The following is a 51,376-nucleotide window of genomic DNA, read 5'->3' as shown; positions in this document are numbered from 1 at the left end:
CTGGCCGAGCGGCGGGCGGAAGCGGCGGAGCGGGCGGCCCCCCGTCCCGCCGCGCTGGCGCCGGGATTGCCGGCGGCCCGCATGCTGCTCGGCTCCGCCTGCGCCGCGCAAAAGCGGAACGAGGAGGCGGAAACCGCCTACCGCGCGGCGCTGGCGCTCGCTCCCGGTTACGGGGCCGCCTGGGAGAATCTCGGATCGCTGCTCGCCGGGCAGGGCCGTTTCGAGGAGGCTCTGGCCGCCTTCGCCGCTGCGGTGGAGCGCGGCACCGCCGGACCGTCCCTGTGGGCGGCGCGCGGCGGCGCCTTGCTCGCCATGGCCCGCCCGGTGGAGGCCCTCGCCGACTTCGACCGGGTGCTGGAGGCCCGCCCCGGCGACGCCGGGATGCGCTGGAACCGCGGCTTCGCCCGGCTGCTGGCCGGGGATTACGAGGGCGGCTGGCCGGAGTTCGACTGGCGCCGTCACGACGCGCGGGCGGAGCCGCCCTGGCGCCGCTTCGCGCAACCCACCTGGACCGGGGAGGACATCGCCGGGCGAACCGTCCTGCTCTACGCCGAACAGGGGCTGGGCGACACCCTGCAATTCGTCCGCTACGTCCCGCTGGTGGCGGAACGCGGGGGGCGGGTGATTTTGGAGGTGCAGCGGCCCTTGCTGGGCGTCCTGTCCGGCCTGACGGGGGTGGAGCGGACGATCGCCCGCGGCGATCCGCTTCCGGACTTCGATCTGGAATGCCCGGTGATGAGCCTGCCGCGCGCCTTCGGCACGACGCTCGACCGCGTGCCCGCCGCCGTGCCCTACCTGCGCCCCGATCCGCGGCGCGCCGCCGCCTGGAACGAACGGCTGGCGGACGGGGAGGGGCTGCGGGTCGGGCTGGTCTGGGCGGGCAACCCGCGCTTTCCCGGCGACGCGCTGCGCTCCCCCCGGCTGGCCGGGCTGCGGCCCGTGCTGGACGTGCCGGGCGTGCGCTTCTTCGGGCTTCAGAAGGGGCCGGGGCGGGAGGATCTGGAGCGGGTGGACATGCCGCCGTCCTTCACCGATCTGGGACCGGAGATCGCCGATTTCGCCGACACCGCGGCGATCATGGCCAACCTGGATCTCGTGATCTCCTCCTGCACCGGACCGGCCCATCTGGCCGGGGCGCTGGGGGTGCCGGTCTGGGTGGTGCTTCCGCTCGCGCCGGACTGGCGCTGGCTGCTGGGGCGGGAGGACAGCCCCTGGTACCCGACCGCCCGGCTGTTCCGCCAGACGCGCGTCGGCGACTGGGCGGAGGTGGCCGGGCGGGCCGCCGACGCGCTGCGCGGCTTGGCCCTTACGACTTCAGGGTGATCGTCGTCTGGGTCATCTCGTCGGCGGTGGACACCAGCTTGGACGCGGCGGAATAGGTGCGCTGCGCCTGGATCAGCGTGGTGAACTGCTCCTCGATCTTCACGTTGGAGCCTTCGACGCTGGCCGTGCTCAGCTTCGCCCCGACGGTCGGCGGCGCGCTGGTGCCGGTCTCGTTGGTCAGGTTGCCGAAGGAGTTCAGGCGGATGGCGCCCGACTCCGCGGTGGTCCGGAACATGGTGCCGGACACGCTTTCCAGATCCGTCGGGTTGACGACCGTCGCGTCGGGGACGCGGTAGATGTAGCGCTGCTTGCCGCCCTGGAAGTTCGCGGCGACGAAACCGTCCGAGGTCAGTTCCGCCCCCTGATAGGTGCCGGCCCGGATGCCGTTGTTGCCCTGGACGATGCCCAACTGCAGGTCGGCGACGCTGGTGATGGAGTTGTTCATCTTCCCATAGGCGCCGAGATCGAGCGTCGTCTGGGCGAAGTTGCCGCCGGGGTTCAGCGTCAGGGTCATGGGATCGCCCGTGGTGCCGCCGGTCAGCGTGCCGTTGCGGGCGAAATTCAGCGTGCCGAGCGGCTGCCAGGTGGTGGGATCGTTCACGTTGGCGTCGCCCACGGCCTTGCCGTCCGCGCCGACGACCCCGGCGTTGAAGACCTGCCATGAGGAGGTGCCGTCCTCCGCCTGCCCGGTCTTCAGGAAGCGCAGGGACATCGCCCCGTCGGCGCCGTCCTTGTCGATCAGGTTCAGCACGACGCCGGTGGTGTTCGCCGTGGTGATCTCCCCGGTCACCGGTTCCTGGCCGCGCGGCAGGTTCAGGTTCAGCGACGCCTGTGTCGTGGCTTCGCGGTAGTCCTGGAGGCCGCTCAGCGAGACCGCCGTCAGGGTGTCGGTGCTTCCGAAGGAGCCGCTGCCGCTGGCGGGGTCGAGCTTGAAGCCCATCAGCGCCTTGCCGGCGCCGTTCACCAGATAACCGTCCTTGTCGGGCGAGAAGTCGCCGGACCGTGTCAGAAACACCGCATCGTCGTTCGAGCGGCCGGTGGCCTTGGACGTGGAGGCCTGGAAGTCCATGTCCTGGACGACGAAGAAGCCGTTGCCGACGATGGCCGCGTTGGTGGTGACGCCGGTCTGGGAAACCGTGCCGCCGGTGTGGTCCAGCCGGTCGAACGCGCGGACGCCGTTGCCGGGCTCCGTGTTGCCGCTGCGGTCGCTCAGCACGAAGTCGGTGAACTGGGTTTCCGACGCCTTGAAGCCGGACGTCGAGGCGTTCGCGATGTTGTTCGAAATGGTGCCCAGCGCCCGGCTCTGCGCCGTCAGCCCGAGAACGCCATTGTTGAAGATCGTGGTGATGCCCATGGTCCGGCCGCCTTGTTCCCGTCGAAGCGCGTCCGCCGGAACGCGCCGACATGGGTTAAGCAACAGGCGTGCCAGAAAGGGGATGGTGAAATAACCCTCTCCCGGGGCGGGAGAGGGAGCCGCCTGCACCGCCGGTTCCGGCGGGGGTGGGCACAATTTTCCCTATGAAGACAGTTCGGCGCCGTCCGCTGGGTAGCTTTCGCCCACCCGAAGCCCTCAATCGACCGGCTCGAACATCTTCGTTTTGGAGTTGATGGCCCACAGGTCGCCGTTGTCCAGATCGAACCACCAGCCGTGCAGCTCCAGCGTCCCGGCTTCCACCCGTTCGCGGACGAAGGGGAAGGTCATCAGGTTGTCGACCGAGGTGCGGACGGCGGCGCGCTCGATCACGTCGGGCTTCTGCTGGAGGCGCTCGAACTCAGCCTTGCGCCGGTCCTCGTCGGTGTCCCCCTGGGCGGGCGGGATGTAGGGATCGAGCGCCGCGCTGGCGATGGACACCCAGGGCGACACGAAGTCGTTCTGGTCCGGCTCGCCCTTGCGCAGGCGGATCAGCCCCTGGATGCCGCCGCACAGGGCGTGGCCAAGGACGATGACGTGGCTGACCTGAAGCACCCGCACCGCGTATTCGATGGCCGCCGAGGTGCCGTGGTAGCTGCCGTCCGGCTGATAGGGCGGGACGAGGTTGGCGACGTTGCGGACAACGAACATCTCCCCCGGCTCGGCCTGGGTCAGCAGCGCCGGATCGACGCGGCTGTCGGAGCAGCCGATCATCAGGATCTTCGGCTTCTGCCCCTCCTCGACAAGCTGGCGCATGCTGTCGGGGCGGCGCTCGTAGTAGCGGGCTCGGAAGCCTTTCATCCCGGCGAGAAGCTGACGAATCGGAACGTCCTGGTCGCGGCTGTGTGGCATCGTTCTGATACCCCTCTTCGGTCGGGATTTAGCGGATGCGGTATAGCCCAGGCCGGTTCATGTTTCCAGAACCTCCGCAGGCGCCGGCTCGCCCCAGCGGCGGACGATGCCCGCGTCCAGCCCGAACAGGTCGAGCGCCCGCCCCACGGCGTGATCGACCAGATCGTCGATGGTCTGCGGGCGGCTGTAGAAGGCGGGGACCGGCGGGGCGATCACCGCGCCCATCTCGGCCAGTTGGGTCATCGTGCGCAGGTGCCCGAGATGCAGCGGCGTCTCGCGCACCATCAGCACCAGCGGGCGCCGTTCCTTCAGCGTGACGTCGGCGGCGCGGGTCAGCAGGGTGGAGGTCACGCCCGTGGCGATCTCGCTCATCGTGCGGACGGAACAGGGGGCGACGATCATGCCCATGGCGCGGAAGCTGCCGCTGGCGATGGCCGCGCCGATGTCGGCGGCGGCGTAGGACACGTCGGCCAGAGCCCGCAGCTCCGCCACCTTCATGTCCGTTTCATGGGCGAGGGTCACTTCGGCGGAGCGGCTGACGACGAGGTGCGATTCGACGCCGATCCGGCGCAGCACGGACAGCATCCGGATGCCCAGGATCACGCCCGAGGCTCCGCTGATGCCGACGACGAGACGGGAGGGTGTGGTCATGCCCGAGATCTAGCGCGTGGGCGGCGCTGCGTCCAGAGCGAGGCGTTCAGGGAGAGGGCGTTCGGGAGCGTGGGGCGGAGGGGGAGGGGAAACCTCCGGCCCCACAAAAGAAAAGCCCCCCTCCCGTCGGGGGAGAGGGGCCGGCGAGGCGGCGTCAGCGCGCCTCTTCCTGCTCCGAATAGGACGACTCGTCGCCGTAGCCCTCTTCGTTCTCCTGGGCCTCGCGCTCCTCCGCGGAGAGCGGGACGCCGCCGCGGCGGACGGCCAGGGCCAGCGCCTCTTCCAGCTCGCGCTGGGTGCACAGGCCGAGCAGCACGGGGTTGCGCGGCTTGATGTTCGGGGCGTTCCAATGGGTGCGGTCGCGCACCGCCGCGATGGTCGGCTTGGTCGTGCCGATCAGGCGGCAGAGCTGGGCGTCCGACAGCTCCGGATGGTGCTTCAGCAGCCAGGCGATGGCGTCGGGCTTGTCGCCGCGCTTGGTGATCGGGGTGTAACGCGGACCCTTGGACCGCGCCGCCGGCAGCGGCAGGTCGGGGACCAGCAGCTTCAGGCGCAGATCCTGGTTGCGCTCGCACCGTTCGATCTCGGCCTTGGTCAACTGACCGTTGGCCACCGGGTCCAGCCCGACCATGCCGACCGCCACCTCGCCATCGGCGATGGCCTGGACCTCCAGGGAATGCAGGCCGCAGAAGGCGGCGATCTGCTCGAAGGTCAAGGATGTGTTCTCGACCAGCCAGACGGCCGTCGCTTTCGGCATCAAGGGCAGTGCCATCGTCCCTCCTGACAACTCCAACCCGACCGCACCCGCTGGCGGGTGGCGCGATCGGCCATACTTTACCGGATAGTCCCGGGCTTCGCCTTCCATATAGGGCCGGAGCCGGTCGATGTAAGCGTGCCCGGGCAGGCGGCCGGGAAATCCCGGACGCCGATCCTCTGCTAACCGTCTTGGCGCGCTTTAGCAAGCCCACCCCGCCGTTCGCAAACCAGAATAGAGCGAAAAAAATTCTTGAAAGGGAATTCCAGGCTGTGATGCCCCGGAATTCCCTTCGCAATCCAACCGTTCGCGGCGGGGCGGTGGTGTGGCGGTCAGCCGCCGACCGTCATGACGATCTTGCCGATGTGCGCGCTGGACTCCATCAGCGCGTGCGCCTCGGCCGCCTGCTCCAGCGTGAAGACCTTGTGGATCACCGGCTTGACCGTGCCGCCTTCGAGCAGCGGCCAGACCTTCTCCCGCAGCGCGGCGGCGATGCGGCCCTTCTCCTCCACCGAGCGGGCGCGCAGGGTGGAGCCGGTGAGGGTCAGGCGCTTGGTCATCACCGGGAACATGTTGATGGAGACCTTCGGCCCCTGGAGGAAGGCGATGGAGACGTGCCGTCCGTCCGGGGCCATGATGCCGATGTCGCGGGCGATGTAGTCGCCGCCCACCATGTCCAGCACCACGTCCACGCCGCGCCCGCCGGTCTCCTTCTGGATGACGGCGGCGAAATCCTCGGTCTTGTAGTCGATGGCGCGGTCGGCGCCCAACTCCTCGCAGGCGCGGCACTTCTCGGCGCTGCCGGCGGTGGTGAACACCGTGGCGCCGAACGCCTTGGCGAGCTGGATGGCCGTGGTGCCGATGCCGCTGGAGCCGCCATGGACCAGCAGCGTCTCGCCGGGTTTCAGCGCGCCGCGCTCGAACACGTTGGTCCAGACGGTGAAGAAGGTCTCCGGAACGGCGGCGGCCTCGACCATGCCGTAGTCCTTCGGGACGGGCAGGAGTTGCGGCGCCGGAACCACGCAATACCGGGCGTAGCCGCCACCGGCGATCAGCGCGCAGACCGCGTCGCCGGCGGCCCACCCCGTCACCCCCTCGCCCAGGGCGGCGACGCGCCCGGCGATCTCCAGGCCCGGCAGGTCGGAGGCGCCCGGCGGCGGGTCGTAGCGGCCCTGGCGCTGCAGCATGTCCGGGCGGTTGACGCCGGCCGCCTCCACCGCCACCAGCACCTCCCCGGGGCCGGGCACCGGGACCGGGCGCCGCACGGTGCGCAGGACCTCCGGGCCGCCGGGTTGCGAAATCTCCACGCAGGTCATGCTGTCCGGCAGGGCGATGCCCATGGTGTCTCCCCCATTCCTCGTTGACGCGGATTCCGCCGGTCCGGTTTTGGCCGGGCCGGTTTTGGCCGGGCCGTTTGTGTCCGTCGGCGTCCAAAGTTAGAATTCCGGACCGGCGCTGACAAGCATGCCCCGCCGGGCTTTCCGGTGGGCGGGAAGCGGACGGCGCGGGGCAGGGATGCGCGAAAGGCGGGAGGAGAGGCCCATGGACATCGACGATCTGGAACCGCGCAAGGCCAAGCCGGCGCCGAAGGACCTGACCGCGCTGGGGGTGGCGGAGCTGAAGGACTACATCGCCGGGCTGGAGGCCGAGATCGCCCGCGCCCGCGCCGCCATCGCCGCCAAGGAGGCGCAGAAGAACGCCGCCGAAGCCTTCTTCAGGAAGCCGTCCTGAGGACATGGACGGCGGAAATCCCCTCTCCCGGGGGCGGGAGAGGGGATTTTGCGCCCGGACGGCTCAGTCCGCGCCGACCAGATCGCGGTAGCAGTGCCAGGAGGCATGGCCGATCAGCGGCAGGGCCAGCGCCAGACCCAGGAAGCCGGTGACCATCCCCGCCGCCGTGAACAGCACGATCAGGAAGGCCCAGACGGCCATGGTCCGCAGGTTCTCGCGCAGCACCGCGATGCTGGTCGCCATGGCGGTGAAGGTGTCGGTGTCGCGGTCCAGCAGCATCGGGATCGACACCACGCTGATGGCGAAGACCGCCGTGGCGATGACGCCGCCCACGATGGTCCCGGTCAGCAGGAACGGAATCGTCTGGGCCGAGAAGAAGATACGGTCGACGAGCTGGTCGAAGGCCGGCGGCTCCGTCGCGAAGAACAGCGCGAACAGAAGGAAGGCGATCCGTATCCAGGCCAGCATCGCCAGCATCAGCGCCAGCCCGACCCCGGCGATCTGCACGCCGTTGCGGTGATAGGCGCCGGCCACCTTCATCAGGGTCGGCGTCTCCCCGCGCTCCAGCAGGCGGCTGGTCTCGTACAGGCCGACCGCGAAGACCGGCCCCAGGAGCATGAAGCCCGCCGCCATCGGCAGCACCAGATACTGCATGTCGTACATCGCGAGCCCGGCCACCAGCACGAAGCTGGAGATGACCGCCAACAGGCCGTAGGTGGCGCTGATCATCGGGCTGGCGCACATGTCGCGCCAGCCGGCGCTCAGCCACACCCAGGGACGGTCGACGTCGACGCTGCGGATTCGCGGAAGATAGGGGGCCGGCTTGTGGAATTCGGACGGTTCTTTGTGCCGGGTCGGCTGATGGAATTGGGACGCACCGCGGTGAGACGACATGTCGACCATGATGATGGTCCTCCCCTTGTGCCCATTGCGCCTCTCGTGAGGGGAAATGTAGCAAAGCGGCCCGCAGCGTTCCAGATTGTCTTATGGACGAACTGTTCGAATGACGAATTGTCACAAAAGCGATACCAAAGTGTGGCCCCGGGGCATGGTCCGGGCCGTCACTCCTCGACCTTCTTGCCGTCCAGCGCGGCGTCGCGGCGTTCGGCCTCCTGGCGGTCGCGCAGCTTCTCGGCCTTGGTGCGCCCGAAGCGGACACGGTTCTCCTCGGCGGTCTTCCCACGCTCCTCCTTCTGGCGCATCTTCCGGAAGCGGTTCAGGTTGACGACATCGGCCATGGGGGCATCTCCGGACGGCGGGGCATTTCGTCCTTCGGGCAACTTGGCCGTTGGAATGCCCAAATTGCTTGTTTTCTTTCGTGGCGATAGCTTAGCGGAAGGCGGCACCTCCCGGAAGACCGGAGCGGGCGCCGGCGGTTCGCGCGGCTTGTGGCAAAGATACGGCGACTCAACAGCCGAACGGTGGGGAAGGCGGGTCAACCGGTGAAGAAACTCCTGATCGCGGCGCTGATTCTCGTCGGCCTGCTGGCGGCGGCGGTGCTGTTCGTGCCCAGCGTGGTCGATTGGAACGCCTACAAGGCCCAGATCGCGGACAAGGTATCCGCCGCCACGGGCCGCAAGGTGGAGTTGAAGGGCGATATCGGCCTGTCGCTGCTGCCGGCCCCGGCGCTGACGGTGCGCGACGCCCGGCTGGCCAACGCGCCCGGCGGGTCGGAGGAGGACATGGCCCGCCTGAAGGAGCTGGACGTCCGGGTGGCGCTCGGGCCCCTGCTCGGCGGGCACATCCAGGTGCAGAGCATCAAGCTGATCGACCCCACCTTCCTGTTCGAGACGCTGCCCGACGGGCGCTTCAACTGGGATCTGTCGGCTGCCGGCCGTCCGGCGGGCGGCGGTCAGGGCGGATCGGGCGACGGGCTGGCCTCCGCGGTCAGCTTCGATCAGGTGACGGTGCAGAACGGCACCATCCTCTACCGCGACGCCCGCACCGGCCAGTCGGAGGTGATCGACCAGCTCGACGCGCGCATCGTCGCCGGCAGCTTCACCGGGCCGTTCCAGGGGCAGGGCAGCTTCCGGGCGCGCGGCGTGCCGCTGCGCGGGGAGATGTTCGTCAGCCGCCTGATCGACGGCGCCGCCGTCCAGGTCCGGGCGTCGCTGTCCATGTCCGACACCGACGCCACGCTGCGTTTCGCCGGCATCGTCACCAACCCGCCGGGCAGCGGCGGTTCGCGCGCCCAGGGCGATCTGCGCGCCGAGGGCAGCGACCTGTCGCGTGCCCTGGCCCTGGTCCGTGGCGCCGGCGCTGGTAGCGAGGGCAAGGGGACCAACGCGCTGCTCGCCCAGCCCTTCGGCATCCGCACGGCGGTCGAGGCGTCCCCGGCGGGGGCGAGCTTCACCAATCTGGAGGGACAGCTCGGCGACACGCGGGCCACCGGCACGGCCACCCTGCGCACCGGAACGCCCGCAAGGGCGGAGGTGACGCTGGCGCTCAACCGGCTCGACCTCGACGCCTGGCTGGACCGCGCCGGTTCCGGTACCGACGGCGGTGCCCAGCCGGCGGCCCCGCGCAACGGGACGGCGGCCAAGGGCGTTCCGTCCTCCACCCCTTCCGCGGGCGCACCGTCCGCCGGGGGCGCCCCCGCGGGCGGCGGCACGGCCCAGCCGGGCGGGTTCGCCCTGCCGGAGGGGCTGGACGCCAAGCTCGACCTCGCGGTGGACGGCATCACCTACAACGGCGGCGTGGTCCGCCAGGGGCGGGTGGAGGCCAGCCTGACCGGCGGCAAACTGAACATCGACCGGTTCAGCGCGCTGCTTCCCGGCGGGTCCGACATCGTGGCGGCGGGGGAACTGGCGGCGGCCAACGGCCAGCCGAACCTCTCCCTGCGCATGGAGGCCAACGCCGACAACCTGCGCGCCCTGCTGGAATGGTTGCGGGTGGACGTGCGCGCCGTGCCGGCGGACCGTTTGCGCCGCGCCTCGGTCGCGGCTCAGGTCCAGGGGCGGCCCGGACGGCTGGACGTGAGCGGGCTGGACCTGCGGGTGGACGCCAGCCGCCTGACCGGCGCCGTCGCCTATGTGGACCGCGGGCGGCCCGCCTTCGGGGCGCGGCTCGCCCTCGACCGGCTGAATCTCGACGCCTATCTCCCCCAGACGGGCGGCAACGCGGCGGCCCAGGCGGCGCCCGCCGCCGCTCCGGCAACCGCCCCGGCGGGCACCAACATGACCCCGGCGCCCGCGCGCAACGGACGCCCGCCGATGACGCCGGCCCGGCTGCTGGCCGGCGTGGACGCCAATCTGGAGCTGTCGGTCGGGCAATTGACCGTCCGCAACACGCTGGTCCAGGGGCTGCGGCTGGACGCCACCGCGGCGGGCGGCGCCCTGTCGATCAAGGAAGCGAAGGTGGAGGACGCCGCCGGGGTGAAGCTCCGGCTGGACGGGCAGATCGCCGGGCTTGAACCGCTGCGCGGCGCGCATCTGACGCTGAACGCCGAGGCGGCCAGCCTGGAGGGGCTGTCGCGCGCCGTCCCCTGGCCGGAGGGCGTGCCCGCGCCGGAGCGGCTGGGCGCCGTGAAGGCGCAGGCCCGCCTGTCCGGCGACGCCGAGCGTCTGGCGGTCGAGCTGGGGCTCGACGCCGCGGAAGGCTCGCTGGAGGCGGGCGGCACGCTGCTGAACGTCGAGAAGGACCCCTCCGCCGACCTGAAGCTGCGCGTCAAGCATCCGGAGCTGGTCCGGCTCGCCGGCCTGTTCGCCGACGACGCGGTGTCCGGCTCCTACGGCCCGATGGACCTCTACACGGAACTGGCGGGGACGCGGAAAGCCTTCACGCTGGGCAACATCCAGGGCGTGCTGGCCGGCGTGCCGGTCAAGGGCAAGGCCGGGGCCGACCTGAACGGCAGCAAGCCGCGGGTCGAGGCCGATCTCCAGACCGGCGACCTGGAGCTGGACCGTCTGGCGGCGCTTCCCGCGGCGGCCTCCCGCCCGGCCGGCGGTGCTCCCGCACCTGCGTCCTCCGCTCCGGCGGCGGGGGCGGCGTCCCCGGGCGCGCCCGGGGAATCCGCCACGGCGGATTTCGGCTGGCTGCGCCGGTTCGACGGGCGCTTGGCGCTGACCTCATCCGCGTTGGTCAAGGGCGGGACGCGGATCGAAAATCCGGCCCTGCGCGCCACCGTGATGAACGGGGTGCTGACGGTGGAGCGGTTCGACGGCGGCCTGATGGGCGGCCAACTCGGCGCCACCGGGCGGCTCGCCGCGCCGGGCAACCAGCCGCCGACCGCGGAGGCCACCGTCACCCTGTCCAAGGCCAAGCTGGCCGAGGCGGTGGGCGGTGGGTTGGGCGGCGGCGCGGTGGAGATCGCCGGGGGCGTGCTGGACGCCGAGGCCAACCTGACCACCAGCGGGGCCGGCGGCGACGCCATGCTGAAGGCGCTGTCCGGCCAGGGCCGGATCAGCGCCCGCGACGGCCTGCTCCGCGGCTTCGACCTGGGCGCCCTGCGCGACCGGCTGACGAAGCTGGAGCGCCCGCAGGAGCTTCTGGGCGCGGTGATGGGCGGGCTTCAGGGCGGCGAGACCCGCTTCGCCCGGCTGGACGGCAGCTTCGCCATCGACCATGGCGTGGCGCGGACGGAGGACACGCGCCTGACCTCCGAACTGGGCGAGGCGACGGCGGCGGGGCAGGTCAACCTGCCGGCGCGGACCATCGACATGCGCGTCCGCCTGACCGTGACGTCCGAGCCGCCGCTGCCGCCGCTGACGGTGCGGATGACCGGCGCGCTGGACAAGCCGACCCGCTCCTTCGAGATGCAGGAGGTGCAGGAGTATTTCGCCCGCCGCGCCGCCGAAGGGTTGCTGAACAGGGTGGTGCCGAAGGACCTGCCGCTTCCCGGCGGCGGCGGGACCCCGAAGCCCGACGCGCTTCTGAAGGGGCTGATCGACGGGTTGCGGCGCTGAGGGGGGCCTCCCGTGACGCATCGCGTCCAAGCCCGTTGAAGTTCTGTGGGTCGGGTCCCATAATGCGGCAGACAAGAAGCGGATTTTGAGTCGATGCAGGTGGACAATAAGATTCTGGACGATCTGGCCCGCGTCGCGGGTGGCGCGCTCGGCGCGCTGTCGTCCCTGCGCGAGGAAGCTGAGGCGCAGATGCGCCAGCAGTTCGAGCGCGTTCTGTCGCGGATGGACGTGGTGAGCCGCGAGGAGTACGAGGCCGTCCGCGCCATGGCCGCGAAGGCCCGCGAGGAGCAGGAGGCCATGGCCGAGCGCATCGCCGCGCTGGAGGCCACGGTGGCGATCCTGCTGGCCGACCGTGCGCCGCAGCCCCTGGTGGGCGCCCCCGGTTCCACCGGTGGCGGCAGCACCGGGCCGGCCTGATCTCAAGGCCCGATCCCCGGCTTGATCCTCCGGGGGTCCCGCCCGTCACCGATCCTTCACGGATGCACCGCCGAAAACCTGTTGCGCCGGCCAAACCCTTTTGGCACGGTGCCCTGGGTGGTATCCATCCGGCTGTAAGCCACAACATCTCGGGGCTCCCCCTTCGCCCGTGAAGGCGGGCCGGCCCCGGGGCGGTTCCGTCCACCGCGCCTTCACAGGAGGACGCCGACATGTCGGCTGTTGCCGTCGACACCCAATCTTCCGCGCACAACCCCCTGGACATCGTCGAGGAGATCGTCACCGCCAACGAATGGCCCTTCGAGCGGGCCGGCGAAGACGAACTGATCGTCGAGATCGGCGGGCGCTGGTGCGATTACCGGCTCTATTTCGTCTGGCAGTCCGACGTCAGCGCGATGCAGTTCTCCTGCCAGTTCGACATGAAGGTCCCGGCGGCGCGCCGCTCCTCCGTGAACGACCTGCTGGCGGAGGTGAACGCGCGCATGTGGCTGGGCCATTTTGACGTCTGCGCGGAGGAGCACACCCCGATGTTCCGCCAGACCATGCTGCTGCGCGGCTCGCGCGGCGCCACGGTGGAGCAGCTGGAAGACCTCGTGGAGATCGCCCTGTCGGAGTGCGAGCGCTTCTACCCCGCCTTCCAGTTCGTGATCTGGGGCGGCAAGTCGGCGGCGGAGGCGGTGTCCGCCGCCATTCTGGACACCGCCGGGGAGGCGTGACCGCCATGACGCAGAGTGGGGCGCAGGGTTGCACATTGCTTCTGGCCGGCTGCGGCAAGATGGGCGGCGCGATGCTCGACGGCTGGCTGAAGGCCGGCATCGCGTCCAGCGTCGCCGTGGTCGAACCGTCGGGCCTGCCGGAGTCCCTGCGCGGCAACCCCGCCGTCGTCCTGGTGAGCGGTCCGGACGCCTTGCCCGCCGGCTTCGCACCGGATGTCGTCGTTCTGGCCGTGAAGCCGCAGGTGATGGACACGGTGCTTCCGGCCTACCGGGCGCTGGTCCGCCCCGGCACGGTGTTCCTGTCGGTGGCCGCCGGCAAGACCATCGCCTCCTTCGAATCAGCATTGGGCGAATCAGCATTGGGCGAATCGGCGTTGGGCAAATCCGCGCTGGGGGAGGGGGCGGCCATCGTCCGCTCCATGCCCAACACGCCCGCCGCCATCGGGCGCGGCATGACCGTCGCCGTCGGCAACCCGGTGGTGACCGAGGCCCAGAAGGCACTGTGCGATTCGCTGCTGCGCGCGGTGGGTGACGTCGCCTGGGTCGAGGACGAGTCGCTTCTCGACCCCGTCACGGCGGTGTCGGGCAGCGGTCCCGCCTATGTTTTCCTGATGGTGGAGGCCATGGCGAAGGCCGGCGAGGCCGCCGGACTGCCCGCCGAACTTGCCATGCGTCTGGCGCGGGCCACGGTTGCAGGGGCGGGCGAGTTGCTCCACCAGTCCCCGACCGACGCCGCCGACCTGCGCAAGGCGGTGACCAGCCCCAACGGCACCACCCAGGCGGCGCTGGACGTGCTGATGGCCGGGGACGGGATTCAGCCGCTGCTCGACCGCGCCGTGGCCGCCGCGGCGCGCCGCTCCCGCGAACTGGCGAAGTAACGCGCCATGGCCGCCCTCAGCCCCTCCGCCCAGCGGGTCCAGGAGCTTCTCGACCGCTTCGGCCACGGCCACGCGGTTGTGGAGCACGAGGGCAGCACCCGCACGTCCGAGGACGCCGCCAACGCCGTCGGCTGCGCCGTGGCGCAGATTGCCAAGTCCTTGATCTTCCGCGCGAAAGATACCGGCCGCCCGGTGCTGGTGGTGGCCAGCGGGGCCAACCGGGTGGACGAGAAGGCGGTGGGCCGCCTGATCGGCGAGAAGATCGAACGGGCCGATCCGGACTTCGTGCGGGACAACACCGGCTTCGCCATCGGCGGGGTTCCGCCCATCGGCCACGCCGTGCCGCCGCTGGTCCTGATCGACGCCGATCTGATGGCTCTGGAGACCGTCTGGGCCGCCGCCGGCACCCCCAACGCGGTCTTCCGACTGACCCCGGCGCAACTCGTCGGCATGACCGGCGGGCGGGTCGAAACGGTCCGCAAGGGCTGAGCGCGGACCGGGAAAGCCGGTCAACCGGGCAGGATGCCGCAGCGCGGCAAGACCGCGCATCGCCTGGGCAGCCCTCTTCCAAGCCTCTGGATTCTCTGGCAAGACTCATCCCAACGAGTTCTTGAACAGAGACGCATAAGGGAGGCCCCCGTGACCGACGCCCGGCACAACCCGTACGAGACCGACCTCGACCAGAACGCCGCCAACACGGTGCCTCTGTCGCCGCTCTCCTTCCTGCGCCGCACCGCCGCCGTCTATCCGCAGCGCATCGCCGTGATCCACGGCCCGGTCCGCCGCACCTGGGCGGAAACCTACGAGCGTTGCGTGCGCCTCGCCTCGGCCCTGTCGAAGCGCGGCATCGGGCCGGGCGACACGGTCGCGGTGATGGCCCCCAACACGCCGGAATCCTTCGAGGCGCATTTCGGCGTGCCGATGACCGGCGGCGTCCTGAACGCCCTGAACATCCGTCTGGACGCGGAGGCGCTGGCCTTCATCCTGGAGCATGGCGAGGCGAAGGTCCTGCTGACCGACCGGGAATTCTCCGGCGTGATCTCCAAGGCCGTCCACATGCTGGAGCCGAAGCGCCGCCCCATCGTCATCGACATCGACGACCCGCAGGCCAAGGGCGGCGAACTGATCGGGGAGCAGACCTACGAGCAGTTCCTGGAGACCGGCGACCCGGCCTATGAGTGGCCGATGCCGACCGACGAGTGGCAGGCCATCGCGCTGAACTACACCAGCGGCACCACCGGCAACCCGAAGGGCGTCGTCTACCACCACCGCGGCGCCTACCTGAACGCCATGGGCAACGTGCTGACCTGGGCGATGCCGCACCATCCCGTCTATCTGTGGACTCTGCCGATGTTCCACTGCAACGGCTGGTGCTTCCCCTGGACGGTCACCGCCATGGCCGGCACCAACGTCTGCGTCCGCGCCATCACCGCCAAGGGCATCTACGACGCGCTGGCCGATCTGGGCGTCACCCACATGTGCGGCGCCCCCATCATCATGGGCCTGATCGTCAACGCCCCGGAGGACCAGAAGCGGGAGATTCCGCGCGGCGTCAAGATGATGACCGCCGGCGCCGCCCCGCCCGCCGCGGTGATCGAGAAGATCGAGCGTCTCGGCTTCGACGTCACCCACGTCTACGGCCTGACCGAGGTCTACGGCCCGGTCACCATCTGCGCCTGGCACGAGCACTGGAACGAGCTGCCGCTGGAAGAGCGCGCGGCGCTGAAGGCGCGGCAGGGCGTGAACTACGCCACGCTGGAAGGGCTGATGGTCGCCGACCCCAACACGCTCCAGCCGACCCGCAAGGACGGCGTGACGATGGGCGAGATCTTCATGCGCGGGAACACCGTCATGAAGGGCTATCTGAAGAACCCGCGGGCCACGCAGGAAGCCTTCTCGGGCGGCTGGTTCCACACCGGCGACCTCGGCGTCTGGCATCCCGACGGCTACATCGAGCTGAAGGACCGCTCCAAGGACATCATCATCTCCGGCGGCGAGAACATCTCGACCATCGAGGTCGAGTCGGTCCTCTACAAGCATCCGGACATCGTGGAGGCCGCCGTGGTCGCCCGCCCGGACGAGAAGTGGGGCGAGACGCCCTGCGCCTTCGTCACGCTGAAGGACGGCAAGACCCTGACGGAGGCGGAGGTGATCGCCTATTGCCGCGAGCATCTGGCCCACTTCAAATGCCCGCGCACCGTCGTCTTCACCGCCCTGCCGAAGACCTCGACCGGCAAGATCCAGAAGTATGTGCTGCGCGACCAGGCCCGTGCGCTGAACGGGACGAAGGCGTGACGGCTGTGGCCGGGGGCTTCGGCCCCCTTCTGCCGGAGGAATGGGAGGACGCCGCGGCCCTGGTCCGCCAGGGCTTCGGCATCCCCCGCGAGTATTTTGACCGGTCCGTGGAGCTGTTCGGGCCGGACGTGATGCGCGGCCTGCGCGCCGGGCCGGAGACGGACCGCGCCGGTCAGGTCGTCGCCTGCGCCGCCGTCTGGCCCATGGACCAATGGTTCGGCGGGCGCCCGGTGCCGTCCTGCGGGGTGGCGGCGGTCGCCGTCGATCCGGCGGAGCGCGGGCGCGGCTGCGGCAGCGCGCTGATGCGCGGCGTTCTGGAGGAGGCGCGGGCCGGGGGCGCCGCGCTGTCCGTGCTCTACCCCGCGACCTTGCCGCTCTACACCCGCCTTGGATTCGGGCGGGGCGGGGTGTCCTTCGACTGGAGCGCACCGCCGGCCTCGCTTGCCGCCGGGCCGCCGCCGGGGGACGGACGGGTCCGCCGCACCGACGCCGCGGACGCCAGCCATCTTGCGGCACTTCGCCGCAGTCTGCTCGTGTCGGGCAACGGTCTGGTGGAGCGCAACGAAGGACTGTGGAGCTTCGCCCTCTGTCCGGACGGCGTTCCGTCCGACGTCTATACCCTGGATGGTCCTGCGGGGCCGGAAGGATACATCGCGGTTGCGCCGCCGGCCAAGCGCCGGCTGGCCGTGGCCGACCTCTGCCTGCTCAGCCCGCGGGCGGTTCGGCTGGCGCAGGGCTTCCTGGGCGGCTATCGGGCGCAGGTGGACCGCGTTTCCTGGCGCGGCGGGCCGGACGACCCGCTGATTCTGCTCGCCCCGGACAGCGGGCCTCGGGCGGACGCGCGGGACGAGTGGCTTTTGCGCATTCTGGACGTCCGCCGCGCTCTGGAAGCCCGCGGATACCCACCGGGAATTGTAGGAGAGCTGACCCTGGATGTTTCGGATTCCTTGATTCCGGGCAATTCCGGGTGTTTCCGGCTGCGCCTGTCCGGCGGAAAAGCCGCCGTGTACCCCCTGCCGAAGGGGGTGGGCGGCAGCGAAAAGGCGGCAGGAGCGGTGCTTTCGCTGTCTGCCGCGGCCCTCGCCACCCTCTACAGCGGGCACAAAGGTCCGGGTGTTCTCCGTCAGGTTGGGCTCCTGCGCGGCGGGGAGGATGCTATGGCTTTGGCGGCGTTGATTTTCTCGGGCCCGGCGCCGTGGATGCCGGACCGGTTCTGAATCGGTGTTACCAATCGCTTCCGTCAAACCAGAAATTAACCCTTTCTGTTGTATCCCTTAGAGACGAAAGCATGACGACGGCCAGCGCATAAGGCCGGATGAGGCGGGGGAGCCCGATTTCATGACGATAGGAACGCGGATTGCGCTCGGTTTTGCAGCGGTCCTTCTGATGACGGTTGCGGTGGCGTTCGTTGGTTGGAACAGCCTGCGCACCTACGCCGGACGTGTCGATCTGGCGGCCCACACCGCCGAACTGGACGCCCGGCTGAAAACCGTGCGGATCGAGGAAGCCCGCTTCGTCACCGAGCGCGACTCCAAGGCCGCCGACAATGTACCCGGCATGCTCGACCGCCTGCGCGAGGAAGCGCAGGGCACCCGGTCCGCGCTGGAGGACGCCGGCAGCATCCGGCTGGTGGACGAAATCCTGGCGGGCATCGCCGGCTACCGCGGCGCCTTCGCCAACTTCGTCGCCCAGGACAAGGAGGCCCGCGCCCGCACGCAGAGCATGGAGACCCGTGCCCAGGCCCTGCGGGAGATCGCGGAGAGGATCGGCAGGCAGCAGTCCGACCGCTATGACCAGAACATGGTCAGCCTGAAGGACGCGGAGCACGCCGTGCGGCAGAGCCGCGACACCTCCGACCGCGCCGACCGGCTGATCGAGATGGTGCTGGAGGCGCGGCGCCTTCAGGCGGACTTCGTGCACACCCGCAACTCCACCACGGTGCAGGCCGGCGGCGAGGCCATCGCGGCCCTGCTGGCGAACGCGGAGACCATCCAGAAGGATCTGGTCGGCACCAACGACGAGGAACTGGCCCAGCGGATCGTCACCGCCGTCAACGCCTACCGCACCGCCTTCGAGCAGGTCCGCTCGGACGGCGCGGCGGACCCGGGCGGCGCGCGCATCCAGGCGCTGGACCGCAACGCCCGCCAGATCCAGAACCTTGCCCACGAGATGCAGGAGAACCAGTCGATGGTCTCCAGCGCGCTCCAGGAGGCCGCGAACTTCGCCCAGAGCGAGGTGAACGAGGCCGTCATGCTGCGCAGCATCGCCATGCGCCTGATCCAGGGCGCGCAGTCCGCCATGCTGGGGCAGCGCGACTTCATCCTGGTCGGCGGGGAGGGGGCCCGCACGACGGTGGCCTCGGCGGTGGCGCAGACCCTGTCGCTCGCCAAGCAGGCCAGCGCCGTGCTGGTCGATGCGGAAGGCCGGGCGCTGATCGCCGCCATCACCGAAGCCGCCCAGGACTTCGATAAGGAGTTCGCCGCCCTGGTCGCGGCCAGCGACAACCAGCGCGCCGCCTCGAAGTCCATGGCCAAGGCCGCGGGCGACGTCAGCGAGCAGGTCGCCCGCCTCGTCTCCATCCAGCGCGACGACCGCGAGAACGGGCGCAGCGGGGCGGAGCTGATCATCATCATCGGTGCCGCCATCGCGCTGGCCCTGGGCATGATCATGGCCTGGATCATCGACCGCGCCATCACCCACCCGATGCACTCTATGACCAAGGCCATGGGCCGGCTGGCCGAAGGCGACCTGACGGTGGACATCCCCGGCAGCGACCGCAAGGACGAACTGCGCGCCATGGCCGACGCGCTGAGCGTCTTCAAGGACAACGCCCTGGAGATGCAGCGCATGGAGGGCGAGCGGGAGGAGATGCGCCGGCAGATCGACGCCGACCGCCGCCGCACCATGAACGAGTTCGCCAACGGCTTCGAACAGGCGGTGTCCGGCGTCGTCCTGTCGCTGACCGAATCCGCGGGCAATCTGGGCCGCGACGCGCAGGAGATGTCGTCCGACGCCGCCCTGACCACCGCCAAGTCCAGCGCCGTCGCCGCGGCGTCGGAGCAGGCGTCCAGCAACGTGCAGACCGTCGCGGCGGCGGCGGAGGAGCTGTCCTCCTCGATCGCCGAGATTTCCCGCCAGCTCAACAGCAGCTCGCAGGTGGCGGTGGGGGCGGCGGCCAAGGCGACCGAGACCAACGGCATCGTCGAAGGGCTGGCCGAGGCGGCGCAGCGCATCGGGCAGGTGGTGGACCTGATCGGCGAGATCGCCGAGCAGACCAACCTGCTGGCCCTGAACGCGACCATCGAAGCCGCCCGCGCCGGGGAAGCCGGCAAGGGCTTCGCCGTGGTGGCGACGGAGGTGAAGAACCTCGCCGGCCAGACCGCCAAGGCGACCGAGGAGATTTCTACCCAGGTGGCGCAGATGCAGGCGGCGACGGGCGGGGCGGTGGGCGCCATCCGCACCATCTCCGATGCGGTCGGCACCATCAGCAGCACGGTCACCGAGATCGCCCGCGCCATGGAGCAGCAGGGTCTCGCCACCCGCGAGATCGCCCAGAACGTCAATCAGGCCGCCGAGGGCACGCAGGAGGTGATGCACCACATCGCCGAGGTGACGCACGCCGCCAGCAAGACCGGGGGCGCCGCCGACGCCGTGCTGAGCGCCAGCCGGACGCTGGCCCGGCAGGCCGAGCATCTGCGGTCGGAGGTGCAGGGCTTCCTGAACAAGGTGCGGACCGCCTGAGCGGCCTTCCGGGGGCCGCTTTCCGGGGCTTTCAATCCTGTCGGGGTTCCGCGGGCCGGGGGGCCGAAAAATCCCCCGGCCCGTCCCCGTTGCTTTCGCACGGGGCATCTGTTAAGCCGCGCCGTGCCTCACGGACGCGAGATTCCATGGCTTTCCCCTTGTCACAGCGCGACTCCTCACGGGGGGTTCCCGACGCGATTCTGGCGGGTCTGGCCGGCGCGGCGGCGGCGGCGCTCGGCCCGCTCGCGGCCATGGCGCCGCGCGGGCTGCCGGTCTGGGCCATCCTGATCGCGCTGATCGCTCTGGCCGGTCTGGCCCGCCGCGGCGCCCTGGGGCGGCTGCAACGGGCGATGCCCGGCACGGCGGTGGTCCTGGCCTTCCTGGTGCTGGCCTCCCTGTCCATCCTGTGGAGCCCGTCGCCGCGCGCCGGCCTGACGGTGGTGGAGATCGGCTACATCGGCCTCGGCGCGCTGGCCGGCGGGGCGTGGCTGTCCTCCCTGCCGGGGGTGGAGGCGCGTCGGCTGACCGGGCTGTTCCTTCTCGGCGTGTTCGCGGGGGTTCTGCTGTTCGCGGTGGAAGCCGCACTGGATTTCCCGCTGCACCGCTGGTGGAACCATGTGCCCGCCGACGTCGGGATCGCCGAAACCAACGTGCCCAAGCGGACCGCGGTGCTGCTCTGCCTGCTGGTCTGGCCGGCGGCGATGGCGCTCGACCGGGCGGGGCGGCGCGGGGCGGCGGTGACGCTGCCGCTGATCTTCGCCGGGGCCTGCCTGCTGCTGACCAGCCGGTCGGCCATGCTGGGGATTGCCGCGGGCGGAGTGGCCTTCGCGCTGGCCGTCTGGTCGCCGCGGCTGGTCCGCGGCGTGCTGGCGGCGGTTCTGGGGGTGGCCTTCACCTTTGTGCTGCCGCTGGTGCTGCTGTTCGACCGTGTGCTGAATCTGGACGGGGCCGATTGGCTGTTCCGGTCCGCCCGGCACCGGGTGGAGATCTGGGGCATGGCCGCCGACCGCGCGCTTGAGACGCCTATCCTCGGGCAGGGCATCGACGCCTCCCGCGCTCTGGAGCCGGAGGGGGCGGTGTCGCGCTTTGGCACTCTGACCGACAGCCTTCTGCCGCTGCACCCCCACAACGCCTTCCTGCAGATCTGGCTGGAGCTTGGCGCCTTGGGCGCCGCGCTGGCTCTGGCCGCGGCGCTGCTTCTGCTGTTCGGCACGGGGCGGATGGAGCGGCGGCTGCAACCCTTCGCGCTTGCCCTCTTCGCCGCCGCGCTGGCGATGGCGAGCACGGCCTACGGCATCTGGCAGGCGTGGTGGATGGGCGGCATGCTGGCCGCCGGGCTGATGCTCCGGCTGGCCGCCCGCACCCCGGCGGGGGGCGAATGACGGCGGGACGCACCGAACGCCGCCGTGTCCTGGTCGTCAAGCTGGGGGCCTTCGGCGACTTTTTCCTGGCCCAGACCGCCTTTTCGGCCATCCGGCGGCACCACGGCGGCGACCATCTGGCGCTGCTGACCCTGCCGTCCCTGGCCCTGCTCGCCCGCCTCAGCGGCCTGTTCGACGAGGTGCTGGAAGACCCGCGGGAGCGCTCCCCGGGGGCGTATCTGCGCATCCGCCGGCTGCTGCGCGCCGGGCGTTTCGACCGGGTCTACGACCTCCAGGCACAGCGGCGCACCGACCGCTACTGGTGGCTTTTCGCCCCCGGCCCCTGGCCGGAATGGTCGGGAACGGCCTGGGGCGCCTCGCACCGCGACCGCTATCCGGGCCGCCGCAAGGTGCCGGTGATCGAACGCTACACCCGGCAATTGGCGCCCTTCGGCATCGTGCCGGACGCGGTGCCGGATCTGTCCTGGCTGGACGCCGACACCGGCGGCTTCGGCATCGCGGCGCCCTACGCGCTGCTGATCCCCGGCTCCTCCCCCGGACGGCCCGACAAGCGCTGGCCGGTGGAGCGTTATGGCGAACTGGCGCGGGCTCTGGCGGCGCGCGGGATCACGCCGGTGGTGCTGGGCACGGCCATCGAGACGGACCTCGCCAAGGCCATTTCCGCCGCTTGTCCGCAGGCGGTGGACCTGACCAGCCAAACCAGCGTGCCGGAAATCGCCGGGCTGGCCCGCCGGGCCTGGGCGGCGGTCGGCAACGACACCGGCCCGACCCATCTGGTGTCGGCCGTCGGCTGCCCGACGCTGGGGGTCTTCTGCGACGCCTCCGTCCCCATCCACGCCAACGGGCCGCGCATGGTGATCCATCACCGCCCCGCCTTCGCGGACATGGATGTGGCGGGCGTGCTGGCGGCGATGGACGCTCTTCCGCCGAACCGGTAAAGTGCCGGGCGCCATTTCACAGGAGCTTTGCAGGTTTTGAGCCGTCCGGACGCCAGCGCCATGCCCATCGATGCGCCGACCCTGCCCGCTGGTAAACCGGGCGGACGTCTGATGCTGCTCGCGAAGCTGGCGGTCACGCTGGTGGTTCTGGGCGTGCTGGGGGCCAAGGCGGACTGGACGGCGTTGCTGGCGCGCGTCGCCGGGGCCGACCCCCTCTGGCTGGCCGCCGGCTTCACGGCGAAGCTGCTCGCCGTGGTCTGCGCCGGGGAGCGCTGGCGCGACGCCCTGCGCGCCGCCGGCGAACGGGTCCCGCACGGGCTGGCGATGCGGTTGATGTTCATCGGCCTGTTCTTCGGGCAGGTTCTGCCGGGGGCGCTGGGCGGCGACATGGTGCGCGGCTGGCTGACCTACCGGGGCGGAGCGTCGTCCGCCGCCGTCCTGCTGGCCCTGGTGCTGGACCGGCTGCTGGCGCTGATCGGCTGCGTGGCGCTCCTGTTCCTCGGCCTGCCGCATCTGGTCGCCACCGCGCCGCCCGCCGTCGCCTGGGCCGGGCCGGGGGCCGTGGCGCTGCTCGCCCTCGGCATGGTGATGGGACTCCAGGCGGACCGCATTCCGTTGCCGGGCTTCTTGCGGCGCCCGCCGGTCCGCGCGGTGCAGGCGCAGGTGGCCCGTCTGCGCGGGGCGCTGCTCAGCCGGGCGGCGCTGGCCGGTCTGCTGCACAGCGCGGCGGTGCATTTTTGTACGGTCTTCGCGGTGATCGCCTACGCCCAGGCGCTGGATATTCCCGTGCGGGTCCTGGACGCGCTGGCCGTCGTGCCGATGACGATCTTCGCGGCGGCGCTGCCCATCTCGCTGAACGGCTGGGGCGTGCGCGAGGGGGCCTTCGTCGCCGGCTTCGCGCTCTACGGGCTGGGGGCGACGGACGCGCTGGCCCTGTCGCTGATGATCGGCCTGTCGGTCACCCTGTCGTCGCTGCCCGGCGGTCTGCTCTGGTTCAGCCTGAAGAACTCGAAGGGGCACTGAGCCGCGCCAGCGCCCAGCCCGCCGCGTCGCGCACCACCTCGCTCGGGTCGTTCAGCAGGCGTTCGGCCACCGCCGCGTGGCGGGCGTCGCCGCTGTTGCCCAGCGCCACCAGAACGTTGCGCACGAAGCGGTCGCGCCCGATCCGCTTGATGGGCGAACCGCTGAAGACCTGCCGGAAGCCCGCATCGTCCAACTGCGCCAGATCGGCCAGCCGCGGCGCCGTCAGCTCCGCCCGCGGCAGGAAGGCCGCCTCGCGGGAGCGCTTTGCGAACTTGTTCCAGGGGCAGACGGCCAGACAGTCGTCGCAGCCGTAGATGCGGTTGCCCATCAGCGGGCGCAGATCCTCCGGGATCGGCCCCTTGTGCTCGATGGTCAGGTAGGAGATGCAGCGCCGCGCGTCCAACTGGTTGGGGGCGGGAAAGGCGGCGGTTGGGCAGGCGTCCAGGCAGCGCCGGCACTGGCCGCAGCGGTCCACCCCCGGCGGGTCCGGCGGAAGCTCCAGCGTCGTGTAGACCTCCCCCAGGAACAGCCAGGAGCCGTGTGTGCGGGACACGAGGTTGGTGTGCTTGCCCTGCCAGCCCAGCCCGGCCTTCCCGGCCAGCGGTTTCTCCATCACCGGGGCGGTGTCGATGAAGACCTTCAGCTCCGCCTTGAAGCGGTGGGCGATCCACTGGCCCAACGTCTTCAGACGGCCCTTGACGAGGTCGTGGTAGTCGCGGTTCCTCGCATAGACCGACACGATGCCGCGGTCGGGATGGGCCAGCAGGGCGCGCGGGTCCTCCGCCGGGGCGTAGCTGGTGCCGAGCGCGATGACAGTCCGCGCCTCCGGCCACAAGGCTTGGGGATGGGCGCGCTGGTCGGCCCGGTCGGCCATCCAGCCCATGTCGCCGTGCCGGCCCTGGCGCAGGAACTCGGCCAGCCGCGCCTTGGCCTCCCCGCTCAGCTCCGCCCGCGCGAAGCCCACCGCGTCGAAGCCGAGCGACAGGGCGCGGTCACGGATGGCTTCACGGATGGAGGTGGCCGGGTCGGACATGGTGGTGCGTTGAACCGCCTAACCCTCTCCCCAGGGGGGAGAGGGGATTTTCAAAGGTTCTGTTCCCGCATCAACCGCGGCCACGGTAGGGCTGGACCTCCTGCGGCGGAATCCACACGCCCTTCGGCGGTTCGCCGGTGGCGTAGAACACGTCGATGGGGATGCCGCCGCGCGGGTACCAGTAACCGCCGATGCGCAGCCACACCGGCTTCAGTTCCTCCACCAGACGCTTGCCGATGCCGACGGTGCAGGCCTCGTGGAAGGCGCCGTGGTTGCGGAAGCTGGTCAGGAACAGCTTCAGCGACTTGGATTCGACCAGCCAGTCGCCCGGCACATAGTCGATGACCAGATGCGCGAAGTCCGGCTGGCCGGTGATCGGGCAGAGCGAGGTGAATTCCGGCGCGGTGAAGCGCACGACATAGCTCTCGCCGGGGTTCGGGTTCGGCACGCGCTCCAGCATCGCCTCTTCCGGCGTCTTCGGCTGGACGGTGGCGCCGCCGAGCTGCGTCAGGCCGGCGTAAATATTCTCAGACATCCGCGGATTCCTTCTTCGCGGGCTTCGCCGGCTTGGCCGGCTTCGCCTTCAGGGAGGCCAGCGGGTCTTCGGTGGCCGGGACGTCGCCTTCGTTCAGGCGGGCCTCCAGCGCGCTCGCGACCTCCTCGAACCGGCCGTCCTCGATGGCCTGCCGAAGCTCGGCCATCAGGTCCTGGTAGTAATGCAGGTTGTGCCAGGTCAGCAGCATCGGCCCCAGCATCTCGCCCGCCTTGAACAGGTGATGCAGATAGGCCCGGCTGTGGTTCCGGCAAGCGGGGCAACCGCACTCCTCGTCGAGCGGACGCTCGTCATGGGCGTGGCGGGCGTTGCGGATGTTGATGGTGCCGCGCCGCACGAAAGCCTGTCCGGTGCGGCCCGAGCGGGTGGGCATCACGCAGTCGAACATGTCCACGCCGCGCCGCACCGCCCCGATCAGGTCGCTGGGGCGACCCACGCCCATCAGGTAACGCGGGCGGTCCTTGACCATCAGCGGCTCGGTGAAGTCGAGCACGGTGAACATCGTCTCCTGGCCCTCGCCGACCGCCAGCCCGCCGATGGCGTAGCCGTCGAAGCCGATGTCGGACAGCGCCGCCACGCTCTCCGCCCGCAGGTCCTGATAGACGCCGCCCTGCACGATGCCGAACAGGCCGTAGCCGGGCCGCTCCACGAAGGCGTCCTTGCTGCGCTTCGCCCAGCGCATCGACAGGCGCATGGACGAAGCCGCCTGGGCCTCCGTCGCCGGGAAGGGGGTGCACTCGTCCAGGCACATGGTGATGTTGCTGTCCAGCAGATGCTGGATCTGGATGGAGCGCTCCGGCGTCAGGTGGTGCTTGCTGCCGTCGAGGTGGGATTTGAAGGTCACCCCTTCCTCGGTCATGGTGCGCAGGTCCGACAGGGACATCACCTGGAAGCCGCCGCTGTCCGTCAGGATCGGCTTGTCCCAGTTCATGAAGCGGTGCAGGCCGCCCAACTGCCCGACCCGCTCCGCCGTGGGGCGCAGCATCAGGTGGTAGGTGTTGCCCAGCAGGATTTCCGCGCCGGTGGATTTCACCGCGTCGGTGGTCATCGCCTTGACGGTGGCGGCGGTGCCGACGGGCATGAAGGCCGGCGTGTTGATGACGCCGTGCGCGGTGGAAACCCGCCCGCGCCGGGCGCGCCCGTCGGTCTTCAGAAGCTCGAACCCGATCCCGGTCATCACACCCTCCGGAGCAGCGACGCGTCGCCGTAGCTGAAGAAACGGTAGTCCTGGGCGATGGCGTGCGCGTAGGCCGCCTTCATCCGCTCCATGCCCGCAAAGGCGCAGACCAGCATGAACAGGGTGGAGCGGGGCAGGTGGAAGTTGGTCACCAGAAGGTCCACGATCTTGAAGCGGTAGCCGGGGGTGATGAAGATGTCGGTGTCGCCGCTGAAGGGGCGGATGCTGCGGTCGTCCAGCCCCGCCGTCTCCAGGATGCGCAGCGCCGTGGTGCCGACCGACACGATCCGCCCGCCCGCGGCGCGGGTGGCGTTGATGGCTTCCGCCGTCTCCGCGGAGATCTCGCCCCATTCGCTGTGCATGCGGTGGTCGGCGATATCGTCCACCTTCACCGGCAGGAAGGTGCCGGCCCCGACATGCAGCGTCACCGGAACGCGGCGGACGCCGCGGGCGTCGAGCGCGGCCAGAAGCTCCGGCGTGAAATGCAGCCCGGCGGTGGGGGCGGCCACGGCACCCTCGCGCGCGGCGAAGACGGTCTGGTAGTCCGCCGCGTCCTGCTCGTCCGCCGCGCGCCGGATGTAGGGTGGCAGGGGCATCCGGCCATGGCGGTGCAGCGCCTCCATCAGCGCCGCTCCGCCCTGGGAGAAGCGCAGGCGGACCTCCATCCCGTCCTTGGCGACGACTTCGGCATTGAGGTCCTCGGCGATGGCGATCACGTCGCCGGGCTTCAGCCGCTTGCCGGGGCGGGCGAAGGTCGCCCATTCCCGTTCGCCCTCGCGCTTGTGGAGCGTGATCTCCACCCGCACCTCGCCGCGCCGGCCATCCAGCCGGGCGGGGATCACGCGGGTGTCGTTGACGACCATCAGGTCGCCCGGCTCCAGCAGGGCGGGAAGGTCGCGCACGCTGCGGTCATGCAGACGCTCCGCCACGTCCAGCAGACGGGCGGCGTCGCGCGGCTTGGCCGGATGCTCGGCGATGCGGTCCGGCGGAAGGTCGAAGTCGAAATCGGCGGTCTTCATGGGAGCCGCTCGTATAGACCAAAGCGGTGGGACGGGGGAAGCATTACGAGTCGGCGATCATTCGGGCAGGGGGAGGCCCTGGGCAGTCAGGGCGGCGGTCTGGCGGGCGTGCAGGGCGTCCACGTCGAAGCCGCGGATCATCTCGTGGAACAGTTGGTACCAGTTCACCTCGGCCTGGAGATGCAGGAAGACGGAGCCCAGACCGATGGCCGCGCGGTCCATGAAGACGAACTCCCGCGGCACCTCGACCCCGCCGACGCGGCGCAGCTCGGCATGGACCTTGGCGGCGGTCTCGCGCCCGTAATGGCCGGCGTTGGTCTCCTCGATGCGGCGGCTGCGGTCGTCCATGATCGGGGCGTAGACGAAGCGCGCCCAGATGTTCAGCACGTCCACCAGCTCCTTGGACGGGTTGCCGAAGCCCCAGGTGCGGTACGCCTCCACCGCCTTGTCCTGATCGCCGGTCTGAAGCGCGTCGTAGAGGTCGATCACGCCTTTCACGAAGCGGGCCGGGAAGACGCGGATGCAGCCGAAATCCAGCAGGTTGATGGAGCGGTCGGGCCGCACCGTGTAGTTCCCCAGATGCGGGTCGCCGTGGATGACGCCGTATCCGTAGAAGGGCACGTACCAGGCCCGGAACATGTTCATCGCCAGCGCGTCGCGGGCGTCCGGATGGTCCTTCACGAAGTCGAGGATCTTGCGGCCCTCCACCCATTCCAGCGTCAGCAGGCGCCGGGTGGACAGGTCCGGCACCACCGCCGGGACATGGACGCCGGGCGTGTCGGCCAGCATGGCGCGGTAGAGGCGGGCGTGCTTGGCCTCGCGCTCGTAATCCAGCTCCTCGCGCAGGCGGGCGCCGATCTCCGCCTGGATCTGCCGGGTGGAGATGGCGCTGTCGGTGCGTTCGAAGATGGCGAAGATCAGGCCGAGCTGGCGCAGGTCCGCCTCGACGGCGGAGGCCATGTCCGGGTACTGGAGCTTGCAGGCGAGATCCCGCCCGTCCGGCCCCACGGCGCGATGCACCTGCCCCAGCGAGGCCGCGGCGGCGGCGGTTTGCTCGAAATGGCGGAAGCGCTTGTGCCAGTTGGGGCCAAGCTCGCTGGCCATGCGGCGCTTGACGAAGGGCCAGCCCATGGACGGCGCGTCGGCCTGAAGCTGCGACAGCTCCTGCACATACTCCCGCGGCAGCGCGTCGGGGATGGTGGACAGAAGCTGCGCCACCTTCATCAGCGGCCCCTTCAGCCCGCCCAGCGCGGCGCGCAGTTCGGCGGCGTGGCGATCCCGCTCCAGGGGGATGCCCAGCACCCGTTCTCCGGCGAAACGGGCCGCAAGGCCCCCCACGGCGGTCCCGACCCGCGCATACCGCGCGATCCGGCCGCCCAGCCTGTTCTCATCCGTGTTCGGCATGCCGAATAGGTGGGTGCGGCGGGGCCGAAAGGCGAGTCCCAGGCTGGACGAAACCGGAACGCACCGGCGCTTTCACGCGCCCGGCGCAATGTTCTGGTTCACGCAGAACATGTTGCCGGGGTCGTACGTCGCCTTCAGCGCCCGCAGGCGTTCGTAGTTCGGGCCGTAAGCGGCCTGGACGCGCTGCTCGTCGTCGGTGACGAAGTTCACATAGACGCCGCCCGTGGCGTAGGCGGCGGCGCGGTCGGACACGCCGCGCGCCCAGCCGATGCAGGCGGCGTCCTCCGGCGGGGTGTTCCAGCGCGCGTGCACGTTCATCACGAACACGGCGTCGCGGTGCGGATAGGCGGTGGCGTCCGCCGGAACGCGGTTGGCCGCGGCACCAAGCAGGCCGATGAAGATCTCGCACTGGTCGGAGGGCAGCCTCCCGGCCTCCTCGACCAGCAGGTCGATCAGCCCGTCCTCAAGCCCGGTGAAGTTCTGCGATTTCCAATAGTTCCGCGCGCCCGGCACCAGAAGCGGGTCGAAGGCCGCCTGCCACGCCGCGTAGGGCATGAGGCCGACATGCTCCCCGACGGGCGTGCCCAGCGACAGCACCGGCTCCAGCGCCTTGCGGGCCGCCGCTTCGTCGTCTCCGGCGTAAATGACGGGCATGACCACCACCTCCTTGCCATGCACGTCCGGCGGCAGGAAGGGCAGGGGCGGGGCCTTGCGCAGCACGGCCCAGGCGGTGGCCTCGTCCGGCAGGGCCGCGGTGGCGTCGCGGTAACGGCGCATCAGCCCGCCCGCCCCCTCGAAGGGATGGACGACCAGCCCGGCAAACACCATCGGCCCCACGGGGTGCAGGCGGAAGGTGAAGGAGGTGACGATGCCGAAATTGCCGCCGCCGCCGCGGATGGCCCAGAACAGGTCGGGGTTCTCGTCGGCGCCTGCCCGCAGGAACTGGCCGTCGGCGGTGACCACGTCGGCGGACAGCAGGTTGTCCACCGTCAGCCCGTACTTGCGGGTCAGCCAGCCGAAGCCGCCGCCCAGCGTCAGCCCGGCGATGCCGGTGGTGGAGTTGATGCCGACCGGCACGGCCAGCCCGAAAGCCTGCGTCTCCCGGTCCAGGTCGCCCAGCGTGGCGCCAGGGGCGACCCGCGCGGTCCGGCTGGCCGGATCGACATGGACGAAGCGCATCGCGCCGAGGTCGATCAGCAGCCCGCCGTCGCACAGGGAATTGCCCGCGATGTTGTGGCCGCCGCCGCGCACGGAGACCAGCAGCCCGTTCTCCCGCGCGAAGCGCACCGCCTGCATGACGTCGGCGGCCCCGGCGCAGCGGGCGATCAGGCCGGGCCGGCGGTCGATCATGGCGTTCCAGATCGTCCGCGCGTCGTCGTAGCCCGCCGTCTGCGGGGTGAGCAGCGGGCCGCGCAGACGGGCGGCAAGATCGTTGACGGCCCTTTCGGAAAGGGTCGCGTCCCGCCGGTCGGCGGTGCGAAGCGTGACATCGCCCATCAAGCACCTCCCACGTCAAAGCAGCAATTTTCGCGAATATCCGGAGCGGATTGGCGCAACAAGGGTAAAGTTACACCCATGTTCATGCCATTCGGGAAAGGGCTCCTTCCGGTGTTCTTCCGGACGGAGTCACCCCTCAATTCGGTGTCTGCGTGGCTTTGGCGCCGGGAGGCGGCGGATTCGGGCGGCGGATCAGCCGCCCTGGCTGCGGATCCAGGCGGCGGTGGCGCTGTCCATGGTGTTCTTGTGGTTGATGAACCACTCCGGCACGACTTCGGTCAGGTAGCCGCGGACCAGCGCCAGATTGCCGGCGGCCATGCGCTTGGCGATGCCTTCCAGCTCCAGCCGGACGCGGTTGTGCTCATGGACGTGGATGGGCGTCGGCGGGAAGCCGTACTGGTGCATCAGCCCCTCCTCACGGTCCAGATGGTCGCGGAGGTGCTGGGCGAAGGCGTTGAAATGGGCGGGCAGGTCGGCGTCCGACGCCTTGGCGGCCTCGGCCAGAAGCTCGACCGTTTCCTTGTGGTCGGCGTCGATGACGGCGTTGCCGACTTCCAGGGAGGAGTCCCAGGCGGGGATGGAGAGGGTGGGCATGGTGGTCTCCGAAGGGATCGTTGGAGGCCACCATACCCATCCTGAGATTATGGGTTCTTGACGTTCGTCAAGAAATCCCGGCCAGACATACGGTTCAGGGCTGATTTTCCAGTTCGTCAACAAAGCCGCGGATGACGTTCAGCCCCTTCTGCCAGAAGGCCGGGTCCGAGGCGTCCAGGCCGAAGGGCGCCAGAAGCTCCTGGTGGCGCAGCGTGCCGCCCGCCGACAGCATCGCCAGATACTTCTCCGCGAAGCCCGTCTCCGCCTCCTGATAGACCGCGTAAAGCGAGTTCACGAGGCAGTCCCCGAAGGCGTAGGCGTAGACGTAGAAGGGCGAATGGATGAAGTGCGGGATGTAGGACCAGTAGTTCCGGTACCCCTCGTCGAAGCGCAGCGCCGGGCCGAGGCTTTCGGTCTGCACCGCCATCCAGATCTCGCCCAGCCGCTCCGCGGTCAGCTCGCCGTCGCGGCGTTCGGTGTGGACGCGGCGTTCGAAGTCGAAGAAGGCGATCTGGCGAACCACCGTGTTCAGCATGTCCTCGACCTTGGAGGCCAGCATGATCTTGCGGCGCTTGGGGTCGGTCTCGCGGTCGAGCAGGGCGCGGAAGGTCAGCATCTCGCCGAACACCGACGCGGTTTCCGCCAGCGTCAGCGGCGTGTCGGACAACAGGTGCCCCTGGCCGCCGGCCAGGATCTGGTGCACGCCGTGCCCCAGCTCATGCGCCAGCGTCATCACGTCGCGCGTCTTGCCCTGGTAGTTGACCAGCAGATAGGGGTGGACGCTGGGCACCGTGGGGTGGGCGAAGGCGCCCGGCGCCTTGCCGGGGCGCACCGGCGCGTCGATCCAGGCGTTGTCGAAGAAGCGCCTGCCGAGATCCGCCAGATCCGGCGAGAAGCGGCCATAGGCGCCGAGCACGAGGTCGCGCGCCTCGTCCCAGCGGATGCTGCGGTCGGCGTCGTCGGGAAGCGGCGCGTTGCGGTCCCAATAGTCCAGATGGTCCTGCCCGAACCATTTGGCCTTCATCGCGTAGTAGCGGTGGGACAGGGCCGGGTAGGCGTCCTTGACCGCCGCGGCCAGCGCGTCCACCACCTCGTCCTCGACGCGGTTGGACAGGTTGCGGGCCGACGTCGGCGCCTTGTAGTTGCGCCACTTGTCGTCGATCTCCTTGTCCTTGGCCAGCGTGTTGGTGACCAGGGCGAACAGGCGGATGTTGTCGCCCATCACCCGGCCGATCACCGTCCCGGCCTCCTTGCGGACCGCGGGGTTGCGGTCGGACAGGCGGTTCAGCGCCTCGGCACAGGTCAGCTCCTTCCCGCCCATGGGGAAGCGCAGGGACGCGATGGTTTCGTCGAACAGGCGGTTCCAGGCGGCGCGCCCGACCACATGCTTTTCATGGAGCAGCCGCTCCACCTCGTCGGAGAGCTGGTGCTCGCGGAACAGGCGGACGTCGCGCAGCCAGGGGGCGTAGCGGGCCAGATCCTTCGACGCCTTCAGCTTGGCGTCCAGAACCCGGTCCTCCAGCCGGTTGATCTCCAGCGTGAAGAAGACGAGGTGGGTGGAGATGCCGTTCACCCGCTCCTGCGCCGACTGGTAGAACTTGGCGATGGCAGGGTCGGTCATGTTGCCGTTGTAGACCAGCCCGGCGTAGGACATCACCCGCGACAGCACCTCGTCGATGCGCTCGTACTCGCGGATGGCGGCGGCGAAGGCGTTGCCGTCCAGCCCGGCCAGCTTGCCGGCGTAGGTCGCGTGGAAATCCTTGGACGCGCCGTCCATCCGGTCCAGGTCGGCCTTCAGCTCCGGCGACTCCATGCCCGGATAGAGGTCGTTCAGGTCCCAGGACGGCAGGACGCCGAGGTCCGGTCCGTCCCCCGCGGCGGCCAGGGCGGTGTCGGGCATGCCGGTCGGTGGAGCGCCAAGATAAATGCCAATCGGGTGCGGGGCGGCGCTGCGGGTCATCTGTCCCTCCGTTCTGTGCTTGGAAGGGGATATAAGCGCCGCGCGTGTTCCGGGGAAGGCTGCCGTGGGGGGCTGCTCAGGGAACCGGGCTTTCCTGCGCCCGGCGGATCGCCGCCTCGACGCATTGCAGGTGCAGCTTCTTGCGGGCGAGTTGGCGGGTGCGCCGCTCCTCCGGGTCGGTGGTGGGCATCGCCTCGATGGCGCAGCCGCGCCAGCCGTTGCCGTCCAGCGCGCGGGCGACCTCCGCGTAACCGAAATAGCCCTTGTCCGGCTGCTCCCACGGGGCGCGGAAGTCGGCGCGGCGCAGGACGAAGCGGTTGGACTGGCTGGACCCGCCGAGGTTGGTCAACCGCGCCAGGATCAGCCGCTCGCCGTTGGGGTGAACGACGGTCAGGATCGGGCGGATGCCGGTGATGGGCGGGTCGATGCTCATGGGGACATGCATAACGTCCCGTTTCCCAATAGGCCAGAGACAAGGCCGCAACGGGCCGCAACGGGCTGCGCGGGCCGGCCCGGATGGCGGGCGGGGAACGCTCCGTCTCCAAATCAAAATCCACCATACGCAAGTATGCAATCACTTCTGATCTTTGAAATTTTGCGGTTCACAAGTGATGATTGCCGCTTCTTTATGGGCGGTCATGCGGTGCCTCGGGGTGCCGCGAATGGAGCCTCCGAACGCGGGAAGGAGAGGGTCGTGGTGTCATTGTGGGTGTGCTTACGGAAGCCGGTGGCGGCGGCTTTGCTCGTCTTGTCGGGGCTGCTGCCCGCCGCTGCGGCGCTCGCCCAGCCGGCGCCGGTCGAACTACCCGCCGGCGTCTACGACGCGCAGGGCACGGCCCTGTCGGCGCTGGTTTATGTGCCGGACGGCGCGCGGGCGCGCGGCAAGGCGCCGCTGCTGGTCCTTCTGCACGGCTGCGAGCAGGACGCCCGGACCTTCTTCGAGGATTCCGGCTGGAAGGACATGGCCGACGCCCATGGCTTCGTCACCCTGCTGCCGGCGCAGAAGCACAATATGCTGTCCATGGCGGGAACCGGCGGCTTCGGGCGCTACGGCAACCCGCTCGGCTGCTTCAACTTCGCCGACCGGCTGAACAGCCCGCTGAAGGGGTACGTCCCGCGCGAGGCGGCGGCCATCGTCTCGATGATCGGCGCGGTCCGCGCCGGCCACGGGCTCGGGTCCGGCGGCCCGGCGGTGGAGGCCGACCGCATCCACGTCACCGGCCTGTCGGCGGGGGCGGGCATGGCGGCGACCCTGCTGGCCGACTATCCGCAGGTCTTCGCGGGTGGGGCGCTGTTCGCCGGCGTGCCGGCGCTGTGCGCCCAGAGCATGCAGTCCGCGGCGTCGATGTGCGGCATCTCCGTGATGCGCGCCTGCGGCGAGGTGAAGGCGCGGTCCGGCGGCTACGACAGCCGCGAATGGGCGAAGACGGTGCAGCGGGCGCAGCACCCCGCCGGGCGTCCGCGGGTGCTGATCGTCCAGGGAGCGGCGGACTGCACCGTGGACCCGCAGAACGCCCTCTACCTGACCAACCAGTGGACGGCCTTCCATGGCCTGAAGACGGATTCCCCCGTGGTCATCGGGCAGGAGCCCTCCTGGCCGGACCGCGCCGTGCGGCAGGGCTACGCCCCGGCGGGCGCCAACGCGCTGTGGGTGGAAACGGTCCTGCTGAAGGGCGTCGGCCACGTCATGCCCATCGACACCGCAAACCCGCAGCGCCCCTGCGGGCGGGTGCGCGTGTCGGACAAGAAGACCTACATCGAGGATGTCGGGTTCTGCGGCGCGGCGCTGGCCGCCGGTTTCCTGCAACTGGAACCGTGACCAACCTCCGGGAGTGGCGGCGGGCGGTCGTGGCCTTCGACGAAGGTGGTGCGACAGCCCGCCGCACCTTCCGGAATGCCGTTTGCCAAACGGTGCAGCTTTGACGCAGATTGGGGCCGCTGCGTGAACGTTCATTGCGCGGCTGCGGAGAAACGCGAACCAAGACAAAATAAAAGGGACGCCCCCCATGAGCCAAAGCTCGGCCGATCGATACAACCAGATCCACGCCCGCTCTCTGTCCGATCCCGATGGGTTCTGGGGCGAGGCTGCGGAGGACATCACCTGGATCAAGCGCTGGGACAAGGTGCTGGACGACAGCAACGCTCCCTTCTACCGCTGGTTCACCGGTGGCGTCCTGAACACCTGCTACAACGCCGTGGACCGCCATGTGGAGGCCGGACGCGGCGCCCAGGCGGCGATCATCTACGACAGCCCGGTCACCAAGACCGTGCAGACCATCACCTACGCCGAACTTCAGGATCAGGTCGCCCGCTTCGCCGGCGCGCTGCGCGCCCAGGGCGTGGAGAAGGGCGACCGCGTCATCCTCTACATGCCGATGATCCCGCAGTCGCTGGTCGCCATGCTGGCCTGCGCGCGTCTGGGCGCCGTGCATTCGGTGGTGTTCGGCGGCTTCGCCCCGCATGAGCTGGCGACCCGCATCAACGACTCCCAGCCGAAGGCCATCGTCTCCGCCTCCTGCGGCATCGAGCCGAACCGCATCGTCAAGTACAAGCCGATGCTGGACGCCGCCATCGAGCAGGCCGAGCACAAGCCGTCCAGCGTCATCGTCTTCCAGCGCCCGCAGGAGACCGCGACCCTGGTCGAGGGCCGCGACATCGACTGGGCGGAGGCCGTCGCCAAGGCCGAGCCGGCGGAATGCGTGCCGGTGGCCGCGACCGACCCGCTCTACATCCTCTACACCTCCGGCACCACGGGCCAGCCGAAGGGCGTCATCCGCGACAACGGCGGCCATGCCGTGGCGCTGAAGTGGACGATGAAGAACATCTACAACGTCCAGCCGGGCGAGGTGTACTGGGCCGCGTCGGACGTGGGCTGGGTGGTCGGCCACTCCTACATCGTCTATGGCCCGCTGCTGCACGGCTGCACCACGGTGGTGTTCGAAGGCAAGCCGGTGGGCACGCCGGACGCCGGCACTTTCTGGCGCGTGATCGAGCAGCACAAGATCGGCACGCTGTTCACCGCCCCGACCGCCTTCCGCGCCATCAAGCGCGAGGATCCGAACGCCGAGCTGCTGAAGAAGTACGACCTGTCGCACTTCCGCGCCCTGTTCCTGGCCGGCGAGCGGTCGGACCCCGACACGCTGCATTGGGCCGAGGACAATCTGAACGTTCCGGTCATCGACCATTGGTGGCAGACCGAGACCGGCTGGGCGATTTCCGGCAACCCGCTGGGCGTGCACCTGTTCCCGATCAAGTACGGTTCCGCCACCCGCCCGATGCCGGGCTGGAACGTGCAGATCCTGAACGCCGAGAACAAGGAAGTGCCGCGCGGCGACATCGGCGCCATCTGCGTGAAGCTGCCGCTGCCTCCGGGCACGCTGCCGACGCTGTGGAACGCCGACGAGCGCTACAAGAAGTCGTACCTGTCCGATTACCCGGGCTACTACCAGACCGGTGACGCGGGCTTCATCGACGACGACGGCTACGTCTACATCATGGCCCGCACCGACGACATCATCAACGTCGCCGGCCACCGCCTGTCCACCGGCGGCATGGAAGAGGTCCTGGCCAGCCACAAGGACGTGGCGGAATGCGCGGTCATCGGCGTCGCCGACGACCTGAAGGGGCAGGTGCCGCTGGGCTTCCTGTGCCTGAAGGCCGGCGTGACCCGCCCGCACGAGGACATCGTGAAGGAGGTCGTGCAGCTGGTGCGTGAGCAGATCGGCCCCGTCGCCGACTTCAAGCGCGCCGTGGTGGTGGACCGTCTGCCGAAGACCCGCTCGGGCAAGATCCTGCGCGGCACCATGCAGAAGATCGCCGACAACCAGGACTACAAGACCCCCGCGACCATCGACGATCCGGGCATTCTGCCGGAGATTGCCGAGGCCCTGCAGTCGCTGGGCTACGCCAAGTCGCATCAGGGCTGACCGGTCCCGCCGGCAACGGCGCTGCGTTCCAAGCCCCTTCCCCGGCACCGCCCGGGGGAGGGGTTTTCTTTTCGGGTCAGCCCTTGTCCAGCCCGCTCAGGGACTCGGCCAGTTCGTCCAGCCGGACCTGTTCGGCCTCCAGTTCGGCCAGCGCGCGGCGGGCGTTGGTGATGTCGAGATCGAGCTGGTCGCGCCGCCGCCGGATCAACTCCTCCAGCGGGGTCAGTTCCGCCATGGCCAGCGCCTGGGCGATGGCCGCGTTGCTTCCGCCGCCCATCGCCAGCCGCACCATGCGCGCGGTCGGGCGGATGCCCTGCGCCTCCAGATGGCGGGCGGTGACCAGGATCTCGATGGTGTCGTGATGGCGTGCCATGGCCCGGCCCTTATGACGCACTGTGGCCGATCTTGCCAAGCCGCAGGCCGGAATCGCCGGTTCATCCGCACTCAGCGGCGATATGCCACAAGGCGGAGCTTTCCGGCGCCGCCCCGATTTTGCCGAATTTTTGCTGCACGCCCATCAAAGTCTGGAATAAACGATGAGCGGGGCGCGTTCACCCTGGCGTACCGGGTCCTGTGTCGGGCTCGGCCCTGGGAGGGCGCGCCACCCGTTCCTACCTGAAGGAGTGCCATGATCCGCCACCCGGCGGTCCGTGGTGCCTTTGCGGCAACAATCGGGTGCGCGGTTGAGCAAGTTCGGGGTCGAGCTGGAAGTCCACATCGCGTCGCTGCGCCGCTATGCGCGTGCGCTGCTGCGCAACCGTTCGGATGCCGAGGATCTGGTGCAGGAGGCGTTGACGCGTGCGGTGGCGCGCGCCGACACCTTCAAGGCGGGGACGAACCTGCGGGCGTGGCTGTTCACCATCCTGCACAACGTCCATGTCAATCAGGTCCGCTCCAAGGCGGCGCGGCCCGACGAGGTCGATGTGGACAGCGTCGAGTCGAAGCTGGTGACGCCGGCCCGGCAGGAGGAACGTGTGGAGTTGCGCGAGATGATGCGCGCTCTCGACGATCTGCCGGAGGAACAGCGCAAGGTGCTGCTCCTCGTCGCGCTGGAGGGCCTGAAATACGATGAGGTCGCCGAGATGCTCGGCGTGCCGATCGGGACCGTCATGTCGCGCCTCTCGCGGGCGCGCGAGGCGGTCAGGGCGAAGCTGGCGAACGAGGGCTCGGTGACCCTCAGGCGGGTGAAGTGATGAACGCGCATTGCGTAACGGACGACGAACTGCATGCCTATGTGGATGGGCAACTGGCTCCGGAACGCCGGCTCTTCGTGGAGCGATGGCTGGCCGACGACCCCGATGCCGCCCGCCGGGCAGAGGACTACCGCGCCCAGGCCGCGCTGCTGCACGAACTCTTCGACCCCGTGCTGCGCGAGCCGGCCAGCGGCCCGGTCGAGGAGCTGACGGACAAGCTGCGCGGGCGCATGCCCGGCAACGACAACGCCGCCCCTTGGCATGGCCGTTCCTGGGTGCGCATGGCCGCGGCGGTGATGCTGATCGTCGGTGGTGCCGGCGGCGGCTGGCTGGGCCGCGGCGCGGTCGATCAGTCGCCGATCGTCCAGCAGCGCCAGACGCTCCAGACCTTCGCGGAGGAGGCCACCCAGGCCCACCGCTTCTACACCTCCGACGAACGCTTCCAGGTGGAGCTTGGCGCCGACAATCAGGACGAGCTGAACAGCTGGCTGTCCAAGCGGGTGGGGCGCGACGTCTTCGGCCCGGACCTGGGCAAGGTCGGCCTGCGGCTGATCGGCGGGCGGTCGCTGCCCACCGAACAGGGCGCCGGCGCCCAGTACATGTACGTGAACGACGCCAACAAGCGGGTGACCCTGTTCGTCGGCGCCCCGCGCTCCGGCAACCCGGCCAAGTTCGGCTTCTCGCAGAACGGCGACGTGGCGACCATCTATTGGGTGGAAGGCCCGCTGGCCTACGCGCTGGCCGGGCGGATGCCCAAGGAAGACCTGCTGCGCATCGCCGAGGCCGTCTACAACGACGTCAAGGCCGGCCCCCGCCGTCCCGAGCCGCCGCCCCAGCAGAACCAGCAGCCCCCGCAGGACCAGCAGCCCCAGCCGCAGCAGGAGCAGCAGCCCGGCGGCGTCCAGCCGATCAGCGACACGCACAAGCCGAAGGACAGCTGAGGCGGGTAGGCTGCGCCCATCGATGTGTTCGGAAGGTGGTCGCGGTGGGCCCCCACCCAACTCCCCCACTTCGCGGGGGAGGGCTCAAATTCCCTCCCTCGCCGAAGGTGGGGGAGGGTCGGGATGGGGGTCCGGTGCAAAGGCTCATCTCTTGATAGAGGCGCTCGGGACCAGGGCATGCGGGGCTGGTACTTCATCGGCGACAGCCATGTGCAATCCTTCGAGGTCGCCGCCAACCTGTGCCTGCTGAACCGTCCGGCGCGCAGCCTGCCGGTGCCCGGTGCGACCGCGGTCGGGCTGCGCAACCCGGAAAGCCATACCCACGCGGTCACCCTCTTCAAGGAGGCGTTGCTCCCCGCCCATCCGGACGCCATCCCGGTGATCCAGCTCGGCGAGGTCGATTGCGGCTTTGTCATCTGGTGGCGGGCGCAGACCCATGGGGACTGCGTGGAACGGCAGTTGGAGGAGTCGGTGGCCGCCCTTGCCGCCTTCCTGGACGATCTGCTGGACGGCGGCTATCCCACGCTGGTGCTGACCGGGGCGGTGCTGCCGACCATCCGCGACGGTCAGAGCTGGGGCAAGGTCGCCCGCGCCCGGCACGAGGTGACCGCCACGCTGCGCCAGCGCACCGGCCTGACCCACCGCTACAACGCCCGCCTGCGGGACGAGGCGGCGGCGCGCGGGCTGCCCTTCATCGACATCACCCAGCGCATCAGCGATCCGGACAGCGGGCTGGTCGCCGAGGCGTTCCGCAGCCCGAACCCCGGCGACCACCATCTGCACCCGCTGCGGTCCGCCGAGGTCTGGGCGGAGGCCCTCAACGCGCTGGACCTGCCGCCCTGATCCTCCTCCCCCTTACCTGACCGTCACTCCGCGGCCATCGGCTGCGGGGCCGCGGGCTGGCGGAAGCCGTCGAGCAGGGCGGCCTCCTTCGCCTTGGCCGCCTCCACGTTGCGGGCCTTCACCGGGCCGTAGCCGCGCATCTCCTGCGGCAGGCCGGCGATCGCCACCGCGGTGGCGTGGTTCTCGCGGGTCAGCCCGTGCAGGATCTCGCCCATGGTGGTCTCGTACTCCACGATCAGGCGGCGCTCCATGCGGCGCTCGGCCAGCCAGCCGAAGGGATCGAGCGGGCTGCCGCGCAGGCGCTTGCCCTTGGCGAGCAGGCGCAACGCCTTCAGCATCCACGGGCCGAAGCGCTTCTTCTTCGGCTCGCCGCCGTCCTCGCCGGTCTCGCCCATCACCGGCGGGGCCATGTGGAAGACGAGCTTGTAGTCGCCCTCGAACATCCGCCCGACCTGCTCGACGAAGCCGGTGTCGGTGAAAAGCCGCGCCACCTCATACTCGTCCTTGTAGGCCAGCAGCTTGAAGTAGCCCTTGGCCACGGCCTCCGTCAGGGCGGTGGAGCCGGGGACCTTCTGCCCCTCGACGCGCCGCGCCCAGTCCACCAGCGCGTGATAGCGGCTGGCGTAGGCCGCGTCCTGATAGTCGGTCAGGAAGGCGGTGCGGCGGGCGATGGTCTCGTCCAGGCCGGCGGAGGGGCGGCGCTGGTCGAGGATGAACAGATCATGCCCATTGGCGTTTGCGGCGGCCTGCTCCTGCGGCGGGTTGGCGGCGGCCTCCACCGCGGCCAGATCGACGGCGGCGCGGCGGCCCCAGTTGAAGGCGTCGGTGTTCATCTTCACCGCCACGCCGTTCAGCTCGATGGCCTTCAGGATGGCCTCCGCCGTGATCGGGATCAGGCCCTTCTGCCACGCATAGCCCATCAGGAAGGGATTGGTGGCGATGCTGTCGCCCATCAGCGCGGTGGCCAGCTTGGTCGCGTCGAAGGCGTTCACCGCCCCCTCGCCGCAGGCCTTGCGGATGTCGGCCACCAGATCGCGGACCGGCACGGTGAAGTCCGGCTTCTTCAGGAAGTCCACGGTGATGGTGTCGTGCGTGTTGATGACCGCGCGGGTGTGGCCGTGCGCCATCTTCGACAGGGCGTCGCCCGCCCCGGCGACGATCAGGTCGCAGCCGACCACCGCGTCGGCCCCGCCCGCCGCGATGCGCACGGAATGGATGTCCTCCGGCGTGGCGGCGATGCGGATGTGGCTGGTCACCGCGCCGCCCTTCTGGGCGAGGCCGGTCATGTCCAGCACGCCGACGCCCTTGCCCTCGATGTGGGCGGCCATGCCGAGCAGCGCGCCGATGGTGACCACCCCGGTGCCGCCGACGCCGGTGACGTAGATGCCCCAGGGCCGGTCGAGCGCGGGCAGGGTGGGGATGCGCAGGTCGGACGGGTCGGCGCCGGCCTTGGCGGTTCCCGTCTTCGCTTCGACCGGCTTCGGCTTGCGGAGCTGCCCGCCCTCCACCGTCACGAAGCTGGGGCAGAAGCCCTTGGTGCAGGAATAGTCCTTGTTGCAGCTCGACTGGTCGATCTGGCGCTTGCGCCCGAACTCGGTCTCCAGCGGCACCACCGACACGCAGGAGGACTTCACGGAACAGTCGCCGCAGCCCTCGCAGACCAGTTCGTTGATGACCACGCGCTTGGCCGGATCGACCATCTTGCCGCGCTTGCGGCGGCGGCGCTTCTCGGTGGCGCAGGTCTGGTCGTAGATCAGGGCGGTGACGCCGGGGATCTCGCGCATCTCCTTCTGCACGCGCTCCAGGTCGTCGCGGTGCTCGACGCCGGTGTACTGCGGCAGGCCGTCGCCGATGCCGTACTTCTCCGGCTCGTCCGACACGACGACGATGCGGCCCACCCCCTCGGCGCGGAGCTGGGCGGCGAGCGACTGGACGGTGAGCGTGCCGTCCACCGGCTGGCCGCCGGTCATCGCCACGGCGTCGTTGAACAGGATCTTGTAGGTGATGTTGGCGTTCGCCGCGATCGACTGGCGGATCGCCAGGATGCCGGAGTGGTAGTAGGTGCCGTCGCCGAGGTTGGCGAAGATGTGCTTCTCCTCGGTGAAGGGCGCCTGCCCGACCCAGGGCACGCCTTCGCCGCCCATCTGGGTGAAGGTGTCGGTCTTGCGGTCCAGCCACGTCGCCATGTAGTGGCAACCGATGCCGCCCAGCGCCCGGCTGCCCTCCGGCACATGGGTGGAGGTGTTGTGCGGGCAGCCGGAGCAGAAGGTCGGCTTGCGGACGACGCGGGCCTGATGGGCCTTCTGCTTCTCCTGGGCGTCGAGGAAGGCGACGCGGCGCTTCAGGTTCTCGTTGTCCACGAAGCGCTCCAGCCGGCGCCCGATGACCACGGCGATCTGGGCGGGCGACAGCTCGCCGGCGGAGGGGAGAATCCACTCGCCATGCTCGTCGAACTTGCCGACCACCTTGGGGCGGACGTCGGGGTGCCAGTTGTAGAGCTGTTCCTTGAGCTGGTTCTCGATGACCGCGCGCTTCTCCTCGACCACGACGATCTCGTCCAGCCCTTCGGCGAAGTGGCGCACGCCGTCGCGCTCCAGCGGCCAGGGCATGCCGACCTTGTAGACGGTGAGGCCCCAGTCGGCGGCCATCGCCTCGGTGATGCCCAGCTCGTCGAAGGCCTGCCGGACGTCCAGATAGCTCTTGCCGGTGGTGACGATGCCGAAGCGCGGGCGCGGCGAGGCCATCATCACCTTGTCCAGCCGGTTGGCACGCGCGAACGCCAGGGCGGCGTACAGCTTGTGCTTCATCAGCCGGTATTCCTGCTCCAACGGCGGGTCGGGCCAGCGGATGTTCAGCCCGCCCGGCGGCATCGGGAAATCGGTGGGGATGACAGGGCTGACGCGGTGCGGGTCGATGGTGACGGAGGCGGAGGTGTCCACCGTCTCCGCGATCGTCTTCATGGCGATCCAGCAACCGGAATAGCGGCTCATCGCCCAGCCGATCAGGCCGTAATCCAGGATCTCCTGCACACCCGACGGGTTCAGCACCGGGATCATCGCGTGCATGAAGGCGTGTTCGGACTGGTGCGGGAAGGTGGAGGACTTGGCGTTGTGGTCGTCGCCGGTCAGCACCAGCACGCCGCCGTTGCGCGACGTGCCCGCCGCGTTGGCGTGCTTGAACACGTCGCCGGAGCGGTCCACCCCCGGCCCCTTGCCGTACCACATGGAATAGACGCCGTCGTACTTGGCGCCGGGGAACATGCCGACCTGCTGGCTGCCCCAGACGGCGGTGGCGCCCAGCTCCTCGTTCACGCCGGGCTGGAAGCGGATGTGGTTCTTCTCCAGGAATTTGCGGGCGTTCCACAAATTCTGGTCGAAGCCGCCCAATGGCGATCCGCGGTAACCCGAAATGAAACAGGCGGTGTTCAGCCCGGCGGCAAGATCGCGCTGGCGCTGCATCATCGGAAGGCGCACCAGCGCCTGGGTTCCCGTCAGGTACACGCGCCCTTGTTCAAGCGCGTACTTGTCGTCCAGGGTCACGGTTGCGAGAGCCATTGTTCCATCCCCTTGTCTGCGCCCTGAAACGGCGCTGTTCCGGGCGCGTTCGGCGCGCCGCTTCTTGTGTTTGTTCGATAGGCAAAAAGGTAACGAAGGCTGTCTTATTCGGCAACCGGTGCCGGGCCGCCGCCTGCAAAAAGCAAGGAACGGTCCGGCGCTCGCAGCGCTGTGAAACGGACGGGTGGAAATCGCCCTCCGGCGGGACATTCCCGCTCGCGTCCGGAGGCGCTCGACCTCCCTTCCTCCACCCGAGCCCTTGTCTGACTCCGATATGGGGTGGGAACGGCGCCGCTCCTCGCATCTTCTCTCCTCCGCGAGGCGGGCGAGGAACGGGGAAGGGCGAAGGGGCCGATGGGAAAATGCAAAATCTCCGTGCGCAAAAGGCTGGCCGGTAATCCTCCTTCGTCTTGGCGACCCATTCGGGGCGGAGGAACGATCCGGCGGCACAGGACGCCCAAATCAGCGGAAATGCTCGGCGTCGTGCTGTTGAGTAAAATGCCGCGAAAATCCGCCCATCCGGACATGATCACACATGCCCAGGATTGCAGCAATTGCGCGGCATTGTCAGCAATATTTCGTTAACCATAAACCATCAGCCTTCAGCCCAACGCGAACGGCAACGAGGCTGGAAACAATGAGCATCGCCAAGGGCTTCCTGCACACGGACGGCAACCAGATCGTCGATTCGTCGGGCCAGAACGTCAAGCTGACCGGCGTCAACTGGTTCGGCGGAGAGGGCTTCGTCTTCAACCCCAACGGCATGGACACGCGCGGCTACTGGGGAATGATGGACCAGATGAAGGCGCTGGGCTTCAACACCATCCGTCTGCCGTGGAGCGACGCGGCGCTGGACGCCGACCGGGCGACGGGCATCGACACCTCCAAGAACCCCGACCTCGCGAACAAGTCGCCGCTTGAGGTCATGGACAAGGTGATCGACTACGCCGGGCGCATCGGCATGAAGGTCATCCTCGACCATCACCGCTCCAGCGACGGTGCGTCGGCCAACGAGAACGGCCTGTGGTACGACGACAAGTACCCGGAGTCGAAGATGATCGAAAACTGGAAGATGCTGGCCGAGCGTTACAAGGGCAACGACACGGTCGTGGGCGCCGACCTGCACAACGAGCCGCACGGTCAGGCCACCTGGGGCGGCGGCGACAAGGCCACCGACTGGGCCTGGGCCGCCGAGCGCATCGGCAACGAGATCCAGTCCGTGAACAAGGACTGGCTGCTGCTGGTCGAGGGCGTCGAGATCCACGAGAACCAGTGGGAATGGTGGGGCGGCAACCTGCGCGGCGCCAAGGACCGTCCGATCGAATTCGACAATCCGGGCAAGCTGGTCTACTCGGTCCACTCCTACGGCCCGTCCATCCACGAGATGGAGTGGTTCAAGGCCAGCGACTATCCGAACAACCTGCCGGGCCAGTACACCGACAACTGGGGCTGGCTGCTGAAGGACAACAAGGCCCCCGTGCTGGTGGGCGAGTTCGGCGGCAAGCTGGAGACCGGCCAGGACAAGGCCTACATGGCCAAGCTGATCGACTACATGAACGGCGACCTGGACGGCAACGGCACCAACGACCTGGGCGCCGGCAAGGAAGGGGCGAGCTGGACCTACTGGTCCTGGAACCCGAACTCGGGCGACACCGGCGGCATCCTGAAGGACGATTGGCAGACGGTCGACCAGACCAAGTACAACGCCATCAAGGAGGGCCTGTTCGACGGCGGCGGCAGCGCGGCCAAGGCCCCCTGGTCCCCGGCGACGGCCCAGGCGCTGGCCTTGGATGGCGGCGAGGGCGACGTCAACGTGCTGTCCCACACGGTGAGCCAGCCGCAGCCGGTGGACCACGGCGCCGCCGCCTCGGTGAGCGCCGCGCTCGCCGCCCAGACGGCGGTGGAACTCCATCCGGCGGACGCCGCGCACGATCCGTCGGCGCCCTACCACGACCCGCTGGACGTCCACACCGGCGCCTGATCGGCGGCTTGTAAAAGCCCCTCTCCCGTCCCGGGAGAGGGAAGGGCCCCACGCGCAGGCGTGGGAAGGGTGAGGGTGCTGCAAGAGGGCTGGTCTTCGATCCTCGCGCGATCCTCACCCGGCGCCTTCGGCGCCACCCTCTCCCGGGGCGGGAGAGGGAAGCATGATTGCAATGCACCCGGAACCCGCCGCTTGCACGGCGTGTGGGAGGGCGCTAACTATGCCCGTTCCACAAGAGTCGCCGGCCCGCCACCGCGTCGGCCACCTTCAGGCGTCGGAGAGTGTGCGTTGAAGTACGTCAGCACGCGGGGCCAAGCCCCGGTCCTGGGTTTCGAAGAAGTCCTTCTGGCCGGTCTCGCGCGTGACGGCGGCCTCTATGTCCCGGAAAGCTGGCCGCAGTTCTCGGCGGACGAGATCCGGGCGATGCGCGGCCTTCCCTACAGCGAGATCGCCGTGCGCGTCATGCTGCCCTTCCTGGGCGGCGCCATCGCCGAGGACGACTTCCGCGCCATCGTGACGGACGCCTACGCCAGCTTCGACCACGCCGCCGTGACGCCGCTGGTGCAGATCGACGAGCGCACCTGGGTGATGGAGCTGTTCCACGGCCCGACGCTGGCCTTCAAGGACGTGGCGCTGCAGCTTCTGGGGCGCCTGTTCGACCATGTGCTGGCCAAGCGCGGGGAGCGGGTGACCATCGTCGGCGCGACCTCGGGCGATACCGGCTCCGCCGCCATCGAGGCGTGCCGCGACCGCCAGAACGTGGACATCTTCATCCTGCACCCGAAGGGCCGCACGTCGGAGGTGCAGCGCCGCCAGATGACCAGCGTCCTGTCGGACAACGTGCACAACATCGCCCTGCACGGCACCTTCGACGACTGCCAGGATCTGGTGAAGGCGATGTTCAACGACATGGCCTTCCGCGACAAGATGGGCCTGTCGGCGGTGAACTCGATCAACTGGGCGCGCATCATGGCCCAGATCGTCTACTACTTCGTCGCCGCGGTGGCGCTGGGCGCGCCGGACCGCAAGGTGGCCTTCACCGTGCCCACCGGCAATTTCGGCAACGTCTACGCCGCCTACGGCGCGCGGGCGATGGGCCTGCCGGTGGAACGGCTCGTCGTGGGCTCCAACACCAACGACATCCTGGCCCGCTTTTTCGACAGCGGCACCATGTCGGCGGCCCCGGTCGTGCCCACATTGAGCCCCAGCATGGACATCCAGATCTCCTCCAACTTCGAGCGGCTGCTGTTCGATCTGCTGGGCCGCGACGGCACCGCCGTGCAGGCCGCCATGGACCGCTTCCGCGCGGAGGGCAAGTTCGAGGTCACCCCCGATCAGCTCGTCGAAGCTCATGGGGTCTTCACGGCTGACCGGGCCGACGATAAGCTGACCAGCTACATCATCCGCCGGGTTTGGAACCAGACCGGCGGCTATCAGATCGATCCGCACACCGCCGTCGGCGTCCATTCGGCCTGGGTGGCCCCCGTGGACGAGGCGATCCCCCTGGTCGTGATGGCGACCGCGCATCCCGCCAAGTTCCCCGACGCGGTGGAGAAGGCCACGGGCCACCGCCCGGCCCTGCCGCCGCGCCTGTCCGACCTCTACGAGCGGGAGGAGCGGCTGTCCGAGCTGCCCAACGATCTGGCGGCGGTCCAGGAGTTCGTCGTCGCCCGCGCCCGCGCCACCAAGGAGGCCGCATGAGCATCCGCGTGACCACGCTGCCGAACGGGCTGCGCGTCGCCACCGACACCATGCCCGGCGTGCAGTCGGTCTCGCTCGGCTGCTGGGTCGGGGTCGGCACGCGGAACGAACCGGCGACCGTCAACGGCGTGGCGCATCTCGTCGAGCATATGCTGTTCAAGGGCACGAAGCGGCGTTCCGCCTTCCGCATCTCCGAGGAGATCGAGAATGTCGGCGGCCAGCTCAACGCCTACACCACGCGCGAGCAGACCGCCTACTACGCCAAGGTCCTGCACGACGACACGGCGCTGGCGCTGGACCTCATCGCCGACATGCTCCAGAACTCCGTCCTCGACGAGGAGGAGCTGGTGCGGGAGCGCACGGTGGTGCTTCAGGAGATCGGCCAGTCGGTCGACACCCCCGACGACATCATCTTCGACCATTTCCAGTCCACCGCCTATCCGGGGCAGGCGCTGGGGCGGCCCGTGCTCGGTTCGGCGGAGATCGTCGGCGCCCTGTCGCGCCCGGCGCTGGTGGACTACATCGACGGCCAGTACGGCGCGCCCGGCATCGTCCTGGCCGCCGCCGGGCGGCTGGAGCACGACCGGCTCGTGGACATGGCGCTGTCGGCCTTCGAGGGGCTGTCCTCCCGCCCGGCGCCGGAGTCCGAGGACGCGCGCTACGCCGGGGGCGACTTCCGCGAGGCGCGGGATCTGGAGCAGATGCACCTCGTCCTGGGCTTCGACGGGGTGGGGGTGCACGATCCGGACTATTACGCCCATTCGGTGATGTCCACGCTGCTCGGCGGCGGCATGTCGTCCCGCCTGTTCCAGGAGGTGCGGGAGAAGCGCGGGCTGGTCTATTCCATCTACACTTTCTCCGGTGCCTACCGCGACGGCGGGCTGTTCGGCGTCTACGCCGGCACCGGCGAGGACGAGGTGGCGGAACTGGTTCCCGTCGTCTGCGACGAGCTGATGCGGGTGGCCGAGGACGTGACCGACGAGGAGGTGGCCCGCGCCGCGGCCCAGCTTCGGGCCGGCACGCTGATGGCGCTGGAAAGCTCCATGTCGCGCTGCGAGCAGCTGGGGCAGCAGATTCTGGTCTACAACCGCCCGGTGCCGGTGGAGGAGATCGTGCAGAAGATCGGCGCGGTCGACCGCGACTCCATCGTCCGCGTGGCCCGGCGCCTGCGCGACAGCCGTCCCACCGTGGCCGCCCTCGGCCCCATCGGGCGGCTCGAAGAGTACGACCGCATCGCCGCGCGGCTTCGGTAAGGGACGCGCCAGGGTGGGAGGGGCAGCATGATCCGCCTGCTCGGCGGTGGTCTCATCAGCCCGCCGGCGATCCGGCTGGACGGGCCGGTCTGCTACATCCGCCCTCCGCTGCCGCGGGACTGGCGGGAATGGGCCGACCTGCGGGCGGATTCCCGCGCCTTCCTGACCCCGTGGGAACCGACCTGGCCGGCGGACGCCCTGACCCGCGCCGCCTTCGGGCGGCGGCTGCGGCGGCAGGCGCAGGAATGGCGCGACGACCAGGGCTACAGCTTCCTCGTCTACGACCGCGCGACCGACCGGCTGGTCGGCGGGCTGGGGCTGACCAACCTGCGGCGCGGCGTGGCCCAGATGGCGACGCTCGGCTACTGGGTTGGGCAACCCTACGCGCGCAACGGCTACATTTCCGGCGCCACGCGGCTGGTGCTGGACTTCGCCTTCGGCCAGTTGGGGTTGCACCGGGTCGAGGCGGCCTGCCTGCCGACCAACGCGCCGAGCCGCGGGCTGCTGGAGAAGGTCGGCTTCACGCATGAGGGCTATGCCCGCGGTTACCTGCGCATCGACGGGGCGTGGCGGGACCATGTGCTCTACGCCATCCTGCGCGAGGAATGGCGGGGATAGCCCGTTCGGTTGGGGGGCGGCGGCCCTTTTTCCCGGCGCCCGGCTCCGGTCGGCTTAACCCGCGATTAACGGAGCGGGTGCAGGCTGACGGCATGTCCTTCGCATCGAAAGAGGCGGATATGTCTGAGAAGCCCACCTGGACGAAAGAAGATTCCCTGACCTACGCCGTCGAACTGGACGGGCGCCGCGTCGATCTGCGCTATGAGGCGTCCGGTTTCCAGAGCGGCTGGGCGGTCTACGCCGGCGACGAACTGGTCGAGCGCTGCGGCGAGCTGATGCAGGCGCGCGGCCTCGCCATGGCGATTGCCAGCAAGAGCCTATAAATCCGGAGCGTGCTCGTGAAGTCCCCGCCGTTCACAACGCGGCGGGTTTGCGGCCCAGGCCGACCTCCAGGGTCAACTGGTCGATCCGCCCGTCGAGACGGCCGATCTCCCGCATCCGGAGCACGCCGACCATCTCCTTCATCTGACGCTGCTCGTCGCCGAACTCATGCATGTTCCGTTCGAGCCGGTCCACACTTTGTTCCAGCCGGTCTACGCGCGTTTCGAGGCGCGCCACGTCGTCCTTGGTGGCGAGGGTCGGAAGTGTCGCGTCGATGCGCTCGACCTTGTCGAGAAGGACGGTCAGGATGGTTTTCAGTTCGGCGTCCGTTGCGGGCTCCGCTCGCGTACCATCGTAGGATACGACCGGAGGGCGATCTTCTCCAGGACCGTTACGCGTGTCCGGCTTCCGCCGACAGCATGGAGAGGCTGACGCCGAGCTTGGCGATGGAGCGTTCCCACTTGGTGTCCAACTCGGGATCGAACAGGAGCGACTCGTCGCAGGGAACGTTCAGCCAGCCGTTCGCCTGGATTTCCGCGTCCAGCTGCCCCGGCCCCCAGCCGGCATAACCCAGAAGCAGGATGTTGCGGCGCGGCCCGCGGTCCTCCGAAATGGCGCGCAGGATGTCGATGGTCGCGGTCAGAGCCACCTCGTCGTCCACCACCAGCGTGCCGTCCCGCACGTAATCCGTCGAATGCAGGACGAATCCCCGTCCGGATTCCACAGGACCGCCATAATGGACGGGCATGTTGGCGACCGGTTCCTGGATGTCGATCTCAAGCTGCTCCAGCAAATCCTCGAAGGTGACGGACCCGAACAGGCGGTTGACGACGAGGCCCATGGCGCCGTCTTCGTTGTGGGCGCACATATAAATCACGGTCCGCTGAAAACGCGGGTCCGTCATGCCCGGCATGGCGATCAGCAACTGGCCGGTCAGATAGTCCGAGGACTTGGTCAGGTGCGGCATGGGCGCTATCCTTGTGTCGGCGGGGGACGGGTGGGGCCGATGGCGGCCACCCGCATCCGTCTTCGCCCGAGTGTGACAGCACGGGCCAAGCTTTGTCATCCATATACAGCCGCGGCCGATCGGCGGCCCGCTGCGTCTTGATATGAGAACAGTCGGTGCGATGAAAAGGTTTGTTCCCTTCCTGCTCGCCATCCTGGCCTTGGCCGCACCCGGACCGGGACGGGCGGAAACCGGCTCCTGGGTCAAGTCCGGCCCGGTGGAGGCGCGGCTCGTCGCGTCTGTGCAGGGGGTGGGCGACCTCGCCACGATCCCGCTGGGGCTGGAGGTCCGGCTGGAGCCGGGCTGGAAGACCTATTGGCGCACGCCGGGCGACGCCGGCTTCGCGCCGCGGCTGGATTGGTCGGGCTCGAGGAACCTGAAAGGGACGGAGCTGATCTATCCGGCGCCGCACCGCTTCACCGTGCTGGGTTTCGAGACGGCGGGCTATGACGCGGAGGTGCTGTTCCCCATCGCCGCCACCCCGGCGGAGCCCGGCAAGGCGCTGGACCTCGCGCTGAAGGCGGAGGTGCTGGTCTGCTCGACCATCTGCGTGCCGGAAACGGTGGCGCTGAGCCTGTCCATCCCCGAGGGACCGGCGGTGCCGGGTCCGTCCGCCAACGGCATCGCCCGCGCCCAGGCGCTGGTGCCCGGCGACGGGCGCGCCTCCGGCCTGACCGTCACCGCGGTGCGCGGGCAGGGGGCGGCGTTGGAGGTGGAGGTGACCGCCCGCGATCCGATGGTCGCCCCGGACGTCTTTGTGGAAACCGAGCCGCCGGTCACCTTCGCCGCCCCGAAAAGCCAATTCCTCGACGGCGACCGGCGCGTGATCCTGCGGATGGACGCGACCGACCCGCCTCCCGGCCTGGACCTCGCCGGACGGGCGATGACGCTGACCGTGGTGGACGGCAACCGCTCCGTGGAAACCCCGGCGACCGCGGCGGCGGGCCTCGGCGGGGGCGCCGGACGGGCGCCGGCGGGGCTGCTCGCCATGCTGGGGGTGGCTCTGCTGGGCGGGCTGATCCTGAACCTGATGCCCTGCGTGCTGCCGGTGTTGTCGCTGAAGCTGCTGTCCATCGTGCAGCACGGCGGGCGGGCGCCCGCGGCGGTGCGGGCGGGCTTCCTGGCCTCCGCGGCGGGCATCCTGACCTCCTTCATGATCCTCGCGGCGGTGCTGGTCGCGGTGAAGGCTGGGGGTGGCATGGTGGGCTGGGGCATCCAGTTCCAGCAACCGCTGTTCCTGGTCTTCATGGTCGTCCTGGTGACCCTGTTCGCCGCCAATCTGTGGGGCCTGTTCGAGCTTCCGCTGCCCCGCGCCATCGCCGACCGGATGGGCGGGACGGAAGGAGATGGGCCAGAGGGACAAAGGTTGGGCGGGCAGTTCGCGACGGGCGCTTTCGCCACGCTGCTCGCCACGCCCTGCTCCGCACCGTTCCTGGGGACGGCGGTGGGATTCGCGCTGGCCGGCGGAGTGCTGGAGGTGTTCGCCATCTTCGCCGCCTTGGGCGTCGGGCTCGCGCTGCCCTACCTGCTGATCGCCGCCTTCCCAGGCGCCGCCCGGCTGCTGCCGCGCCCCGGGCGCTGGATGGTGGGGCTGCGCCGGGTGCTGGGCGGGGCGTTGGCGCTGACGGCGCTCTGGCTGCTGTCGGTGCTGGTGGTCCAGGTGGGCGAGGTCGCGGCGCTGGCCGTCGCGGTGCTGATGGGCGGGCTGGTCGCCGCGCTGTGGCTGGGCCGCCGTCTGGCGGAATCGGCGCGCTGGGCCGGGGCGGGG

General features: G+C 69.7%; 44 protein-coding genes and 1 pseudogene. 25 read left to right on the top strand and 20 right to left on the bottom strand.

The window, feature by feature from the left end:
* Positions 1–1,323 (top strand): tetratricopeptide repeat protein (locus QSG27_RS06630; protein WP_306704424.1); only part of this gene is annotated, 1,323 nt, incomplete at its 5' end.
* Here the strand turns inward: QSG27_RS06630 and QSG27_RS06625 are convergent.
* The 5 genes from QSG27_RS06625 to QSG27_RS06605 form a co-directional block, all read right to left on the bottom strand.
* Entirely contained in the window at positions 1,307–2,677 is a 1,371-nt protein-coding gene (locus QSG27_RS06625) for a flagellar hook protein FlgE (protein WP_306704423.1), read from the bottom strand. The two genes, QSG27_RS06630 and QSG27_RS06625, sit on opposite strands and share 17 nt — an antisense overlap.
* 216 nt (positions 2,678–2,893) lie before the next feature.
* Entirely contained in the window at positions 2,894–3,586 is a 693-nt protein-coding gene (locus tag QSG27_RS06620; protein ID WP_306704422.1) for a carbonic anhydrase, read from the bottom strand.
* A 57-nt stretch (positions 3,587–3,643) separates the two neighbouring features.
* Entirely contained in the window at positions 3,644–4,237 is a 594-nt protein-coding gene (locus QSG27_RS06615) for a UbiX family flavin prenyltransferase (RefSeq protein WP_306704421.1), read from the bottom strand.
* 154 nt (positions 4,238–4,391) lie between these two features.
* Positions 4,392–5,009 carry a DUF1013 domain-containing protein gene (locus QSG27_RS06610; RefSeq protein WP_306704420.1) on the bottom strand — a complete coding sequence of 206 codons (618 nt, stop codon included), beginning with the start codon at positions 5,007–5,009 and terminating at the stop codon, positions 4,392–4,394.
* A 314-nt stretch (positions 5,010–5,323) separates the two neighbouring features.
* The gene (locus QSG27_RS06605) at positions 5,324–6,331 is read right to left on the bottom strand and encodes an NAD(P)H-quinone oxidoreductase (protein WP_306704418.1); all 1,008 of its coding nucleotides are present in this window, start codon (positions 6,329–6,331) and stop codon (positions 5,324–5,326) included.
* 202 nt (positions 6,332–6,533) lie between these two features.
* Between QSG27_RS06605 and QSG27_RS06600 the strand changes: the two genes are divergently transcribed.
* Positions 6,534–6,722, top strand: coding sequence for a DUF1192 domain-containing protein (locus QSG27_RS06600; protein WP_306704416.1), 189 nt, complete (start codon positions 6,534–6,536; stop codon positions 6,720–6,722).
* 63 nt (positions 6,723–6,785) lie between these two features.
* Here the strand turns inward: QSG27_RS06600 and QSG27_RS06595 are convergent, their stop codons facing one another.
* Positions 6,786–7,625 (bottom strand): DUF2189 domain-containing protein, encoded by an 840-nt coding sequence (locus QSG27_RS06595; protein ID WP_306704414.1) that lies wholly within the window; start codon positions 7,623–7,625, stop codon positions 6,786–6,788.
* Positions 7,626–7,783: 158 nt separating this feature from the next.
* Positions 7,784–7,960, bottom strand: a complete 177-nt coding sequence (locus QSG27_RS06590) for a DUF4169 family protein (RefSeq protein ID WP_306704412.1) — start codon at positions 7,958–7,960, stop codon at positions 7,784–7,786.
* Between the two features lie 204 nt (positions 7,961–8,164).
* On the opposite strand from QSG27_RS06590, the gene QSG27_RS06585 reads away from it, so the two are divergent.
* The 11 genes from QSG27_RS06585 to QSG27_RS06535 all read left to right on the top strand — a co-directional run bounded on the left by QSG27_RS06585 (position 8,165) and on the right by QSG27_RS06535 (position 23,034).
* The gene (locus QSG27_RS06585; protein WP_306704410.1) at positions 8,165–11,626 is read left to right on the top strand and encodes an AsmA family protein; all 3,462 of its coding nucleotides are present in this window, start codon (positions 8,165–8,167) and stop codon (positions 11,624–11,626) included.
* Between the two features lie 93 nt (positions 11,627–11,719).
* Positions 11,720–12,043 (top strand): accessory factor UbiK family protein, encoded by a 324-nt coding sequence (locus QSG27_RS06580; protein WP_306704408.1) that lies wholly within the window; start codon positions 11,720–11,722, stop codon positions 12,041–12,043.
* Positions 12,044–12,273: 230 nt separating this feature from the next.
* Complete coding sequence (locus tag QSG27_RS06575; protein WP_306704406.1) at positions 12,274–12,777, top strand: type III secretion system chaperone family protein; 504 nt, start codon at positions 12,274–12,276, stop codon at positions 12,775–12,777.
* A gap of 5 nt (positions 12,778–12,782) precedes the next feature.
* The gene (gene proC / locus QSG27_RS06570; RefSeq protein ID WP_306704404.1) at positions 12,783–13,655 is read left to right on the top strand and encodes a pyrroline-5-carboxylate reductase; all 873 of its coding nucleotides are present in this window, start codon (positions 12,783–12,785) and stop codon (positions 13,653–13,655) included.
* A 6-nt stretch (positions 13,656–13,661) separates the two neighbouring features.
* Positions 13,662–14,144, top strand: a complete 483-nt coding sequence (locus QSG27_RS06565) for a YbaK/EbsC family protein (protein WP_306704402.1) — start codon at positions 13,662–13,664, stop codon at positions 14,142–14,144.
* 150 nt (positions 14,145–14,294) lie between these two features.
* The gene (locus QSG27_RS06560; RefSeq protein ID WP_306704400.1) at positions 14,295–15,950 is read left to right on the top strand and encodes an acyl-CoA synthetase; all 1,656 of its coding nucleotides are present in this window, start codon (positions 14,295–14,297) and stop codon (positions 15,948–15,950) included.
* Complete coding sequence (locus QSG27_RS06555) at positions 15,947–17,167, top strand: GNAT family N-acetyltransferase (RefSeq protein WP_306704398.1); 1,221 nt, start codon at positions 15,947–15,949, stop codon at positions 17,165–17,167. The genes QSG27_RS06560 and QSG27_RS06555 overlap by 4 nt, the downstream gene beginning before the upstream one ends.
* 121 nt (positions 17,168–17,288) lie before the next feature.
* A complete protein-coding gene (locus tag QSG27_RS06550) occupies positions 17,289–19,691 on the top strand; it encodes a methyl-accepting chemotaxis protein (protein ID WP_306704397.1) in 2,403 nt (800 codons plus the stop codon).
* A gap of 146 nt (positions 19,692–19,837) precedes the next feature.
* On the top strand, positions 19,838–21,073 hold the full coding sequence (locus QSG27_RS06545; RefSeq protein ID WP_306704395.1) for an O-antigen ligase family protein: 1,236 nt from the start codon (positions 19,838–19,840) through the stop codon (positions 21,071–21,073).
* Positions 21,070–22,011: a glycosyltransferase family 9 protein gene (locus QSG27_RS06540; RefSeq protein WP_306704393.1), complete on the top strand. Its 942-nt coding sequence runs from the start codon at positions 21,070–21,072 to the stop codon at positions 22,009–22,011. The genes QSG27_RS06545 and QSG27_RS06540 overlap by 4 nt, the downstream gene beginning before the upstream one ends.
* Before the next feature lie 60 nt (positions 22,012–22,071).
* On the top strand, positions 22,072–23,034 hold the full coding sequence (locus QSG27_RS06535; protein ID WP_306704391.1) for a lysylphosphatidylglycerol synthase transmembrane domain-containing protein: 963 nt from the start codon (positions 22,072–22,074) through the stop codon (positions 23,032–23,034).
* Here the strand turns inward: QSG27_RS06535 and queG are convergent.
* The 9 genes from queG to QSG27_RS06490 all read right to left on the bottom strand — a co-directional run bounded on the left by queG (position 23,006) and on the right by QSG27_RS06490 (position 32,704).
* Positions 23,006–24,067 carry a tRNA epoxyqueuosine(34) reductase QueG gene (gene queG, locus QSG27_RS06530; protein ID WP_306704390.1) on the bottom strand — a complete coding sequence of 354 codons (1,062 nt, stop codon included), beginning with the start codon at positions 24,065–24,067 and terminating at the stop codon, positions 23,006–23,008. The genes QSG27_RS06535 and queG overlap by 29 nt on opposite strands.
* A gap of 70 nt (positions 24,068–24,137) precedes the next feature.
* Positions 24,138–24,602, bottom strand: coding sequence for a preQ(1) synthase (gene queF, locus QSG27_RS06525; RefSeq protein WP_306704389.1), 465 nt, complete (start codon positions 24,600–24,602; stop codon positions 24,138–24,140).
* A complete protein-coding gene (tgt, locus tag QSG27_RS06520; protein WP_306704388.1) occupies positions 24,595–25,797 on the bottom strand; it encodes a tRNA guanosine(34) transglycosylase Tgt in 1,203 nt (400 codons plus the stop codon). The genes queF and tgt overlap by 8 nt, the downstream gene beginning before the upstream one ends.
* Complete coding sequence (gene queA / locus QSG27_RS06515) at positions 25,797–26,816, bottom strand: tRNA preQ1(34) S-adenosylmethionine ribosyltransferase-isomerase QueA (RefSeq protein WP_306704387.1); 1,020 nt, start codon at positions 26,814–26,816, stop codon at positions 25,797–25,799. The genes tgt and queA overlap by 1 nt, the downstream gene beginning before the upstream one ends.
* Before the next feature lie 57 nt (positions 26,817–26,873).
* Entirely contained in the window at positions 26,874–28,220 is a 1,347-nt protein-coding gene (locus tag QSG27_RS06510) for an ABC1 kinase family protein (RefSeq protein ID WP_306704385.1), read from the bottom strand.
* A gap of 72 nt (positions 28,221–28,292) precedes the next feature.
* Positions 28,293–29,717 carry an FAD-binding oxidoreductase gene (locus QSG27_RS06505; protein WP_306704383.1) on the bottom strand — a complete coding sequence of 475 codons (1,425 nt, stop codon included), beginning with the start codon at positions 29,715–29,717 and terminating at the stop codon, positions 28,293–28,295.
* Between the two features lie 192 nt (positions 29,718–29,909).
* On the bottom strand, positions 29,910–30,311 hold the full coding sequence (locus tag QSG27_RS06500; RefSeq protein WP_306704381.1) for a bacteriohemerythrin: 402 nt from the start codon (positions 30,309–30,311) through the stop codon (positions 29,910–29,912).
* Between the two features lie 94 nt (positions 30,312–30,405).
* The gene (locus tag QSG27_RS06495; protein ID WP_306704426.1) at positions 30,406–32,211 is read right to left on the bottom strand and encodes a M3 family oligoendopeptidase; all 1,806 of its coding nucleotides are present in this window, start codon (positions 32,209–32,211) and stop codon (positions 30,406–30,408) included.
* 136 nt (positions 32,212–32,347) lie between these two features.
* Positions 32,348–32,704 (bottom strand): hypothetical protein, encoded by a 357-nt coding sequence (locus tag QSG27_RS06490; protein WP_306704379.1) that lies wholly within the window; start codon positions 32,702–32,704, stop codon positions 32,348–32,350.
* 306 nt (positions 32,705–33,010) lie between these two features.
* Here QSG27_RS06490 and QSG27_RS06485 point away from each other — a divergent pair, with 306 nt between their 5' ends.
* Together QSG27_RS06485 and QSG27_RS06480 are read left to right on the top strand one after the other, a co-directional pair.
* Positions 33,011–34,090: an extracellular catalytic domain type 1 short-chain-length polyhydroxyalkanoate depolymerase gene (locus QSG27_RS06485; RefSeq protein ID WP_306704377.1), complete on the top strand. Its 1,080-nt coding sequence runs from the start codon at positions 33,011–33,013 to the stop codon at positions 34,088–34,090.
* Positions 34,091–34,277: 187 nt separating this feature from the next.
* Positions 34,278–36,197 (top strand): propionyl-CoA synthetase, encoded by a 1,920-nt coding sequence (locus QSG27_RS06480; RefSeq protein WP_306704375.1) that lies wholly within the window; start codon positions 34,278–34,280, stop codon positions 36,195–36,197.
* A gap of 76 nt (positions 36,198–36,273) precedes the next feature.
* Here the strand turns inward: QSG27_RS06480 and QSG27_RS06475 are convergent, their stop codons facing one another.
* The gene (locus QSG27_RS06475; RefSeq protein WP_306704373.1) at positions 36,274–36,570 is read right to left on the bottom strand and encodes a DNA-binding protein; all 297 of its coding nucleotides are present in this window, start codon (positions 36,568–36,570) and stop codon (positions 36,274–36,276) included.
* Between the two features lie 22 nt (positions 36,571–36,592).
* On the opposite strand from QSG27_RS06475, the gene QSG27_RS06470 reads away from it, so the two are divergent.
* The 4 genes from QSG27_RS06470 (at position 36,593) to QSG27_RS06455 (ending at position 39,174) form a co-directional block, all read left to right on the top strand.
* Complete coding sequence (locus QSG27_RS06470) at positions 36,593–36,730, top strand: hypothetical protein (protein ID WP_306704371.1); 138 nt, start codon at positions 36,593–36,595, stop codon at positions 36,728–36,730.
* Between the two features lie 150 nt (positions 36,731–36,880).
* Positions 36,881–37,390, top strand: coding sequence for a sigma-70 family RNA polymerase sigma factor (locus QSG27_RS06465; RefSeq protein ID WP_306704369.1), 510 nt, complete (start codon positions 36,881–36,883; stop codon positions 37,388–37,390).
* Positions 37,390–38,331 carry an anti-sigma factor family protein gene (locus QSG27_RS06460; protein WP_306704368.1) on the top strand — a complete coding sequence of 314 codons (942 nt, stop codon included), beginning with the start codon at positions 37,390–37,392 and terminating at the stop codon, positions 38,329–38,331. The genes QSG27_RS06465 and QSG27_RS06460 overlap by 1 nt, the downstream gene beginning before the upstream one ends.
* Before the next feature lie 177 nt (positions 38,332–38,508).
* The gene (locus QSG27_RS06455; RefSeq protein WP_306704366.1) at positions 38,509–39,174 is read left to right on the top strand and encodes an SGNH/GDSL hydrolase family protein; all 666 of its coding nucleotides are present in this window, start codon (positions 38,509–38,511) and stop codon (positions 39,172–39,174) included.
* A gap of 23 nt (positions 39,175–39,197) precedes the next feature.
* Here QSG27_RS06455 and QSG27_RS06450 read toward each other — a convergent pair.
* Positions 39,198–42,731: pseudogene (locus QSG27_RS06450) on the bottom strand (indolepyruvate ferredoxin oxidoreductase family protein); the annotation flags it as partial.
* Between the two features lie 634 nt (positions 42,732–43,365).
* Between QSG27_RS06450 and QSG27_RS06445 the strand changes: the two are divergent.
* From QSG27_RS06445 to QSG27_RS06425, 5 genes are all read left to right on the top strand, one after another.
* Positions 43,366–44,709, top strand: coding sequence for a glycoside hydrolase family 5 protein (locus QSG27_RS06445; RefSeq protein WP_306704364.1), 1,344 nt, complete (start codon positions 43,366–43,368; stop codon positions 44,707–44,709).
* Positions 44,710–44,997: 288 nt separating this feature from the next.
* Positions 44,998–46,410 (top strand): threonine synthase, encoded by a 1,413-nt coding sequence (gene thrC / locus QSG27_RS06440; protein WP_306704362.1) that lies wholly within the window; start codon positions 44,998–45,000, stop codon positions 46,408–46,410.
* Positions 46,407–47,663, top strand: coding sequence for a M16 family metallopeptidase (locus QSG27_RS06435; RefSeq protein WP_306704360.1), 1,257 nt, complete (start codon positions 46,407–46,409; stop codon positions 47,661–47,663). Before thrC ends, QSG27_RS06435 begins: the two co-directional genes overlap by 4 nt.
* A 27-nt stretch (positions 47,664–47,690) precedes the next feature.
* Positions 47,691–48,281, top strand: coding sequence for a GNAT family N-acetyltransferase (locus QSG27_RS06430; RefSeq protein WP_306704358.1), 591 nt, complete (start codon positions 47,691–47,693; stop codon positions 48,279–48,281).
* A 119-nt stretch (positions 48,282–48,400) separates the two neighbouring features.
* The gene (locus tag QSG27_RS06425) at positions 48,401–48,604 is read left to right on the top strand and encodes a hypothetical protein (RefSeq protein WP_306704356.1); all 204 of its coding nucleotides are present in this window, start codon (positions 48,401–48,403) and stop codon (positions 48,602–48,604) included.
* Positions 48,605–48,635: 31 nt separating this feature from the next.
* On the opposite strand, the gene QSG27_RS06420 is transcribed toward QSG27_RS06425, so the two are convergent.
* Both QSG27_RS06420 and QSG27_RS06415 read right to left on the bottom strand, forming a co-directional pair.
* Complete coding sequence (locus QSG27_RS06420) at positions 48,636–48,839, bottom strand: hypothetical protein (RefSeq protein ID WP_306704353.1); 204 nt, start codon at positions 48,837–48,839, stop codon at positions 48,636–48,638.
* Between the two features lie 154 nt (positions 48,840–48,993).
* Positions 48,994–49,569, bottom strand: a complete 576-nt coding sequence (locus tag QSG27_RS06415) for a YqgE/AlgH family protein (protein WP_306704351.1) — start codon at positions 49,567–49,569, stop codon at positions 48,994–48,996.
* A gap of 160 nt (positions 49,570–49,729) precedes the next feature.
* Here QSG27_RS06415 and QSG27_RS06410 point away from each other — a divergent pair.
* Positions 49,730–51,376: cytochrome c biogenesis protein CcdA (locus QSG27_RS06410; protein ID WP_306704349.1), on the top strand; the 1,647-nt coding region annotated here is incomplete at its 3' end.

Source organism: Azospirillum isscasi, assembly GCF_030849505.1.
Classification (GTDB): Bacteria; Pseudomonadota; Alphaproteobacteria; order Azospirillales; family Azospirillaceae; genus Azospirillum; species Azospirillum isscasi.
The sequence above is the reverse complement of the archived record's forward strand: the minus strand, read 5'-3'. Positions and strand labels throughout refer to the sequence as shown.

Excerpts from the sequence above, each read along its gene's own strand:
- QSG27_RS06605 (WP_306704418.1), bottom strand. The coding sequence starts at position 6,331 with ATGGGCATCGCCCTGCCGGACAGCATGACCTGCGTGGAGATTTCGCAA.
- QSG27_RS06415 (WP_306704351.1), bottom strand. The coding sequence starts at position 49,569 with ATGCCGCACCTGACCAAGTCCTCGGACTATCTGACCGGCCAGTTGCTG.
- QSG27_RS06480 (WP_306704375.1), top strand. The coding sequence starts at position 34,278 with ATGAGCCAAAGCTCGGCCGATCGATACAACCAGATCCACGCCCGCTCT.
- queG (WP_306704390.1), bottom strand. The coding sequence starts at position 24,067 with ATGTCCGACCCGGCCACCTCCATCCGTGAAGCCATCCGTGACCGCGCC.
- QSG27_RS06460 (WP_306704368.1), top strand. The coding sequence starts at position 37,390 with ATGAACGCGCATTGCGTAACGGACGACGAACTGCATGCCTATGTGGAT.
- QSG27_RS06545 (WP_306704395.1), top strand. The coding sequence starts at position 19,838 with ATGGCTTTCCCCTTGTCACAGCGCGACTCCTCACGGGGGGTTCCCGAC.
- QSG27_RS06505 (WP_306704383.1), bottom strand. The coding sequence starts at position 29,717 with ATGGGCGATGTCACGCTTCGCACCGCCGACCGGCGGGACGCGACCCTT.
- QSG27_RS06430 (WP_306704358.1), top strand. The coding sequence starts at position 47,691 with ATGATCCGCCTGCTCGGCGGTGGTCTCATCAGCCCGCCGGCGATCCGG.
- QSG27_RS06435 (WP_306704360.1), top strand. The coding sequence starts at position 46,407 with ATGAGCATCCGCGTGACCACGCTGCCGAACGGGCTGCGCGTCGCCACC.
- QSG27_RS06580 (WP_306704408.1), top strand. The coding sequence starts at position 11,720 with ATGCAGGTGGACAATAAGATTCTGGACGATCTGGCCCGCGTCGCGGGT.
- QSG27_RS06575 (WP_306704406.1), top strand. The coding sequence starts at position 12,274 with ATGTCGGCTGTTGCCGTCGACACCCAATCTTCCGCGCACAACCCCCTG.
- proC (WP_306704404.1), top strand. The coding sequence starts at position 12,783 with ATGACGCAGAGTGGGGCGCAGGGTTGCACATTGCTTCTGGCCGGCTGC.
- QSG27_RS06625 (WP_306704423.1), bottom strand. The coding sequence starts at position 2,677 with ATGGGCATCACCACGATCTTCAACAATGGCGTTCTCGGGCTGACGGCG.
- QSG27_RS06490 (WP_306704379.1), bottom strand. The coding sequence starts at position 32,704 with ATGAGCATCGACCCGCCCATCACCGGCATCCGCCCGATCCTGACCGTC.
- QSG27_RS06565 (WP_306704402.1), top strand. The coding sequence starts at position 13,662 with ATGGCCGCCCTCAGCCCCTCCGCCCAGCGGGTCCAGGAGCTTCTCGAC.
- QSG27_RS06445 (WP_306704364.1), top strand. The coding sequence starts at position 43,366 with ATGAGCATCGCCAAGGGCTTCCTGCACACGGACGGCAACCAGATCGTC.
- QSG27_RS06495 (WP_306704426.1), bottom strand. The coding sequence starts at position 32,211 with ATGCCCGACACCGCCCTGGCCGCCGCGGGGGACGGACCGGACCTCGGC.
- QSG27_RS06500 (WP_306704381.1), bottom strand. The coding sequence starts at position 30,311 with ATGCCCACCCTCTCCATCCCCGCCTGGGACTCCTCCCTGGAAGTCGGC.
- QSG27_RS06425 (WP_306704356.1), top strand. The coding sequence starts at position 48,401 with ATGTCTGAGAAGCCCACCTGGACGAAAGAAGATTCCCTGACCTACGCC.
- QSG27_RS06610 (WP_306704420.1), bottom strand. The coding sequence starts at position 5,009 with ATGGCACTGCCCTTGATGCCGAAAGCGACGGCCGTCTGGCTGGTCGAG.
- queF (WP_306704389.1), bottom strand. The coding sequence starts at position 24,602 with ATGTCTGAGAATATTTACGCCGGCCTGACGCAGCTCGGCGGCGCCACC.
- QSG27_RS06600 (WP_306704416.1), top strand. The coding sequence starts at position 6,534 with ATGGACATCGACGATCTGGAACCGCGCAAGGCCAAGCCGGCGCCGAAG.
- QSG27_RS06535 (WP_306704391.1), top strand. The coding sequence starts at position 22,072 with ATGCCCATCGATGCGCCGACCCTGCCCGCTGGTAAACCGGGCGGACGT.
- QSG27_RS06455 (WP_306704366.1), top strand. The coding sequence starts at position 38,509 with ATGCGGGGCTGGTACTTCATCGGCGACAGCCATGTGCAATCCTTCGAG.
- QSG27_RS06475 (WP_306704373.1), bottom strand. The coding sequence starts at position 36,570 with ATGGCACGCCATCACGACACCATCGAGATCCTGGTCACCGCCCGCCAT.
- QSG27_RS06615 (WP_306704421.1), bottom strand. The coding sequence starts at position 4,237 with ATGACCACACCCTCCCGTCTCGTCGTCGGCATCAGCGGAGCCTCGGGC.
- QSG27_RS06540 (WP_306704393.1), top strand. The coding sequence starts at position 21,070 with ATGACGGCGGGACGCACCGAACGCCGCCGTGTCCTGGTCGTCAAGCTG.
- QSG27_RS06510 (WP_306704385.1), bottom strand. The coding sequence starts at position 28,220 with ATGCCGAACACGGATGAGAACAGGCTGGGCGGCCGGATCGCGCGGTAT.
- QSG27_RS06550 (WP_306704397.1), top strand. The coding sequence starts at position 17,289 with ATGACGATAGGAACGCGGATTGCGCTCGGTTTTGCAGCGGTCCTTCTG.
- tgt (WP_306704388.1), bottom strand. The coding sequence starts at position 25,797 with ATGACCGGGATCGGGTTCGAGCTTCTGAAGACCGACGGGCGCGCCCGG.
- QSG27_RS06590 (WP_306704412.1), bottom strand. The coding sequence starts at position 7,960 with ATGGCCGATGTCGTCAACCTGAACCGCTTCCGGAAGATGCGCCAGAAG.
- queA (WP_306704387.1), bottom strand. The coding sequence starts at position 26,816 with ATGAAGACCGCCGATTTCGACTTCGACCTTCCGCCGGACCGCATCGCC.
- QSG27_RS06595 (WP_306704414.1), bottom strand. The coding sequence starts at position 7,625 with ATGGTCGACATGTCGTCTCACCGCGGTGCGTCCCAATTCCATCAGCCG.
- QSG27_RS06620 (WP_306704422.1), bottom strand. The coding sequence starts at position 3,586 with ATGCCACACAGCCGCGACCAGGACGTTCCGATTCGTCAGCTTCTCGCC.